This is a genomic window from Geovibrio ferrireducens (assembly GCF_026226615.1).
GTDB classification, from domain to species: Bacteria; Chrysiogenota; Deferribacteres; order Deferribacterales; family Geovibrionaceae; genus Geovibrio; species Geovibrio ferrireducens.
In genome coordinates this window covers 57672-115342 of record NZ_JAJAPB010000006.1, presented here as the reverse complement: position 1 = coordinate 115342, position 57671 = coordinate 57672, and the positions used below count along the sequence as shown (strand labels likewise).

At 47.7% G+C, this 57671-nt stretch carries 54 protein-coding genes (2 of these 54 cut by a window edge); 37 read left to right on the top strand and 17 right to left on the bottom strand.

The features are described from left to right. The 3 genes from pssA to OSQ85_RS08340 form a co-directional block, all read left to right on the top strand. A protein-coding gene (pssA, locus tag OSQ85_RS08350; protein ID WP_265822400.1) for a CDP-diacylglycerol--serine O-phosphatidyltransferase crosses the window boundary here: on the top strand, positions 1-549 show its 3' portion. 183 nt of this gene lie to the left of the window's left edge; only the last 549 of its 732 coding nucleotides appear in the window; its start codon lies beyond the left edge, outside the window; the stop codon is at positions 547-549. Positions 550-786: 237 nt separating this feature from the next. Beyond that, positions 787-2340, top strand: coding sequence for a 2-isopropylmalate synthase (locus tag OSQ85_RS08345; RefSeq protein ID WP_265822399.1), 1554 nt, complete (start codon positions 787-789; stop codon positions 2338-2340). Between the two features lie 152 nt (positions 2341-2492). Next, a complete protein-coding gene (locus tag OSQ85_RS08340; RefSeq protein ID WP_265822398.1) occupies positions 2493-4205 on the top strand; it encodes a methyl-accepting chemotaxis protein in 1713 nt (570 codons plus the stop codon). Positions 4206-4358: 153 nt separating this feature from the next. Here the strand turns inward: OSQ85_RS08340 and OSQ85_RS08335 are convergent, their stop codons facing one another. Continuing rightward, on the bottom strand, positions 4359-5159 hold the full coding sequence (locus tag OSQ85_RS08335; protein WP_265822397.1) for a family 1 encapsulin nanocompartment shell protein: 801 nt from the start codon (positions 5157-5159) through the stop codon (positions 4359-4361). Positions 5160-5173: 14 nt separating this feature from the next. After that, the gene (locus OSQ85_RS08330; RefSeq protein ID WP_265822396.1) at positions 5174-5545 is read right to left on the bottom strand and encodes a ferritin family protein; all 372 of its coding nucleotides are present in this window, start codon (positions 5543-5545) and stop codon (positions 5174-5176) included. A gap of 222 nt (positions 5546-5767) precedes the next feature. Between OSQ85_RS08330 and OSQ85_RS08325 the strand changes: the two genes are divergently transcribed. Continuing rightward, positions 5768-5944, top strand: coding sequence for a hypothetical protein (locus OSQ85_RS08325; RefSeq protein ID WP_265822395.1), 177 nt, complete (start codon positions 5768-5770; stop codon positions 5942-5944). A gap of 252 nt (positions 5945-6196) precedes the next feature. Here OSQ85_RS08325 and OSQ85_RS08320 read toward each other — a convergent pair whose 3' ends face one another. From OSQ85_RS08320 to OSQ85_RS08300, 5 genes are all read right to left on the bottom strand, one after another. Beyond that, positions 6197-7693: a cytochrome c3 family protein gene (locus OSQ85_RS08320; protein ID WP_265822394.1), complete on the bottom strand. Its 1497-nt coding sequence runs from the start codon at positions 7691-7693 to the stop codon at positions 6197-6199. A 78-nt stretch (positions 7694-7771) separates the two neighbouring features. Beyond that, positions 7772-8086 (bottom strand): ATP synthase F0 subunit C, encoded by a 315-nt coding sequence (gene atpE, locus OSQ85_RS08315; protein WP_265822393.1) that lies wholly within the window; start codon positions 8084-8086, stop codon positions 7772-7774. Between the two features lie 29 nt (positions 8087-8115). Then, the gene (gene atpB / locus OSQ85_RS08310) at positions 8116-8787 is read right to left on the bottom strand and encodes a F0F1 ATP synthase subunit A (protein WP_265822392.1); all 672 of its coding nucleotides are present in this window, start codon (positions 8785-8787) and stop codon (positions 8116-8118) included. 50 nt (positions 8788-8837) lie between these two features. Beyond that, the gene (locus OSQ85_RS08305) at positions 8838-9221 is read right to left on the bottom strand and encodes an ATP synthase subunit I (protein ID WP_265822478.1); all 384 of its coding nucleotides are present in this window, start codon (positions 9219-9221) and stop codon (positions 8838-8840) included. Beyond that, positions 9205-9459: an AtpZ/AtpI family protein gene (locus tag OSQ85_RS08300; protein ID WP_265822391.1), complete on the bottom strand. Its 255-nt coding sequence runs from the start codon at positions 9457-9459 to the stop codon at positions 9205-9207. Before OSQ85_RS08300 ends, OSQ85_RS08305 begins: the two co-directional genes overlap by 17 nt. A gap of 146 nt (positions 9460-9605) precedes the next feature. On the opposite strand from OSQ85_RS08300, the gene OSQ85_RS08295 reads away from it, so the two are divergent. Continuing rightward, positions 9606-11300 (top strand): cation:proton antiporter domain-containing protein, encoded by a 1695-nt coding sequence (locus OSQ85_RS08295; RefSeq protein WP_265822390.1) that lies wholly within the window; start codon positions 9606-9608, stop codon positions 11298-11300. A gap of 157 nt (positions 11301-11457) precedes the next feature. Here the strand turns inward: OSQ85_RS08295 and hemL are convergent, their stop codons facing one another. Further along, positions 11458-12726, bottom strand: a complete 1269-nt coding sequence (gene hemL, locus OSQ85_RS08290; protein WP_265822389.1) for a glutamate-1-semialdehyde 2,1-aminomutase — start codon at positions 12724-12726, stop codon at positions 11458-11460. Positions 12727-12869: 143 nt separating this feature from the next. Here hemL and OSQ85_RS08285 point away from each other — a divergent pair, with 143 nt between their 5' ends. Further along, positions 12870-13928 (top strand): glycosyltransferase family 4 protein, encoded by a 1059-nt coding sequence (locus OSQ85_RS08285; RefSeq protein ID WP_265822388.1) that lies wholly within the window; start codon positions 12870-12872, stop codon positions 13926-13928. On the opposite strand, the gene OSQ85_RS08280 is transcribed toward OSQ85_RS08285, so the two are convergent. Together OSQ85_RS08280 and OSQ85_RS08275 are read right to left on the bottom strand one after the other, a co-directional pair. After that, positions 13915-15639 carry an ABC transporter ATP-binding protein gene (locus OSQ85_RS08280; protein ID WP_265822387.1) on the bottom strand — a complete coding sequence of 575 codons (1725 nt, stop codon included), beginning with the start codon at positions 15637-15639 and terminating at the stop codon, positions 13915-13917. The genes OSQ85_RS08285 and OSQ85_RS08280 overlap by 14 nt on opposite strands. Positions 15640-15764: 125 nt before the next feature. Next, positions 15765-16148, bottom strand: a complete 384-nt coding sequence (locus OSQ85_RS08275; protein ID WP_265822386.1) for a NifB/NifX family molybdenum-iron cluster-binding protein — start codon at positions 16146-16148, stop codon at positions 15765-15767. 153 nt (positions 16149-16301) lie between these two features. On the opposite strand from OSQ85_RS08275, the gene OSQ85_RS08270 reads away from it, so the two are divergent. Genes OSQ85_RS08270 through hypD form a run of 3 tightly spaced genes read left to right on the top strand, consistent with a single transcriptional unit; the run spans position 16302 to position 18310 of the window. After that, complete coding sequence (locus OSQ85_RS08270) at positions 16302-16973, top strand: rhomboid family intramembrane serine protease (protein ID WP_265822385.1); 672 nt, start codon at positions 16302-16304, stop codon at positions 16971-16973. Between the two features lie 15 nt (positions 16974-16988). Then, positions 16989-17228 (top strand): HypC/HybG/HupF family hydrogenase formation chaperone, encoded by a 240-nt coding sequence (locus tag OSQ85_RS08265; protein WP_265822384.1) that lies wholly within the window; start codon positions 16989-16991, stop codon positions 17226-17228. Next, a complete protein-coding gene (hypD, locus tag OSQ85_RS08260) occupies positions 17225-18310 on the top strand; it encodes a hydrogenase formation protein HypD (RefSeq protein WP_265822383.1) in 1086 nt (361 codons plus the stop codon). Before OSQ85_RS08265 ends, hypD begins: the two co-directional genes overlap by 4 nt. Before the next feature lie 145 nt (positions 18311-18455). On the opposite strand, the gene OSQ85_RS08255 is transcribed toward hypD, so the two are convergent. Beyond that, positions 18456-20933: a choice-of-anchor D domain-containing protein gene (locus tag OSQ85_RS08255; protein ID WP_265822382.1), complete on the bottom strand. Its 2478-nt coding sequence runs from the start codon at positions 20931-20933 to the stop codon at positions 18456-18458. A gap of 96 nt (positions 20934-21029) precedes the next feature. Beyond that, positions 21030-22139: a PAS domain-containing sensor histidine kinase gene (locus OSQ85_RS08250; RefSeq protein WP_265822381.1), complete on the bottom strand. Its 1110-nt coding sequence runs from the start codon at positions 22137-22139 to the stop codon at positions 21030-21032. Between the two features lie 107 nt (positions 22140-22246). On the opposite strand from OSQ85_RS08250, the gene hypE reads away from it, so the two are divergent. The 19 genes from hypE (at position 22247) to fliQ (ending at position 39463) form a co-directional block, all read left to right on the top strand. Continuing rightward, a complete protein-coding gene (hypE, locus tag OSQ85_RS08245) occupies positions 22247-23233 on the top strand; it encodes a hydrogenase expression/formation protein HypE (RefSeq protein ID WP_265822380.1) in 987 nt (328 codons plus the stop codon). Continuing rightward, entirely contained in the window at positions 23187-23453 is a 267-nt protein-coding gene (locus tag OSQ85_RS08240) for a hypothetical protein (protein WP_265822379.1), read from the top strand. The genes hypE and OSQ85_RS08240 overlap by 47 nt, the downstream gene beginning before the upstream one ends. A gap of 34 nt (positions 23454-23487) precedes the next feature. Continuing rightward, positions 23488-23811 carry a phosphoribosyl-AMP cyclohydrolase gene (gene hisI, locus OSQ85_RS08235; protein WP_265822378.1) on the top strand — a complete coding sequence of 108 codons (324 nt, stop codon included), beginning with the start codon at positions 23488-23490 and terminating at the stop codon, positions 23809-23811. Continuing rightward, a complete protein-coding gene (gene pilM, locus OSQ85_RS08230; protein WP_265822377.1) occupies positions 23812-24852 on the top strand; it encodes a type IV pilus assembly protein PilM in 1041 nt (346 codons plus the stop codon). Further along, the gene (locus tag OSQ85_RS08225; RefSeq protein WP_265822376.1) at positions 24849-25391 is read left to right on the top strand and encodes a PilN domain-containing protein; all 543 of its coding nucleotides are present in this window, start codon (positions 24849-24851) and stop codon (positions 25389-25391) included. Before pilM ends, OSQ85_RS08225 begins: the two co-directional genes overlap by 4 nt. Continuing rightward, the gene (locus OSQ85_RS08220) at positions 25391-26035 is read left to right on the top strand and encodes a type IV pilus inner membrane component PilO (RefSeq protein ID WP_265822375.1); all 645 of its coding nucleotides are present in this window, start codon (positions 25391-25393) and stop codon (positions 26033-26035) included. Before OSQ85_RS08225 ends, OSQ85_RS08220 begins: the two co-directional genes overlap by 1 nt. Then, the gene (locus OSQ85_RS08215; protein ID WP_265822374.1) at positions 26032-26577 is read left to right on the top strand and encodes a hypothetical protein; all 546 of its coding nucleotides are present in this window, start codon (positions 26032-26034) and stop codon (positions 26575-26577) included. Before OSQ85_RS08220 ends, OSQ85_RS08215 begins: the two co-directional genes overlap by 4 nt. Continuing rightward, on the top strand, positions 26574-28937 hold the full coding sequence (locus OSQ85_RS08210) for a type IV pilus secretin PilQ (protein ID WP_265822373.1): 2364 nt from the start codon (positions 26574-26576) through the stop codon (positions 28935-28937). The genes OSQ85_RS08215 and OSQ85_RS08210 overlap by 4 nt, the downstream gene beginning before the upstream one ends. Next, positions 28924-30063 (top strand): lipid-A-disaccharide synthase, encoded by a 1140-nt coding sequence (gene lpxB / locus OSQ85_RS08205; protein ID WP_265822372.1) that lies wholly within the window; start codon positions 28924-28926, stop codon positions 30061-30063. Before OSQ85_RS08210 ends, lpxB begins: the two co-directional genes overlap by 14 nt. Before the next feature lie 239 nt (positions 30064-30302). Next, a complete protein-coding gene (locus OSQ85_RS08200) occupies positions 30303-31430 on the top strand; it encodes a flagellar hook-length control protein FliK (protein ID WP_265822371.1) in 1128 nt (375 codons plus the stop codon). Between the two features lie 15 nt (positions 31431-31445). Next, a complete protein-coding gene (locus OSQ85_RS08195; RefSeq protein ID WP_265822370.1) occupies positions 31446-32138 on the top strand; it encodes a flagellar hook assembly protein FlgD in 693 nt (230 codons plus the stop codon). 58 nt (positions 32139-32196) lie between these two features. After that, entirely contained in the window at positions 32197-35028 is a 2832-nt protein-coding gene (locus OSQ85_RS08190; protein ID WP_265822369.1) for a flagellar hook-basal body complex protein, read from the top strand. A gap of 253 nt (positions 35029-35281) precedes the next feature. Beyond that, positions 35282-36046 (top strand): motility protein A, encoded by a 765-nt coding sequence (locus OSQ85_RS08185; protein WP_265822368.1) that lies wholly within the window; start codon positions 35282-35284, stop codon positions 36044-36046. Positions 36047-36090: 44 nt separating this feature from the next. Further along, positions 36091-36837: an OmpA/MotB family protein gene (locus OSQ85_RS08180; RefSeq protein ID WP_265822367.1), complete on the top strand. Its 747-nt coding sequence runs from the start codon at positions 36091-36093 to the stop codon at positions 36835-36837. Continuing rightward, positions 36837-37361, top strand: coding sequence for a flagellar basal body-associated FliL family protein (locus tag OSQ85_RS08175; protein WP_265822366.1), 525 nt, complete (start codon positions 36837-36839; stop codon positions 37359-37361). The genes OSQ85_RS08180 and OSQ85_RS08175 overlap by 1 nt, the downstream gene beginning before the upstream one ends. Before the next feature lie 9 nt (positions 37362-37370). Then, positions 37371-37652, top strand: coding sequence for a FliM/FliN family flagellar motor C-terminal domain-containing protein (locus OSQ85_RS08170; protein WP_265822365.1), 282 nt, complete (start codon positions 37371-37373; stop codon positions 37650-37652). Then, a complete protein-coding gene (locus tag OSQ85_RS08165; protein ID WP_265822364.1) occupies positions 37645-38433 on the top strand; it encodes a FliO/MopB family protein in 789 nt (262 codons plus the stop codon). Before OSQ85_RS08170 ends, OSQ85_RS08165 begins: the two co-directional genes overlap by 8 nt. A gap of 14 nt (positions 38434-38447) precedes the next feature. Further along, positions 38448-39164, top strand: coding sequence for a flagellar type III secretion system pore protein FliP (gene fliP / locus OSQ85_RS08160; protein ID WP_265822363.1), 717 nt, complete (start codon positions 38448-38450; stop codon positions 39162-39164). A 26-nt stretch (positions 39165-39190) separates the two neighbouring features. Beyond that, complete coding sequence (gene fliQ, locus OSQ85_RS08155; protein ID WP_265822362.1) at positions 39191-39463, top strand: flagellar biosynthesis protein FliQ; 273 nt, start codon at positions 39191-39193, stop codon at positions 39461-39463. Position 39464: 1 nt separating this feature from the next. Here the strand turns inward: fliQ and murI are convergent, their stop codons facing one another. Beyond that, positions 39465-40235, bottom strand: coding sequence for a glutamate racemase (gene murI / locus OSQ85_RS08150; protein WP_265822361.1), 771 nt, complete (start codon positions 40233-40235; stop codon positions 39465-39467). Between the two features lie 326 nt (positions 40236-40561). Between murI and OSQ85_RS08145 the strand changes: the two genes are divergently transcribed. Further along, positions 40562-40861 (top strand): hypothetical protein, encoded by a 300-nt coding sequence (locus tag OSQ85_RS08145; RefSeq protein ID WP_265822360.1) that lies wholly within the window; start codon positions 40562-40564, stop codon positions 40859-40861. 8 nt (positions 40862-40869) lie between these two features. Here OSQ85_RS08145 and OSQ85_RS08140 read toward each other — a convergent pair whose 3' ends face one another. Then, positions 40870-42129 carry an HD-GYP domain-containing protein gene (locus OSQ85_RS08140; RefSeq protein WP_265822359.1) on the bottom strand — a complete coding sequence of 420 codons (1260 nt, stop codon included), beginning with the start codon at positions 42127-42129 and terminating at the stop codon, positions 40870-40872. A 307-nt stretch (positions 42130-42436) separates the two neighbouring features. Here OSQ85_RS08140 and OSQ85_RS08135 point away from each other — a divergent pair, with 307 nt between their 5' ends. Beyond that, a complete protein-coding gene (locus OSQ85_RS08135; RefSeq protein ID WP_265822358.1) occupies positions 42437-43828 on the top strand; it encodes a sigma-54-dependent transcriptional regulator in 1392 nt (463 codons plus the stop codon). Then, on the top strand, positions 43821-45896 hold the full coding sequence (gene rnr / locus OSQ85_RS08130) for a ribonuclease R (protein ID WP_407649342.1): 2076 nt from the start codon (positions 43821-43823) through the stop codon (positions 45894-45896). The genes OSQ85_RS08135 and rnr overlap by 8 nt, the downstream gene beginning before the upstream one ends. Before the next feature lie 38 nt (positions 45897-45934). On the opposite strand, the gene OSQ85_RS08125 is transcribed toward rnr, so the two are convergent. The 3 genes from OSQ85_RS08125 to OSQ85_RS08115 form a co-directional block, all read right to left on the bottom strand. Continuing rightward, entirely contained in the window at positions 45935-47992 is a 2058-nt protein-coding gene (locus tag OSQ85_RS08125) for a PAS domain S-box protein (protein WP_323670504.1), read from the bottom strand. A gap of 287 nt (positions 47993-48279) precedes the next feature. Further along, positions 48280-48624, bottom strand: coding sequence for a DUF2325 domain-containing protein (locus OSQ85_RS08120; RefSeq protein ID WP_265822355.1), 345 nt, complete (start codon positions 48622-48624; stop codon positions 48280-48282). Between the two features lie 177 nt (positions 48625-48801). Next, positions 48802-51315, bottom strand: coding sequence for a cache domain-containing protein (locus tag OSQ85_RS08115; protein WP_265822354.1), 2514 nt, complete (start codon positions 51313-51315; stop codon positions 48802-48804). A 282-nt stretch (positions 51316-51597) separates the two neighbouring features. Here OSQ85_RS08115 and OSQ85_RS08110 point away from each other — a divergent pair, with 282 nt between their 5' ends. The 6 genes from OSQ85_RS08110 to OSQ85_RS08085 form a co-directional block, all read left to right on the top strand. Then, positions 51598-52851: an OmpP1/FadL family transporter gene (locus tag OSQ85_RS08110; protein WP_265822353.1), complete on the top strand. Its 1254-nt coding sequence runs from the start codon at positions 51598-51600 to the stop codon at positions 52849-52851. A gap of 101 nt (positions 52852-52952) precedes the next feature. Continuing rightward, a complete protein-coding gene (locus tag OSQ85_RS08105) occupies positions 52953-53435 on the top strand; it encodes a hypothetical protein (RefSeq protein WP_265822352.1) in 483 nt (160 codons plus the stop codon). An 18-nt stretch (positions 53436-53453) separates the two neighbouring features. Next, complete coding sequence (locus OSQ85_RS08100) at positions 53454-54326, top strand: M15 family metallopeptidase (RefSeq protein WP_265822351.1); 873 nt, start codon at positions 53454-53456, stop codon at positions 54324-54326. A gap of 27 nt (positions 54327-54353) precedes the next feature. After that, the gene (locus OSQ85_RS08095; RefSeq protein ID WP_265822350.1) at positions 54354-55607 is read left to right on the top strand and encodes a YhjD/YihY/BrkB family envelope integrity protein; all 1254 of its coding nucleotides are present in this window, start codon (positions 54354-54356) and stop codon (positions 55605-55607) included. 47 nt (positions 55608-55654) lie between these two features. Then, the gene (locus tag OSQ85_RS08090) at positions 55655-56065 is read left to right on the top strand and encodes a response regulator transcription factor (RefSeq protein WP_265822349.1); all 411 of its coding nucleotides are present in this window, start codon (positions 55655-55657) and stop codon (positions 56063-56065) included. 71 nt (positions 56066-56136) lie between these two features. Continuing rightward, positions 56137-57671: the 5' portion of a heavy metal translocating P-type ATPase gene (locus OSQ85_RS08085; protein WP_265822348.1), read on the top strand. 631 nt of this gene lie beyond the right edge of the window; the window shows 1535 of its 2166 coding nt (coding positions 1-1535); its start codon is at positions 56137-56139; its stop codon lies off the right edge, out of view.

Sequence of the window (57671 nt, the reverse complement as noted above, 5' to 3'; positions counted from 1 at the left end):
TTCGGCATTCAGCTTGACTCTCTGGCTGATCTCATATCCTTCGGTGTGGCTCCTGCACTGCTTGTTTACAAATGGGCGCTGGAACCATACGGAAGGCTCGGCTGGATGGCGGCGTTTCTTTTTGTTGCCTGCGCAGCTCTGAGGCTTGCCCGTTTTAATGTTCAGGCAAAACGCATATCCAACAAATTTTTTGTCGGTCTGCCCAGCCCTGCTGCTGCGGGTGTTGTGGTTACGAGTGTTCTTTTTGCCCGCCATTTCTTCGGTGATCCCACAGCGATTGAGGTTCCTCTGTGGTTTACGTTCATGATCTATATCTTAGCATTCCTGATGGTCAGCAACGTGCCCTATTTCAGCTTCAAGAATATTGAGTATTTTCACAGAAAACCATTTAACTCTATGGTGGCTTTCGTTCTTTTTATATTTGTACTCGGCCTCTACCCCGAAGTTTTCCTGTTTCTTTTTGCTTTTGCTTATGCCGCAAGCGGTATAGTTGCGCTACTACTAAGGAAAAACAGGGTGCATCTGGAGGAAGAGGCTCAGGAAATATAGCTGTAATAAATATCCTTTTATAGGAATAGGTTATATTAAGAGGTCTCACCCTTCAGGGGTTGAGACCTTTTTTTTTGCAAAAAGCACACATAAAATTAACCAAGGAGGCGGAAAATGTTCGGGAAGAATCATCCGAAAAGAAAAACAAGAGTGCTACGGAACAGCAGGCATCCGCTGAGACTATGGGACTGAGATTAAGAAATAACTGATAAATAATAAAATTAAAGGAGATTTGAAATGAGCAGGAAAAGAGTGATAATTTTTGATACCACCCTGAGAGACGGAGAACAGGCTCCCGGTTTCAGCATGAACACCGAAGAAAAAATTAAGATGGCTCTGCAATTGGAAAAGCTCGGTGTTGATGTGATGGAGGCAGGTTTCCCCATATCATCCCCCGGTGATTTCGAGGCAGTGCAGAAGGTCGCATCTGTGATAAAGAATGCGGGTGTTGCAGGGCTCTGCCGTGCAAACCAGAAGGATATAGCAGTGGGCTGGGATGCACTGAAAGGTGCTGTACGTCCCAGAATCCACACATTTCTCGCAACAAGTGACATCCACTTGCAGTACAAGCTGAAAAAGACCCGCGAAGAGGTTATGGAAATAGCCACAGGCGCAGTGAAGTTTGCCCGTAATCTTTGCGGCGATGTTGAGTTCAGCTGTGAGGATGCGACAAGAAGCGATCTGGATTTCCTGTGTCAGATGGTTGAGGCTGTTATCGCTGCCGGAGCGTCAACGGTGAACCTGCCCGATACAGTGGGCTACACAGTGCCTTTTGAATATGAGAGAATTATCTCAACCATCATGAACAAAGTTCCCAACATAGACAAAGCCAGAATAAGCGTCCACTGCCATAATGACCTCGGACTTGCTTCCGCTAACTCTCTGGCGGCCATCCGCGCGGGAGCCACACAGGTGGAATGCACCATAAACGGCATAGGCGAAAGGGCAGGGAACGCCGCTTTTGAGGAAGTCATAATGGCTCTTAATGTACGTAAGGATCTGTTTGATGTAGAGACAAATGTAAACACCAGAGAGATTTACCGCGCCAGCAAGCTGCTTACATCCATCACAGGTGTGGGTGTTCAGCCTAATAAGGCGGTTGTGGGTAAAAACGCTTTTGCACATGAGGCGGGAATCCATCAGGACGGCGTACTGAAAAACAGGATCACCTATGAAATAATGACCCCCGAAAGCGTGGGCTATCCTTCTAACGCACTGGTTCTCGGCAAGCATTCCGGACGTCACGCATTCATCAAAAGGCTTGAGGCGCTTGGCTTCACCCTTGATGCGGAGCAGACCGAGACAGCGTTCAACAAGTTCAAGGTTCTGGCGGACAAGAAGAAGGAAGTTTTTGATGAAGACCTTGAAATGCTTGTGGAGCAGCAGCTTAATGAATCTGTGAAACACTTCTCAGTGGGCACTGTTACCTTCGCAAGCGGCAATGCAGGAATACCTACGGCAACAGTTGAGCTTAAAAACGAGCAGGGCGAAGTGATGGTTGATGCCTCCATCGGCGACGGTCCGGTTGATGCGTGCCTTAAGGCTATTGAGCGCACAACAGGGATAGTCGGAAGGCTGAAAAGCTACAAAATCAATGCTCTTACTGCGGGCAAGGATGCTCAGGGAGAGGTTGTGCTCACCGTTGAGTTCGAGAAGTGCGGCTATGACGTAACAGGCAGAGGCTCAAATACCGATGTTGTTGTTGCCAGTGCCGAGGCTTATGTTTATGCCATGAACAGGTATCTCTCCAGAAAAGACCACAAAAAAGAGATGGAAGATAAGGGAATATGAATAAAACAGTGAAGTAGTTTAGAAAAGGCAGAGCCGTAGTGCTCTGCCTTTTCTATTTTAAATGCCAACACTCCGTATCATTTGTAATGAACGTCAGTCAGTGATATATTCAGTAAAGAGATACAGTCAGGGTTTTTTACGGAGGGGGCTCTATGAAACTCAACACAATCATGGCGCTTATAATTTCATTAGTGGTTGCCTGCGGTATGGCAATAATACTTACTGTCAACTATGTTATCACCAGAAATCAGATGTTTGATTCAGAATTTGAACGTGCCAGAAGTTTCATACTGGCTGCCGAAGGTGTGAGGGAATGGGGCGCGCGCCAGCTTAAGGAAGGCGTTTTTGCTACTGAGGAAATTAAGACCGATGTTCAGAAGTTTCTCTACACTGTACCGGTTATAGGTGCAATAAGGGTTATGGAGTCCAAGTCAGAGGAGGCAGGGCTAAAATTCAAAGTCCCGAAGTTTCAGCCGCGAAATCCGAAAAACCAGCCGGATGCCAAAGAAACGGAAATTCTTGAGATGCTCAGAAAGAAGGATACAGGCACTGGAAATACTCCTGAATATATGTTCTATGACAAAGAGATGGGGATGCTCCGCTACTTTAAAGCCATAAGGCTTACCAAAGAGTGCGAAATGTGCCACGGGGACCCGGCTGATTCCGGTGAACTGTGGGGAACAAACGACGGTACAGACCCCACAGGCGTTAAGATGGAAAATTGGCGTGCGGGTGAGATCCATGGAGCGTTTGAGGTTTTTCTCCCGACAGATACTGCATATGCCATGCTCCGCAAGGGTCTGTACACTTATATAGGCATATTCATACCGATAACCATCGCGCTGATACTGATAATATATGCTCTTAATAAAAAAATGATTTTCAGAAGGCTTGAGGATATGGAGCGTATTTTCAGCACAATAGCTTCCGGTGATTATACAGTGCGGGTGCGCATAAAGAGAAATGATGAGGTCGGTAAGCTCGGTATAGCGGTTAATAGAATGGTGGACGGAACCAGTCAGGCTCTCTCCAATGTTGTTGACAGTATATCAAGCCTCGCCAGCACTGCCGCTCAGCTTGCGAAAAACTCCGAGACTATAGCGAAAAACGCTCAGAATCAGGCTGAACAGGCGGCGAGCACGGCAACAGCAGTTGAAGAGATCAGCGGAACCGTGGCGGAGGTTGCGGAAAACGCTGGGTGTGTTTCCGAAAGCACAAATACTGCAAAAGTAAATGTCACCCGCGGTCATGCTCTTGTTATGGAAACCAGAGATATGATGGAGAAAATAGCCTGCACAGTTGAGGAATCTGCCTCAACTGTCCGTAAACTGGGCGAATCCAGCGAACAGATAGGAGCCATAATACAGGTTATAGATGATATTGCTGACCAGACAAACCTTCTGGCTCTCAATGCGGCCATAGAGGCGGCAAGGGCAGGGGAGCACGGACGGGGTTTTGCCGTTGTTGCGGATGAGGTGCGGAAGCTTGCGGAGAAAACTGTTAAAGCCACTAAAGAAATAGCAGATATGATCCAGAACATTCAGGCAGACACGGGCGGTGCTGTTCTGGGTATGGCTGAAGGTGTTCAGCAGGTTGAGGACGGCAAGGTTAAGGCGGTTGAGGCCGGGGATTCTCTGGGAGTAATTAAATCCAACATGGATGCCGTTGCGGGCGGAGTAGGGCAGATAGCCCGCGCCACGGACGAACAGGCCAATGCCATGGATCTCATGTCCAGAAGCATAGAGAATATCTCTGCTATTTCAGGTGAGAATTCCCATGCGGCTCACGAATCCGCAGAGGCAGTTGAACAGCTCAGCAGGCTGGCATCGGATTTACAGAATATAATTTCAAGGTTCAGGTTATAAAAAGAACTGATGAGGCAAATAGAAATAATTTAAGGATGCTGCGCCGTCTTTACTGTCATTGCGAACGAAGTGAAGCAATCTCATTTAAATGCAATGCTAAGGCGGGACTGTTACGTGAGGTTAAGGGGAGCCCTGAGGCTCCCCTTTAATTGTCTATTTTACTGAAAAGCCCACAACGGCTTCGGGTGTGATAACTCTGAATGTGAAAGATTCCGTAAGGAACAGGTGCACCTTTTCGGAATCGTGGTTGTGGTAGCCCACTGCGAAGTCCTGCCCCACTGTGAGTTCAAGGTCGCCTTCTCTGTCTGCGACGAGAAGAGCACCGTCAACCGCTTCCGAGTACACAACAGAGCCCTTGATCTGCTGTTTGATCAAATCGCCCAGTGTTCCGCCGGGGAAGAGCCGTGCGAGGTATTTCCACAAGGCAGGGCTGACCACAAGGTTAGCGCCGCCGGTGATCCCTTCCTTCATCATGCGTGTCTGAGCTTCGCTCACTGCGTCCACAATGCTGTCCTTGTCCAGCGTCATGGCAATTTTTGACTTGGCAGTAAGCTGGTTCAACCCCACAATACCGCTGTCCTTAAAACCGTTGAATACCGCGTTTTCCTCGAATGCGGCAAGTTTTCTGGCTGCCTCTGTGAGGGGCTCCAGTTCAAGGTCTTTTGCTCCCCTGTCTATGTTGTCCAGTTCCCAAATATCCAGAGAGAAGTTAACCCTAGCCTCAACAAGGGGAAGAACTTTGTGTACGCCGAAGCATACCTCGCCTGCTTTCTGCTTAGAGGGGAGAGCAAGGCGGCCAACGCTTACTGATGTGTAATCTATGCCGTAAGGGCCTTCAACATCCGCAAACTTTCTGGCGGAAAGGTTGGCGGACAGGGTTTCTTTAGCGAGTGTGTTTATCTCTTTCCATGCTGCTGCGCTGATGGGTGCAAAATCTTTTCTGAGCAGATTCATACATTCCTCCTCAATTATTTTTTCTTAAGGCTGCCTATTCCGAGCCCGCCGCTTTCGCCTGCTGCCGGTTCAGCGCCTTCTGCGGAAGCTCCCGAAAGGAATTCATCTTCCACTTCTTTATATCCCTGCTGATAAAACTCTTCCTCCTGAGGATCAAGCTCTTTAAGCAGACGCAGGAATTCTCCGGCGTGTACCTTCTCCTCATCAGCTATATCCATAAGAACCGCCTGAGCCAGCTTGTTATCTGTGGATTCAGCAAGCTGCTGATAAAGCTGGATAGCCTCATACTCTGCCGCCACCATAAAACGGATGGCTCTGACAAGCTCCTGATCGGTAAGTTTGCGATCATGCTTTAAACCGCTGAAAGGATTTCCAAAATCGGGCATTTTAACCTCCTGTCTCCTTTTTACTTAATAATACAATATAAATCGTGATATTTCGCAACGATCATTCATGAGAATTAATATAGTTTTATTTTTTAAAAATACAAAGGATAATTTTTATTATTTAGCTTAAATTCATTAAGAAATCAAATGTGATAGAAAAACTGTTGAAAATAAAGCCGATGCCGAATAGTATTTTATGATTCAATATCATTGAGGTGTTTCATGAAACTCAGCGCTCCGAAATTTATTACATGGCTTCTGGGGACATTTCTGGGGGTTCTCGGACTACTTATCTATTTCGGCGTGGTGAGCATCAGCGTCATGACTTTCAGCCCGTTCTGGCTTGTTGTGGCAGGTTTCGGAATACTCGCCGCCGCTCCTCTCTTCTCTGGTCTTTAGAGCTGTCTGCTATCCTGCATATCTTCTTAAAATCCCCCACAGTCCCCCTTTATCAAAGGGGGAAGTTACTGCCTTCAAAAGTAAAATACTTTCTATGAACACGAGTGAGGCATAAACAGTTCCCTCCACGGCGTGAGCGTGTGAGTAAAAAACACAGGATGTACCGTTTCTGAACTATCATAAATAAAAAAAGCGGCTTCCCCGAATTTCAGGAAAGCCGCTTTGCAGTATCTTGTTAAAATATTCTTATTTTTATTTATGGCATGTGTTGCATGTCTTTTTCACACGCTGTTTCGTGTGGCAGTCGATGCAGAGTTTGTCGTGGAAATCGTTTTTCATGCCTTTTATTTCGCCTACTTCAAACTTGAGAACGCCTGATTCAGGATCAGAGTGGCATTCGGTGCATGCCATCTTCTGAGCGTGCGCAAGGTGCTCAAAGTTTACTGCGGGCTTTGTGGGAGCGGGAACATATTTTTCTGCGATGTTGATTATCTCCATAGCTGAAGCAATGTCCATAAGCTCTGCGGGGTTCCCTGCAAAAGCCGGAGCAGCGGGTGCTGCCTCTGCTGATGCTTTCTGAACGGCAGGAACAGCTTTTTCTTCCGCAACGGGCGCTGTCCATGTATCTATGGCTTCCGTGAGCTCAAGTGCTCTTGTGAAGAGAGCATCAAGGTAGTCAGGGTTGTGAATCCCTTTTGAGCCGTCCATCTCAGCGATTCTGATTATGCGCGCGTATTCATTGAAGAGAGCGCGTTTGCCCATGGGCATGTCGCTTCTTTCAGTGAAAAGCTGTGCATATTTAGCTTTAACTTCCTGAAGTCTCTCAGCGAATGCGGCCTGTGTGTCCGTCATGATGTCAGCGTATGAATCATCATGGCAGGCGATGCATTTGTCTGTGTTGGGGCGTTCAAAGGCAGAGTCGTGGCAGTCTGAGCAGGAGAGGTCGGCCATGTACCATCTCATCTCATCCACGCCTTTAACATATGTGCCTTCCTGAAGGCCTTTCTGCATTGTATGGCAAGCAGCGCAGTCCTCATTTGCGGGAACAGTCTGCACTTTTTCTCTTACTGTGTCGTGGCAGTCGAAGCATGTCTGCATTTTGGGCTTGTTGTAAAGCTCACCGCCATGGGCAACGCCGAGGTGGCAGTTTGTGCAGAGGAGACCTGCGCCTATGTGTTTTGCGTGGTTAGGCTCAACACCTTTGGTTACAGGTTCGCCGGTTATGCTTGCGAGTCCGTATGTTGTTCTGTAGGTGGGGTTCTTAACTTCGTCGATGTTTCTGAAATGGATACCGACTGAGATAAGCTTTTCCCTGCGGAGCTTCTGGTTAACGTCATCCGAGTGGCAGAAAAGACATGCCGCATCCGGAGCAGCGTGTTCTGCCGCAACAGGATCAGTAGCCGCATGTGTGAGAAGCTCAACAATTCTCTCTTCTGAAACGAATATCTGATATAAAAGACTTTTTGTACCGGCTATGACGTGTGCGTCAAGATAACCGAGTACTCCTGGATTGCCGTGACAGTCAAGACAGCTTACGTCCGCCTTGCTGTGAATGTTTTTGTCCCATGTGTAGTGTTCGCCCCGTACGCCGACTCTCTGTTCTGCATGACACGTTTTACAGAATGTGTCCGTACTGGTCATGTGCATAGCCTCAAGACCGCCAAAAGTGGCTCCCACAACAATAACAATTATGGCAAGTACGAAGATGAGAGGGTCTTTACGGCTGAAGTTTTTGAGTTTCTGCCACATTAAAAGCCTCCGTTATGGTGAAAGAAGGGCAGGAAGCCCCCTTGCGGAAATTCCTGCCCTTTTATTGGTGCCTGTTAATTAAACAACAAGAAGAAGGATAAGTGCAACTACGAGTGCGTAGATTGCGATTGACTCGATAAGTGCAAGACCGATGATCATAGTAGTGGAGATTTTACCGGATGCACTGGGGTTTCTGGAGATACCTTCAACTGCGCCGCGGATAGCGTTACCCTGACCCATACCGGTTCCGAGAGCTGCTATACCCATACCGAAGCCTGCTGCTATGTAGTGTGCCCATTTGTAAGTTTCGCCGCCTTCTGCTGCGAATGCGCTTACTGAAAATACAGCCATGATTGCTGCTACGTTGAAAAGAATTTTTGCTGTTTTAGACATTTAAGTCCTCCTGAATATTAGTTTATCTCTTAGTGTGCTTCTTCAAGTGCACCACTGATATAGATCATTGAAAGCATCATGAACACATATGCCTGAAGGGCACCTGTGAACATGCCGAGCATAACCATGGGCAGGGGTATAAGGAAGGGTACGAGCATGAAAAGAATAACTATAACAAGCTCCTCACCGAACACGTTACCGAAAAGCCTCATGGAGAGGGACATGGGTCTGGCCAGGTGACCAATGACCTCGATAATGAACATAAGGGGGGCAAGAAAAGCCACGGGGCCGAGGAAATGCTTGATGTAGTGTGCGCCGTGTTTCTTAATGCCTATCGCCTGATAAGTAAAAAATACTACCAGAGCGGGTGCTATGGTTGAGTTAAGGTTGGATGTGGGAGCCAGAAATCCGGGTATAAGCCCCATCCAGTTGGAGAAAAGTACATAAACACCTATACCGAAAATGAGGGGTATGTAGGGTTTTCCTTCCTCGCCCATGAGTTCAACGCCCATGTTGTAAACTGCGCCCACAGCCATCTCGAAAGCGCCCTGGGTTCTGCCGGGGATTTCGCTGCCTTGTCTGGAGGCTATGCTTCCGAGGAAAAGGGTGAACAGCATAACAAGGAAAGTCATCATGACATGCCAGTATGTGTGCCCTATGTCCGCGGGAAAAAGCATGGAAATATTAAGGGGGTGTTCCATCTCTAAATTCTCCGTAAAAACAATTTAAAACTTTTAAGGTCAGGCGAAAGTCAAGCCGACCCGCCGCATCCGTCTGATGTATCATCAGTTTCGGCGCGGTAGTGATGAATGGCGACCGGAAGAATACTAAGGGGTACGACAGAGATCCCTACGAGTATGCCAATCATGCTGACGCGGAGGTATTCATAAGCAGCCCAGACAGCGACTCCGGTTCCCAGCAGCCTTATTTGAGTATTAAAGGCCAGTGCACCGAAAATCTTACCTTCAAAAGCACTTGTTATCTTCCGTGAGAGCATGAAAAAGTTCAGAGCGGCAATCATATAACCGCACAGAACCCCGGCCGTGAAACTTTTATTAAAAAAGATCGTGCATACTGTATACAAGATAGCGAAAAAGATCAATGAAAGAATGAAGATTTTATTTGTTATCTTCATCAAAAACGCCGGCTTTTTTCATAAAATAAATCATGTTTTTAAATCCCGCAGCTATTCCGAAGAGCATGAAGATAAAGGTAAGAACGGGTTTAGTGCCGAAAAACTTATCAAGCCACCAGCCCATCCCTGTTCCGATGAGGATGCTGAACACGAAAGACATACCTATTGAACTGGCGTGCATTAGCCTGTCGGCTTTTTTGATTTTTGATTCCGGCTTATCTTTTTCTTCGCTGTTCATAACACGCTCCCTCAGAAGCGGACATTAGCATACGGCGCTGTTTTTCTCAAGAAGTTCCGGGTCCGTAAAATTACCTGATGATTAAAAAAAGATGTATTGATCGTCCGGCTTTACGTGATATAAATATTAAACAACCGGAGGAACCTATGAAGCTTAGCCCTAACGAACTTGCAATCATGTTTCTTTCGCTGGGTATTTTGCTTTTCACAGCCAAGCTTTTCGGTGAAATAGCCAAGAAATACGGCCAGCCTTCCGTTCTGGGCGAAATTCTTGCGGGGATAATCCTCGGCCCCACAGTTCTCGGTTTCTTTGCTCCTTCGGTCACTGATTTCCTTTTCCCAGCAGAAGGGCTCCGCAAAGTGGTTATGGACAGCATAGCCACTATCTCAATTGTTCTTTTCCTCCTTGTTGCGGGTATGGAAGCTGATATAGGCACAATCAGAAAGCAGGGAAAGCAGGTTTTCAGCATAGGTATTTCAGGCATCGTGGTTCCTTTTGCTATGGGCTTCGCGGTGACATATTTCTTTCCAGGACTCTTCGGGATGGAGGCAGGGAGCGAGGCGCTTTTCTTTGCTCTTTTCATAGCCACCGCTCTGGCAATATCTGCCTTGCCTGTAATCGCCAAGACTCTGATGGATCTGAATTACTACAAGAGTGAGCTGGGCATGCTCATTGTAGCTTCCGCTATTTTTAACGATATTGTGGGCTGGATGATGTTTGCCGCGGTGCTGAGCCTCGCCGGGAAAGGCGATGTCAACCATATGCCGATATATGTAACCATAACGCTGACACTGCTTTTCACCTTCTTTATGATAACAGTCATGCGCAGGCTGATTCATAAGATACTTCCGTGGGTTCAGGCGCATTTCAGCTGGCCGGAGGGGATTCTGGCGTTTTCGCTGGCTCTCACCATGATCGGTGCTGCAGCAACGGAGATGATAGGGATTCACGCTATCTTCGGGGCTTTTCTGGTGGGGCTCGCTCTGGGTGACACCCACCATTTCAGGGAGAAAACAAGAACCATAATAGAACAGTTCGTCTCGGCATTTTTCGCACCGCTTTTCTTCGCCAGTATCGGTCTTAACGTAAACTTCGTAGCCAATTTCGATTTTACCATAACAGCAGTTTTTCTCGTGATAGGGACAATAGGCAAGGTTGTCGGATGCAGCGCCGCAGCCCGTTTTTCCGGTGAGGGCAAAAGGGAATCTCTGGCCATAGGCTTTGCCATGAACGCCCGCGGGGCAATGGAGATAATTCTGGGGCTTGTTGCGCTTAACTTCGGGCTGATAAACGAGAAGGTTTTCGTGGCGCTGGTGATACTCGCCATATCCACCTCCATGCTCAGCGGACCTGCTATGAAGAAGCTCCTTAAACTCAAAAAGAGCTTTAATTTCAGAGACTTTCTGGAACCTAAGGCATTTGTTTTCATAGATCAGCCTGTGGATAAATATAAGGCGATAGACATTCTCAGTGATTCACTGTCCATCTGCACTGGCGAACACTTCAGAACTATCAGAAACGCAGTGGCGGAAAGAGAGAGCATTATGCCCACGGGGCTTAAGAACGGTGTGGCTATCCCCCACGCCAGGCTGAAACACCTCAAAAAACCTGTGATAGCAACGGGAATAACCACCCACGGAATAGACTTCGGCTCAACAGACGGGCATCCGGCGCATTGTATATTCCTTATCCTGACTCCGGCGGATGATAATATTATTCAGCTTGAGATTCTTGCCGAAATAGCCAGAACATTTAAGGAGAGCGGTTTTGACTCCAAAACCGTCAAGCCTGTCAATTACACTGAGTTTCTTTCCATGATAAAAAGCAACGGCGGGGCATAAGAAAGGAGCCCGAAGGCTCAGCAGTTTGCTGACAAAGTCTTCTTAGAAGTAGAAAGCCTGTATCTGAATAAATCCACCCCAGCCCTCCGTTACGAAAGGAGGGCGTTTTGCTTTTAGCAGCATGCAAAGGGGGACAGGAGGTGGATTTTACAGATTTTTATCCGATCTCTTTCAGACTGTCGTAATGGGCGGCGATTGTTTTTGCCAGATCCTCGTCCGTATGTGCTGCGGATACAAACATGCACTCAAACTGGGCAGGTGCAAGGTTCACGCCTCTTTTCAGCATTGCGTGGAAGAAGGCGGCATATTTCTTTGTATCTGACTTAACTGCCTGAGCGAATGATTTAACCTCGCCGTCCGTAAAGAACATGCAGCCGAGTGATTCAACGCTGTTAAAAGCGTATTTGAGGCCGAGTTTTTCGCAGTTTTCCCTGAAGCCGTTCCAGAGTACGTCTGATTTCACTTTCAGTGCCTCATAAAAACCGGGCTGATTGAGCTTTTTCAGCGTAGCAAGCCCTGCCGCTGTGGCAAGGGGGTTTCCTGATAAGGTTCCCGCCTGATAAACAGCGCCAACGGGGGAAATCTGCTCCATAATCTCTTTTCTTGCGCCGTATGCGCCCACAGGGAGACCGCCGCCTATTATTTTACCCATGGTGGTAAGATCCGGCATGATGTTGTAGTATTTCTGCGCACCGCCTGCACTCATGCGGAAGCCTGTGATAACCTCGTCAAAAAGAAGGAGGGCGCCTTCCTCTGCGCAGAGGTTTTTGAGGCTTTCAAGGAACCCTTTTTCAGGGAGGACAAGCCCCATGTTTCCTGCTGCGGGTTCGACGAGAACGCAGGCAATTTTGTCTTTATTCTCTTTGAAAAGCGCTCTCACGCTGTCAATGTCGTTATACTGCGCTATGAGGGTGTGCTTGGCGAAATCCGCAGGAACACCGGGGCTTGAGGGCTGGTTGAAGGTGAGAAGCCCGCTTCCCGCTTTAACGAGAAGACTGTCGGAGTGACCGTGGTAGCAGCCTTCAAACTTCACAATGGAGTCTCTCTTAGTGTATGCTCTGGCAAGGCGGATGGCACTCATCAGCGCTTCTGTTCCGGAGCTCACAAGGCGCACCATCTCAACGGAGGGAACCATCTCAGTGATGAGTTTGGCCATGTTCAGTTCGTTCACCGTGGGCGCACCGAAGCTTGCGCCTTTTTCTGCTGCTTCCTTGATGGCTTTGAGCACGTCATCGTCGGTGTGGCCGAGGATCATGGGGCCCCATGAGCATACGTAATCTATGTATTCCTTTCCGTTAACGTCATATATTTTGGAGCCCTTCGCCCTGTCTACAAAAACGGGCTCTCCGCCTACTGAGCCGAAGGCTCTCACGGGGCTGTTGACACCGCCGGGCATGTATTTGCACGATTCCTGAAAATAATTCATCGCATCCTCCGAAAAAATGAATTCTCTGGCTGAATCATAATAGAAATAAGCCAAACGTACAAGAGAATATGCCCGCAAGTTTGCTCTGCCGTCCCCGTACAATTTATCTGTTTCTTAAAAGTTATATTATGATAAGATATGCCATGAATATAGCTTTTATTAACTTCAACAAGAGATGGGCAGGGGTGAAAACCTGGACTGTGGACTACGGTCAGGAGCTGGTTAAGCTGGGTCACCGTGTGGTCATGATTATCCGTAAAGGAACCGGGCATAAAGATATATACGAATCCGCCGGTTTTACCGTTTATGAAATCCGCGCAGGAATGAAATATAACCCGTCCACTATATATAAGCTCTCCAAGATACTCATAAAAAACGATGTAGATGTTTCTGTAGTGAATATATCCAAGGATCTCAATATAGGCGCAACGGCCTCAAAGCTTTCGGGCATTCCCGTTGTTCACCGGATAGGTCTGATAAATGACATCCGCAACAGGTTTGAGGACAGGGCGCTGCACAAAACAATTGTTGACGCTGTTGTTGTTCCCAGCCATTTCCTTAAGGCGGAACTCAGCGAAATTAAATGGTTTAACACTGCCAAAATCAATGTTATCCCCAACAGTAAGATGGCTGAGAATTATCCTGTTCCCGAAAGAAAGGGTGAAGGAAAGGTTTTCGGCATAACAAGCAGGCTTGACGCCTCAAAGGGGCATGACCTGCTTCTGGAGGCTTTCAGCAGGGTGCTGAAGGAGATTCCCGATGCAACGCTTAACATAGCCGGAACAGGCAAGAGGGAAGGGCGTATAAGGGAGCAGATTAAGGAACTGGGGCTTGAGGACAGTGTTACGCTGCACGGGTTCATTAAGGATATACCCGCTTTTCTCTCCGGGCTTGATGTCTACGTTCTCACCAGCCTTGAGGAGAGCTTCGGCAATACTGTGCTGGAGGCTATGTTCGCTGCACTGCCTGTAGTTTCATTCGATACCGGCGGTGTGCCGGAGGTTCTCGGCGGAACGGGAATACTCACTCCCACGGGTGATGTTGAGGCTCTGGCGGAAAAGATGATTATCACTGCCCGTGATGCCGCACTCCGCAGAGAAAGGGGCGAGGCCGCCAGAAAAAGAGCCGAAGAGGTCTACGACCTGAAAAAGAATACACACAGGCTTGTTGAACTTCTGGAAGAGGTTATCAGCCCTCGCTGAACTGCATTTCATAAAGTCTGGTGTATATCTCAGACCTGCCTATGAGGTCATCATGCCTGCCTGTTGACTCTATCCTGCCTTTATCCATAACCACAATCATATCCGCGCTTAGTATGGTGGAGAGCCTGTGCGCTATCACAAAGCTTGTGCGCCCCTTCATAAGGTTCGTAAGCGCCTGCTGAACTATGCGCTCGGACTCAGTGTCAAGGGAGCTCGTTGCTTCGTCCAGAATGAGGATGGGCGGATTGATAAGCAGAGCGCGGGCAATGGTGAGGCGCTGCCTCTGACCGCCGGAGAGCCTGTCGCCCCGTTCGCCGATCATTGTTTCAAACCCTTCGGGAAGCTTCATGATGAAATCGGTGGCGTATGCCGAATCAGCCGCGGCTTTTATTGCTTCATCGGTGATGTCTGACGCGCCGTAGGCTATGTTGTTCTTTATCGTGTCATTAAAAAGGTACGGCTCCTGAGAGACTATGCCGATGTTGCGTCTGAGTGAGTATACATCAAACTCCCGCACGTCTGTTCCGCCTATGGTGAGGCTGCCGCCCGTCACATCGTAAAATCTGGGCAAAAGGCTGGCGATTGTGGTTTTTCCCGCACCGCTGGAGCCGACAAGAGCCACGGTCTGTCCGGGTGTAACCTTAAGGCTGAAATCGTTTATTACCTTTTCAGAATGTCCTCTGTAGCTGAAAACGACATTCCTGAATTCTATGTCTTTCCCGTGCGCGCTGCATTCCTGAGTTCCGTTGTTATCAAGGATTTCATTGTCAATATCCATGATATGGAAGAATCTTTCCGCCGCAGTGATCGAGTTTTGTATGGTGTAGTTTTCCTGATTAATCTTTTTAAATGGTTCAAACATCATGGCAAATGCGGCAATGAATGAGAAGAAAGTACCGGGGGTGGATTCCCCGCTGATTACCTTTGATCCGCCGTAGTAAATTATTACCGCCAGAGCCAGACCGGAGATTATGTCCATGAGCGGGGAACCGATAGCCGCGACTTTTGCGCGCTTTATCTGATAGAGCGTTTCCTGATCGTTTTCGCGGGCGAATTTGCCGGACTCAAACTTCTCCATGACAAAGGCCTTAACAACCTTTATCCCGGAGAATGATTCCTGCAGCACACCTGCGAGGGTTCCCATCTTTTCGTGCCCTTTGGAACTGTATTTCTTAGTTTTTTTGCTGGTTTTTCTGATCAGTATCATCATAAACGGGATAGCGGCAAGGCCGTACATGCCGAGCTCAAAATCCTGATAAAAAACAACGCCGATAAGGAATATAACAGTGAAGCTGTCCTTCATAACATTGATCAGCGAGGGGATGGCGGATTTTACCTGGTTGATGTCGTTGACTATTCTGGACATCATATCCCCTGTGCTGTTGTTGTCGTAATAGCTCATGGGCAGGCGGATCATTTTTGCATAGAGATCATAACGCATCTCCTGAACAACTTTCAGGCCTATTTTCCTCAGCAGATACAGCTGCATAAAGCGGAAAACGCCCCTGAGCAGGAATATGCAGGAGACGATAACAGGTATTGCAACCAGCATTTCCTTATTCTGCTTGATGAATATGTCGTCCAGAACGTGCTTGAGAATGTATGCGGAAGCGCCGTCTGTTCCTGCAACAAAGAGTGAGGAAACAACAGCGAAAAAAAGCAGAAACAGATGCTTTCTGAAATATGCCCAGATTTTTTTAATTATACCCATAACGCCTCGTAAAAGGGTTATGATAATAGGAAACGGCATCTGCCGCAATGATATATTTTGTGAAGGGCTCATAACAGCCCCCTGTCGTCATTACCTTTGGCAGGCAGGGGGATGCGCTTAAATTTTTAGTGGCTGTGACCGCAGGAGTGGCCGCCTTCATGCCCTGAGCAGGAGGCGGAGCCGAGTTCAGTCAGAGTTCCGTTTCTGAATGCATCAAGGTTTTCCTGCACGGTGATGCCCTTTGCCTGATAAACCTTAGTGCGGAGGCTGTTAAGCTTTGCTATTGCTCCTGCGCCTATGCCGCCAACAACCACAGCGTCAATGCTTTTTCCTGCGAGAGCCAGTGCGGGGTTGCATGCGCCGTGCACATGTTCAAGGTCTGCGTTATTCACCATGCTTACCGTGTTTGTCTCACTGTCTGCAACTATGAAAGCCGGTGCTGAGCCGAAATGACCGTAGACCCTGCTTTCCAGCCCGTTGTCATGTGAGATGGGGAAACAAATTTTCATGTTCTTTACCTCCAAATAGTTAAAAGAAAGATTATGCACATATGATAGTATTCTCTGTGTAAAAGGAAAGTAAAAAATAAGAATTTACTTTAAAAAAGTTTGTCTTTTTTATACCTTAGAAACTCAGAAGTATGCTGCCGAGGAGTATGTAAGTTGTTTTTTCCTATTAAGGACAATGTGCCGTCAAGAACCTTTCCGTTTGTTAACTGGATGATAATTATAGCAAATATAGCCGTATTTGTTTACCAGCTGGGGCTGGGGTATGAGCTTAACTGGTTTATTTATGAATACGGTCTGGTTCCGAAAAGGGTTACTCATTATGAATCGCTGCTGAATGACAGCGTTCTCCCTTTCTTTACCCATATGTTTATGCATGGCGGGTTCTTTCATATTTTCAGTAATATGTACATCCTGTTCATCTTCGGTGATAATGTTGAGGACAGGTTGGGGCATGCCAGATATTTGCTTATGTATGTGCTTTTCGGTCTGTTTGCCGGAGTAAGCCAGTTTCTTCTTTCATACGATTCGCTTATACCTATGGTCGGCGCAAGCGGTGCTGTGGCCGGGGTTATGGGCGCTTACATGGTATTTTATCCGAAGGCTAAGGTTAAGTCGCTTCTGATAATAATAATTTTTATAACATTTGTGGATATTCCCGCGGTTTTCTATCTGCTGTTCTGGTTTCTGATCCAGTTTATAAACGGAACAGTCTCTGTCGGTTATGACGGCGGCGGGGTTGCATGGTGGGCGCATGTGGGCGGATTCATTTTCGGACTGCTGTACGCTGTGCGTTTTAGGAACAGAGAAAAAGAAGTTTATATATAAACAGGAGTAATATATATGTGTTTGGGTTTTCCCGGAAAACTTATTGAGATGGATGATTTCAAAGCCGTTGTGGATATTGACGGCACAAGAAGAGAGGTTTCCCTTATGATGCTGCCCGATGAGGTGGTGCTGGGGGATTATGTTATGGTTCACGCAGGGTTCGCAATCGCAAAGATGGACCCGGAAGAGGCGCTGAAGACGCTTGAGGCGCTGAGAGAATTTGCTGATATGCTCGATGAGGAAGGTCAGCTGTGAAATTCGTAAAAGACTTCCGCGACAGAGAGCTTGCGGAAAAACTGCTCACAGCCATAAACCGCGAGGCGGATTTTTCCCGTGTGTACAGGTTTATGGAAGTATGCGGCAGCCACACAATGGCGGTTTCACGTTTCGGCCTGCGCAGCCTTCTTCCTAAAAATATAGAGCTTGTCTCTGGTCCCGGCTGTCCGGTGTGCGTAACACCTCAGTGGGAGATTGATGCTATATTTGAGATAGCCTCAAGGGATGACGCGACCATTGTCACCTTCGGGGATATGATCCGTGTTCCCGGAAGCAGGGGGGAGAGCCTCCAGAAACTCAGAGCGGACGGCGCTGATATACGCATAGTTTTTTCTCCGCTGGACACGCTCAAAATAGCAGAGGAAACGGGCAAGAACACAGTCTTCATCGGCATCGGCTTTGAAACCACAGCCCCCACAGCCGCGGCTCTGGCGAAGACGGTGAAGGAACTGGGCAGAACGAATGTCTTTGTTGCGCCGTTCTGTAAGACAGTGCCGGAGGTTATGGATGTTCTCCTTGCGGACGAAACGCTGGAGATTGACGGCTTCCTCTGTCCCGGCCATGTTTCAGTGGTTACAGGGCTTGATATATACAACGCAGTTACGGCACAGAAAAGAAGTGCGGTCGTAACGGGTTTTGAGCCCCTTGATATACTCTCGTCCGTCCTTGAAATGGTGCGTCAGCACAACAGGGGCGAGTATGAGGTGAAAAATTTCTATACCAGAGCGGTTAGGAATGAGGGGAACACAAAGGCGCAGGCTCTTCTGAAAGAGGTTTTTTATCAGGCAGATACCGACTGGCGCGGTCTGGGGCGCATTCCGAAAAGCGGGCTGCGTTTCAGAGATGAGTATAAGTCTGTGGATGCGCTGGCAAAATTTGGCATAGCCGAAACCGGAGTTACCGACCTGAAAGGCTGTAAGTGCGGTGACGTGCTTAAAGGGAAGATGAAACCCTCCGCATGCCCGATGTTTGACAACGGATGCACACCTCAGAACCCTTACGGCCCCTGCATGGTCTCTTCCGAGGGCTCATGCTCGGCGTATTATAAATACGAGAGATAAAGTTTTCTAATCCACTTGAGTGCAAAGAAAAAACGTCCGTCATTCGTCATTCTGAGCGAAGCGAAGAATCTCAACCTGTTTCTGGGATTCTTCATCCTACGGATTCAGAATGACGCACGCTTACGCAGAGTTACTTTGAGGAGCGTCAGCGACGCTCCTTCCTTCTCATCGCTATTCTGGCCATTCCGGCAAGAGCAAAAAGAGCTATGGGCATGTTGGCGCTTCCCCCTGCGGAGCATCCGCCTTTTGGTTCGCCGTCATCATCGCCTGAGCCTCCGCCGTTGTTGCCTCCGCCGGTATTGTTGTCAGATGTGGCTACTCCAGTACCGTTGACATTAAAGCTGGTTGAAATACCAGCATCGGTTGTGATTGTTACTGTTCTTGTTGTTGACCCGGCAGTGGTAGGGTTGAAGGTTATGTAAAATGTTGCTTCGTTTCCGGCGTTGAGAGTGTAAGGGAGCACAGGACTCCTTGTTGTATCAATCAGGAAAGGGGACACTGACTGAATATTGATTATGTAGCTGACCTGACCGCTGTTTCTGATCCTGAAAGACTGAGTGGTACTTGTATTGATATTGGCTGAACCGAAGTTCAGCGTATTATTAGTGAGGTTTGGCACATCAATAGATGCCTGTTGAGCGGTTCCTGTGAGATATATTGTTCTGTAGCCAGCATTAGAAATAATTTCAAAGCTTGTATTGAATGTTCCGTTAGAAGTAGGTGAGAAAGTGACATTGTACGTTTGTTCAGTGTTGGGATTAATCTCCTGATAGTTATTATCGCAAGCGGTAATTTCACTAGGAAGATTGATATAGGAGAACGGCGCTGAAAGTGAACTGAAGCATTTCAGTTTGAGTTTGTCATCCCCTGTGTTTTTAATTCTAAAGCTTTTTTGCAAGGTTGTAGATGTATTTATATTGCCGAAGTTTATCTGTGCTGGGTTAAGTATTGTTCCGGTTTCACTGTAAAGAGTAATCTGTGGCTGACCAAGGGCGTAGCGTATGGCGTATATATCGGATCCGCAGGGCTGGTTACTTCCGGTTCCGCAGGTATTTTTGCTTAAGTTTCTTGCATCCGCCCACACGGAGATAAATCTCTGGCTGAATGCATTGTAAGCTGTAGAGGGGCTCTGTTGGTTGTATTGGTTTGTAGTAAGCGGGAAATTGCTTCCGCTGAGTGAACCTGAACCGTTAACAAACTGACCGAAGACATCTATATTTTCAAGAGATGTTGCGCCTGTTCTTGCATCTGCCCATGTTACAAGGAAGCGTCCGTTGGTGCTGTCGTATGTTATATTGGGGTTTGTTTGTCCATGTTCTACCGACTCATAGTCAAAGCCTATCTGAAAGTTTCCTGAGTAGTAGCTGCCTGTGGAGGAAAGAAGCTGTCCGTATATTTTAGGCTTAACTGATGTGGCGTGTCTTTCCCATGCTATGAGATAGCGCTGTAAGACACTATCAAATTTTATTATAGGAGAGTGGTTTGAGACACTTAATGTTGCGGAGTTAACTCTGCGGTAGCCAGTGTTGTCAGTCAGTTCCGGTAAAGTGAATGCATATATGTTAGAGCTTGTATCAACTTCCAAATTTTGCCACGATGTGGGCTTAATGTCACCGTTGTTGTCCTCGCAGCCGAAGGTGTGCTCATTTTTTAATGCTTCAAAAACAACCATGCATTGTCCTGTGTTGGAGCAGTCAATGCTTGGGTTTTCCAGATTGGAGTATCTTTCAACTTTTATGGTTTCCTCATCACTTGTTGATTCAAAATGCGTAACTTTCATTGTAGTGCTTCCGTTGGTGAGCGTACTTGATGTATCTGCAGTACGCATAAAGTCGGAAGCAAAAGGCGATGGGTTAGTAAGGTTAGCCGTTGTTACAGAGGCAAATCCGAGATAAGAGTGATCAGAGATAGTCTGCCCTGCCCATACTTCATTTGGGGGGGTGGTATTCATGCACAGGTGCTCTATAAAATGTGCTTGTGCTCTCTGTTCGAGCCATACAAAATAGAATGTTCCGTTGTAAAATTTGATGAACGGTGATTCTCTGGTAATCAGACCGTCACCGGGTGTGCTGTTGGTGAAACCGAAATATTTTTCATTGCCAAGTGCCACTGTGCACGTTGATGTATCGGTAAGTGACATTGTTTTAAAGAATATTTTTCCGCCGGTTGCATCCCCTCTGTCGTCCTGCCATGTGACCACAGCTATATTGGTTACATCGTCAAAGGCAACTTTGGGTGCAACCTCCATTCCGTTGGTAGATGAAACAATAATCTCCGAACCACAAGGTGTTCCGTCAGCATTTATATATTTTGCGTATATATCGTTCCCTTTTCCGGGTGTACCTGCATTTCTTTCATCTTCCCACACTGTGAGCCATTTATTATGACCATTAAGGTAGATAACTTCCGGCTCATTCTGGTTAAGTTCGGCATTTGTAACTGCTATTCCGTCGCCATCCTCCTCAAATGTGCCGAGGGTGTGGGAAATGCCGTCTTCAACGAAACGCTGAACAACGCTCACATCCCCTTTGCGGAACTCCGCCGTGTCCCCGCTTCCGCCGGAGCCGCAGGAAACAGTTATCAGAAGTGAAAGAATAAGCAGTAAAAACTTAAAATGACGCATAAATACAACCTCGCAGGGAGTTTCATTCTATATCAGTATCGGCGGCGGGGATGAAATATAAATATGAAATGCCCGCAAAACAGCCGCTTATATATTTTATTTGATCTCATTCGGATAAACAACACGGAATACAGTTCCGAGTGTTTCGGATGAAGAAAACCCCACCCGGCCTTTAAGGTATTTTTCGGTCAGAAGCTTAACACTGTGGGTTCCCAGTCCTCTGCCCGCGCCTTTTGTGCTGACGTTCCTGTGGAACAGCCGTGCCTGAATTTCTCCGGGTATGAACCCTTTGTTATATACCCTGAACTCAACTCCGTCATCCGTGGGATATGAACCTATCTTCACTGTTCCGCCCGCCCCGACAGCCTCAAGTGCATTTTTAAGAAGGTTGCCCAGCACCCTTTTAAGTATGGTTTTATCAGTAGTAAACCGGATCTCGGAACCTGCGGGGTCGATGATTATACTTTTATCAATGCAGGCTGTTCCCGCGGAATAGAGGGTTTGAAGTTCGCCGAGTATTTCAGTTGCGGAAACAGTTTCAGGCCTTATATTCAGCCCGCCGTTTTCCGCCTCGAATATCAGCTTGTGGGAGCGTATCTCATCTGTGAGGCTCACTGAGGTCATGCGCATTATGGCGGCAAGTTCTTTTATCTCCTCAAAGGATTCGGCAGATTCCAGAATATCAGAAGCTGTGCTGATTCCCGAAAGCATATTCATTATATCATGGAAAAACAGCCGCTCCAGCACGGCCTTTTTCTTTGAATCACTGAGATCTTTTATATAAACGAAGAGATAAAGCAGACCGTCCATCTTCATCGGAGAGGATGTGACCCTGAGCTCCATAACGTCGCCGTTGTTTTTTAATATGCTGCATTCTCTGGCGGATTTAATCTCTCTGAGGCTTTCCTCAATCGCTCTGTTTCCGCCGCAGTGCTTGCAGAATTCCATTGTTCCGCACTGGTCGTGTGAGGTTATTGCGTGGGAGCAGCCGAGGATTTCGCCGGGAAGCCTTCCGAGAAGCTCTTCCGCCTGTCCGAGAACAGAGGCAGCGGCGGAGTTCAGTGTGACCAGCCTTCTTTCATGATTGAGAATAATCACAGGCTCCGGCACGGCATCTGCGATAAATTCAACCGCGTGCCCGCAGCCGGACAGATCCGCTGCATCAGTCTTATAACTTTCAGGGTAAGTATCGGTTATCGGTTTCATTTACATGAAGCCTACCACATGAATCGGCTTTTTGTATCAAGAAAGTTGCAAAACTGAGCAAAAACTAATAATCTTCTGAACATAAATAAAACGACAGGAAATATATAATGAAAAAGATAGGTCTGGCAGAGGGGGGCGGCGGAAGCGCCACCAATAAATTTATAAAAGAGCTTTTTATCTCGCGTCTCGGCAATGATGCTTCGGAAAAAATGCCGGATGCTGCCCATGTTGAAACAGGCGGCAGAACAGCATTCACCACGGACAGTTTTGTGGTGCGCCCTGAGTTTTTTCCCGGCGGGAATATAGGCAAGCTGGCAGTCTGCGGAACAGTGAACGATCTCGCCGTGAGCGGCGCTGAGGCGGAATACCTGTCTCTGGGTGTGATTATTCCGGAAGGGTATGAAGCGGAAAAGCTTGAGAAAATAGTGGACGCTATAGCTGAAACTGCGAAAAAAGCAGGGGTCAAAGTTGTCTGCGGAGATACGAAAGTTGTGGAAAAAGGCGCTGCGGACGGTCTTTTCATAAATACCGCAGGCATAGGCAGGGTGGTAAAGGACTGGACAGCATTTGAAAATATAAAGGACGGCGATGCGGTTATCCTGACCTCGGACATGGCGCGCCACGGGATGAGTGTTCTCCTCGCCAGAGGCGAGCTTGGGTTTGAGGGGAATATCGAGTCAGACTGCGCTCCGCTGAACAAAATGCTGGAAGCTCTTCATGAATATGATGTTCACTTCTGCCGTGATGCCACAAGGGGCGGAGTGGCGGCTGTCCTCAATGAGATAGCCGAAGGCGCGAAAAAGGGGTTTCTCATCCGTGAAAACGATCTCCCGCTGAGGCAGGATGTGGGAAATTTGTGTGAAATACTCGGTTTTGACCCTCTGTCTGTTGCGAATGAGGGATTAGCTGTTATACTTGTATCAGCTTCGGACGCTTCCCATGTCATTGAAAGGCTGAAAAGTTTCGAGGAAGGCAGGAACGCGTGCGTTATCGGTTTTGTAAATGGAGAAGGGCGTGTTATACTTGAAACGGCTGTCGGCGGCAAACGTGTGGTGGATATGCCTGCGGGTGAGCTTCTTCCCCGTATTTGCTAGCCTGATCCTCGCCTGTTCGCAGGGCGAAAAAACTTTTCCCATAATCGAACAGAAATGCGGCAAATGCCACAAAGCTTCTGTTGTTTATCAGAAAGACCGCACCGAGGAGGACTGGAAAAGGGTTCTCCACGGCATGAAGATGCGCGGTCTTGTTATAACCGATCAGGAAGAAAAGGACGTTATGAAGGTTCTGACCGGGAACTTTCTGTTAAAGAATTAAAATAATCTGCCGAAATTTGACTCAGGATAGTGATATGATTGAAATAGATTGGGGAAAGCAGGCGGGTCTTCTCCCTGTTGTTGTGCAGGATGAGGAAACCAAAGACGTGCTTATGCTTGCTTATGCTAATAAAGAAGCGCTTGAGCTTACAAAAGAAACAGGATACGCACACTACTTTTCCAGAAGCAGAAACGAGCTCTGGAGAAAGGGCGGAACTTCGGGTAACCTCCAGAAGGTTGTTTCGGTGAAGCTTGACTGCGACGGGGACACACTGCTTTACATCGTAAATCAGACCGGCGCTGCCTGCCATACCGGAGAAAGAACCTGTTTTTTTACTGAGCTTTACCGGGGAGTATAGATGTTGGGCGGAAAACAGCAGCTTATCGGTGTGGATATAGGCAGCAGTTCGGTAAAAATTGTCGAGCTGAAACCGAAGAAGAAAGGTTACGTGGTTAAAAGCGCTGTTGAGGTTGCTCTTACCCCCGATGTTATAGTGGAAGGCGCTATTATGGATTACGGCGAAGTCGCCGGAACCGTTGCGCAGGCCTTCAAATCAGGTAAATTCTCTTCAAAAAATGTCGCCGCAGGCCTCAAAGGGAGCGCGGTGATAGCCAAAAGACTTTCTGTTCCCATAACCGATCAGGATGAACTGCGCGAAACCTTCATGTGGGAGGCGGAGCAGTATATCCAGATGGATATTGAGGATGTCAGCATAGATTACGAAACAGTTGAGGTGGACGAAGCCAAAGGTGAGACCGACCTTGTTCTTGCTGTTGCCAGAAAAGACCTTATTGTTGACTTCAAGTCCGTTCTGGAGGCGGCCAAGCTTAAGCCTCTGGTGATAGACCTTGAGGTGTTCGCCATGATGAACGCCTTTGTGGCAAACTACGAAACGGACGATGAGGCCGCTGTTCTGGTAAATATAGGTCATTCCACAACGCTCATCACCATCATCAGAAACGGAAACTATGAATTTTCCAGAGAGGTGCTCAAAGGGGGCAAAAACCTCTGTGAAATGATAAGCCAGTCCCTCTCCATACCTTACGGCGAGGCGGAAAGGATGATGAAAGACACCGCCGCCATAGAATCCGATGAAAACCTGAAAGACACCGTAAGCTCCTTTAACTCCCAGATTGCAATGGAAATCAAGAACTCCATAGAAATGTTTGACACTGCGAGCCAGTCAAAACCTGCCAGATGCTTCATCTGCGGCGGGGCGGCTGTTCTGCCCGGTCTGCGCGAAAGGATAGAGAAGGCTGTGGAGGCGGATGTCTCCCTCTTTGACCCCTTTGCCAGAATGGAGATAGCCGGTTCGGCGGACAAAGGTTTGATAGAAGAGAAGCTTCACTCCTTCGCAGTGGCGGCGGGGCTTGCTCTCCGGAGCGCGGGGGAAAAATGATAAGGGTTAACCTGCTGGGCAGGAAGCGTAAAAAGAAGGTCAAACCGATACAGATCGAGCTGAGCGCTTTTGTTCTGGCGGTTGCTGCCGTTTTTGCCGGAATCATGCTGTTCAACATGACCATGAATGCGAAAATAGCGTATCTTGAGGATCAGGTTAACCAAAAGCAGACGGAGCTCCGCAAACTTCAGAGAGTGAAGCAGGAAGTGGAAAGATTCCGCACCCAGATGGATGAAATACAGAAAAAAATAGAGATAGTCCGCAAGCTTAAAGAAGGGCAGAAAGGCTATTACAAGGTTCTTACCAATATAGAGAAATCCATGCCGGACGATGTCTGGGTGAGCAGCCTTAACTTTGAGGGGAACAAAATCACCCTCGGATGCTCCTCTCTCAGGGTTTCTTCTGTAAACAGATTCGTGATGAACCTGTATGAAACAAAAATGTTTTCCACAATTGACCTCGCAAAGGCGGACAAGAAGGATGAGGACGCAGTGGAGATAAACAACTTTGTAATTACCGCCGGCGTGAGGTTGGACTGATGCTGAAAAAATTTGCCTCCATTCCGTTCCGCTTCCGGCTGCTGATTGAGATAGCTGTCATAGCAGTCATCATAGGCGGATATTACTATCTGTTCCTCATGCCTCTTCAGGAGAAGATGGCAGGACTCGAAAAGGAATATGACGACCTCGTGTTTAAAATAAACGACATCAAGCCCTATGCTCTGGCGCATGATGATTTCAAGAAACAGCTTGAGATGATGGAGGAGCAGTTCCAGATAGTTCTCAAGGTTCTGCCTGACGAAAAGGGCTACTACCTGCTTTATGACGAGGCGGTGGGGCTTGCCGAGAAGGACGGAGTGAAGGTCACTCTCTTCCAGCCCGGCGGCGAGAAGAAGATAGACAACTTCCACTCCAGCGTAAACTTTAACATGAAGATGGAGACCCAGTATCAGAACCTTGTGAGGTATCTGTACGATATAAACTACCTTAACAAAATAATAAATCTCCAGAATATGCAGATAAATGTGCTTAAATCCAAAACCGGCGAAAGGTTTCTGGATGTAAGCGCGAGCCTCAATTCATATAAGTTCAACTCCGGCTCAGCGGCGCAGCCCGCGGCAAAAGGCAATGCCAAGAATACCAAGGCGGCCAGAGCATCCAAGAAAGAGGAGGATCTGAAATGAAAAAACTTATTCTCCTTCTCCCTGCACTTCTTCTCTTCGGCTGCACAGAAGTTGACCGCGATGAGCTTATGAAAAACAGGGCAGAGGTAAAACCCGTAAAACCCATAGAGGTTAACTTTGAGCGGCTTGAGAAACAGAAAAGCGAACTGATAGAGCTTTTCAGCACTGTCTATGTAGCACCGGACTATACCTTTTCCAAAGACCCTTTCACCAGCGTGGTGGATATATACAGACAGACTCAGGCGGAAGAGGAAGCCACCCTCAACCCCATGCTGGTTCACAAGCTTGACGAGTTCAAACTCGTGGGTATACTCACCGGGGATATAGGCAATATAGCCGTTCTCGCCGTAGGGGATGACAGCTTTTACCTCAAAACGGGCGATGTTTTCAGCGCCAGCCGCAGCACAATCATTTTCATAGGTCAGGATTTTATCAAAATACGCGACAACAGTAAGGACATTTTCGGCAACACCAAAACAGAGATTAAGGACATAAAGCTCGACTATCTTAAAGACGATTCCTCAAAGGAGAAGACCTCATGAGCAGATACAGAATATTAGTATTGATACTGACGCTTTTTGCCGTGCTGTCCTGCGCGGGGAAACAGCCTGTGGAGGAAGCTTCCGTTAAGGGCAACCTGCTTTCCGGAATCAGGATAGTCGACCTCGGCGACGGGGAATATGCCATGACCCTGCGCTCCGCTGAGGAGACGCAGTTTAAGGTTCTGTACTCCAAAAGCCCTTACAGACTGGTGGTTTTTGCCCCCGGTACTGTGATGAATGAAGAGGTTCTCAAATACAACTTCTCTGATGAGGTGGTTGAGGGGCTCGCATTTGTGCCCGGAAAGGACGCAAGCCAGATAGAGATTCTCCTTACTGAAAATGTGGATTACGATTATTCGCAGGATAAAAGCATGCTGAGCCTCACCTTCCGTGTGTATAAAAGCAGTGCGGCAGCACTGGAGAAATACGGAATGGATGTGGGCGCTGTTGCACCGGAAAAAGCGGGGCTCGCATCGGCAGTCCGCAGTTTCAGAAACCTTTCAGACAGCTCGATGCTCAGGCTTGAGTTCGGTCTGGACGGCATAGCAAGATATGACTACGGCTACCTTGATGACAGCACTATGTATGTTGACCTGTTTGATGTCACAAGCTCACTTAATAAAAAGAGATACTCCGCTCAGGGCATTGTTTCCGATGTGAAGGTGGGCGAATACTACCCGCCCAAAAAGGTGCGTTTCCTCCTGAAGGTTTCCTCCCGCATGCCTCTGTTTGCAGGGCAGGACGGGGATAAGCTCACAGTTTCCAGCGAGATGGGCGCAGTTCCCGCAGACAGCAGATACATAGCCTCGGTTGACGCGCTCCAGTATAAAAACGTGCAGAGCGTGATCATCAGGTTCATAGGTCGGGTAAGCTATACCAAAAAAGTGGTGAACAATGCCCTGCACCTTGAGTTTGACCAGGATGTGAAAATGCTCGGCACTGTGCAGAACAGGTTCAGCTTTGCGGGGCTGCCGTTCAGGAATATAGATATTCTAAGGATTGACGGCAAACCGGTTATAGTTTTCACACCGGAAAAGGATATATACGCCAGAGTGGACGAAACTCAGGACGGCATTCTGGTCAGCGCGAGCTTTGAGGAGTTCGCAAGGGCTGATATGTCTCTCTCTGAGCCCTCCTCCGCAGGTGCTGAGGCTGCAAAAGCGCCGAAGCCTCAGGATCTGGTCACTCTCAATATGAAAGACATGGATCTCAGGGAGGCTATACGCCTTATATATTTCGGCAGAGCAAAGAACGTGATCTTCGGTGAGGAGGTCACGGGCAAGGTTACGCTTTACCTTAAGGAAGTTGACTACCAAACCGCTCTCAGACTGATACTCCGCGACAGAAACCTCACCAAGATAGAGGAGAACGGCATAGTCTGGATAACCTCAAGCCAGAAGTATGAGGAAAGGCAGAATGCCGAAGCAGCCAAGCTCCGCGCTGCGGAACAGGCAAAAGAGCTTGCTCCGCTGAGAACGGAGATAGTGCCTGTTAACTTTTCTGATGCATCTTCTCTGGCGGGCATAGTTAAGTCGGTGCTTTCCAAGAGAGGCAGCGTTGAGGTGGAAGCCAGAACAAACAGCTTCGTTGTGCGCGATACACCGGAGGTTATAACCGAGATCAAACGCCTTATGAAGACTGTGGATAAACGTACCCCTCAGGTTACCATCGAGGCGAGGATTGTGGAAGTCTCCGACATCAACAGCCTCAACTTCGGTGTTCAGTGGGGCGCCAAAGTGCAGGACACAACCAAGGTTCACTTCCCCAACACAGTCAATGTGGGCGGCGATTCCAGCGGGTATATGGTGAACATCCCCGCTGCGGAATCCGTGGGGACATTTGCTCTGGGAATCATGAACAGAACAGGAACTTTCGGGCTTGATCTCGCATTGAGCGCGCTTGAGAGCCAGAATAAGGCGAAAACAATCTCCAGCCCCAGAGTGACCACTCTGGACAATATGGAGGCCACCATAAAAAGCGGCAGCAAGGCACTGATAGTCCCCTCCGGTGATGACACCAAAACCGAAGAGATTGACACCGGTATCATACTCAAGGTCAAGCCGCACATAACTTCAAATGACATGGTTTTCCTTGATATTCTTGTGGAAAAAAGTACACTCGGCGAAATAACCTCCACAACGGCGACCGCTGATGAGAAAAAAGCGGAGACCAAGGTTCTTCTCGCCAACGGAGAAACAACTGTCATAGGCGGTCTTTACGAGGATGAGGAAATCAATTATGTTCAGGGAGTGCCCGGTCTCAGCAAACTCCCGATACTCGGCCATCTGTTCAAGGGAACTCAGAAAAGAAGCACAAGAAAAGAGCTTCTGGTATTTCTGACGCCCTATGTTGAAAAGTAAAAAACTCTTTATCATCGCCGGGGAGCAGTCCGGCGATACTCATGCAGCCAATCTCCTCCGGGAACTTTCCGCGTATTATGATATAAAAGCGTTCGGAACCGGCGGAGCTCGCCTTGGCGCTCTCGGTCAGGAACAATATTACGATATAAATGACCTGAGCGTAATAGGTCTGGACGGCATTATAAAAAAACTCCCTTTCTTTTTCAAAGTGCGCGATGTTCTCCTTGAAAAAATAGACGAAATAAAGCCCGATGCGGTTATTCTTGTGGATTATCCAGGATTTAACCTGCAGTTCGCAAAAAAGCTTGAGGCATCCGGCATCCCTGTTATCTATTTCATAGCCCCGCAGGTCTGGGCATGGAACTACAAGCGTGTCAAAACAATAAGAAGATGTGTGGATCTCCTTTTGTGCATTCTGCCGTTTGAGGAGAATATCTTCCGGAAAGAGGGGATAAACGCGCACTTCATAGGTAATCCCGTTGTGGATCACCTTGAATATAAATATGCGGACAGGGACTCTTTTTTCAGGGCGGCGGGGCTTGATCCTGATAAAAAGACTATAGGGATACTCCCCGGCAGCAGACAGAGGGAGGTGGAAACGATTCTGCCTGTGATGCTGAGTGCTGCCGATGCCCTCAGGGGCGAGTATCAGTTTATTGTTTCCAAGGCTGAGTCAATCAGTGAGGAGCTTCTGGCGGGAGTGCTGAAAAGCAGGAACTACAAGGTTGCCACTCTGACTGCGGATATAATGAAGCATACCGATCTGGTGTGGGTGTGCTCCGGCACTGCAAGCCTCGAAACTGCGGTGAGCGGTACGCCAATGGTTATTTTGTATAAGGTCGGCAGACTGACAGCCTTTATAGGCAGACTCCTGGTGAAAGTGAAGTTTATCGGTCTGCCCAACCTTGTGGCGGGGAAAGCCATAGTACCCGAAGCAGTGCAGGATGACGCAAACGCATCCAAACTTATTGATTTCACAGAGAAAATTTTCAAGTCATACGGTTCCGTAAAAGAGGATGTGGAGAATGTCGGAAGGCTTTTCCGCGGCCTGAACCCTTCCCGAAAGGGTGCAGAAGTTATTGCGGATTTCCTGAAAAGCAGGGAAGACTCTTCTGATTTGAAGTAAAAATTATCCCCATGCACGGTTCAGAAACAACCGTGACAAGATTTGCTGTTTTTGCATGGACAGGGAAATTTTTGCTTTTCGGATCAGGAAGAAAGTTCCTGATCGTATATCGGCAGATTTATAAAAAACTTTAGCCTGATCACAATCAAACCCTTGATTCTAACGGATCTTTTCATCCAAACCCCCGATCTGAAGCAGTTTGGCACGGACTTTTCTATATATACGTCGGAGGTGTGTCAATGGATTTGATGTCATTCATCACGCCGGGCACGGGGAAAGTCCCTTCATTCGGCACCGCCATCTCCGCACAGAACGGTTCACAGGCTTCGAAAAGCTCTTTTGATGATTTTCTCAAAAGCAGGCTGACCGGAACCGATGTAAAAGCCGCTTCTGAAAAGGCTCAGACTGAAAGGTCCGTTAAAAGAGACCCTAAGGCTGAGGCCGGAAAAGTAATTGATGGACTTTCTATCCCCGCGGAGCAGAAGGAGAAGTTAAAGAAGGAACTTGACTCTCTGGAAACCGAGGAGGATGCGGTGGCATTCCTCGAAAATCTTGAGGAAATACTCATGCTGAACGGAATCAGCGTGGAGGAAACCGTAGCAAAGTTCTCAGAAGCATTCGTTGCGGAAGATGCACAGAACGCAGCGGGCAGTACGGCTCTTGATTCTGCTATGCTGAAAGCTCTTAAAGCAAAGGGTTACACACAGGCGGAACAGAACCTTACAGACAGCGAGCAGCAGGCGGCTAAAGAGGCTTTTGAAAAGCTTTCTATGCCTAAAGAGGCAAAGATAAGCAAAGAGGAAGTCAAGATAGCTGAAATTGTAAAACCGCTGACCGCAGAGGATGTTCCCTCAGAAGAACAGATTGCCAAGACTTCAACAGCGGATATACCCGACATGGATGTGGGGGAAACCGTAATTAAACCGGGGCAGAATATCTTAACCGAACAGGAACAGCCTGAAGTTAAGATAGTTACTCCCAGGGATATTAATAAGATTGCCGACTTTGTACAGTATACCAAGGCGGGCGATCAGAAAAAGCTTACCATACAGCTTATGCCGAAAGAATTGGGTAAGCTGCATATCGAGCTGGTGGACAACGCCGGCAAGATAAGCGCCCGGATCACTATGGAGAGTGACCAGGCGAGAAACCTGCTTGTCAATAACGCAGAAAGCGTAAGACAGCAGCTGGAAGCAAAAGGGATTGTGCTTGAAAAAATGGAATTTTTCTTTGCCGAAAAGGACTCCAAGGACGGAACCGACCAGCAGTTTTTCAGGAAGAAGAACTCAGGCGGCAGTAAAAGTGAATTTGCGGTAGGAGACATCACAGAAGAAGAGACTGACCCCTCAAGAGGTCTCTACGCGTAAGTCACGGAGGTTACTATGACCACGATATCTGATTCGGTACAGAATATTCTTAACGGCGGAAGCACCAGTAGTTCTTCAACTAAGAAAACTACCGGAACCACCGAAATGGACATGATGGATTTCCTGAATCTTTTCATAAGCCAGCTTAAGAATCAGGACCCCCTTGAACCGATGGATAACAACCAGCTTACCAGCCAGACCAGCCAGTTTTCAATGGTTGAGCAGCTTGTGAATATCAATACTGCGGTGAATAAGCTTGTGGACGGCGGTTCAGCATCAAACGACATCGAATCTCTGTACAGTGCTGCCAGCTTTATCGGAAAGATGGTGGAGTACGAAGGCAACTCAGTTGTTTTTGACGGAGAGGGAGCAGTTCTCACATTCGACCTTGCAACACCCAGCTATAAGACGGAGATCTATGTTTATGATACCTCAGGGAATCTCATAAACAGTGTTGATGCGGGGCAGCTTGCTTCCGGCAGCAACAGTATAGCCTGGAACGGCCTTGACTCCGAAGGCGAGACAGTGAGTGCAGGTCAGTACAAATATGTTGTTAAGGCATATGATTCCTCAGGCAGTGAGATCAGTGCCACAACTTACGGAAACGGTTATGTGTCCGGTGTTTCACAGAAGGACGGCAAAATCGTTTTCGATCTTTTCGGACAGGAACTCGACGCTGATAAAGTTATTGCAGTAAGAAGTTACTAAGGCTGGCAGGGGAGGCAGTGTTCTCCCCTTTTCAATCAGCGGATTAAGGAGTGCGCTTATGATGCGTTCACTGTACTCGGCCATCAGCGGTCTGAACACCAATCAGAAAGCTATGGACGTTATAGGTAATAATATAGCAAACGTTAACACCACGGGCTTCAAATCCGGCCGTGCTGTTTTTCAGGATCTCTTCAGCCAGACCCTTGTGGGCGGTAAAACCCCCACAGATGCAAGAGGTGGGGTAAACCCACGTCAGGTGGGTCTGGGCGGATACCTGGCTGCCGTTGACAACATTTTTGAAGCCGGTACGCCGACAACAACAAGCAAGACAACAGACCTTGCCATACAGGGCGAAGGATTTTTCGTTGTGAGGGGCGAAGGGCTCAATGAGTATTACTACACAAGGGCAGGGGACTTTAACTTTGACCGTTACGGAACCTTTGTTAACGCTGCCGGCTACCCTGTTCAGGGGTGGATGGCGGACCCCCTCACCGGCGAGCTGATAGATAACGGGGAAGTGGGCGACATAGTAGTTGGTCCCGCTTTCCAGACAATTCAGGCGAAAGCCACCACAGAAGTGTCCATGAACGCTGTTCTCAACACAGTTGCCAAGTCTTCTGTGCTTGAATATCCCGCGCTTCTGCACACAGCAAACAGTTCAGATAATATTTTCTCTGTTTTCTCCACAAACGGCGTTAAGATGGATCTGGCTGAGAATGAGCCTATCGTCATTAAGGCTCATGCAACAGAAATAACGGATATGATGTACGCATACAGTGATTCTGATGTGAACCTCAATCTCGCTTCCGAATCCAACCTGCTTGTTTACATAAACAGCACACCCTATACATTCAAGTACGGTGTGGATTTCAGGACAATGGGCGAGCTTGCTACTGCAATTGAGAACAAACTTGAAGCTGCAGTCGGCAACGGGGCAGTGGCGAACAATTTTGTTGAGACCTCCGTTAACGGTATCTTCAATGAGGCAGTTGTCACTCCCAATGCATCATATGCCACAACAGAAAGCTGGACAGTCACCATAGATCCCACTAACCCGGCAAGATTTAATGTGGTCGGTTCTGTTTCCGGAGCAATCAACAGCGGCGTTGTGGGACAGACATACACAGCGGCAGATCCGGTGACAGGGGAGCCTCTGTTCACTATCCCCTCCACAGCGTGGAGCGGTTCATGGGCAGCGGGTGAAACCATAACATTCGATACCACCGCCGCACCTGCATCAGATTTCAGCGTGGATGTTGTGAACGGTAAAATTAAGATAACAAGGGATACGGACAACGGTATAGACGTTCAGGTGAATTCTTTCAGCGGAACTCCGTATCTTGCGGTTATAATGCAGTCTCTGGCAGGAACTTACAACGAAGCTTCCACCTCCAGAAACAGTGACGAAATTCTTTTTGAGCAGACCAAATATGCCGGAAGAGATTTCGATACTCTCGCAGAACTCGCCGCAATAATTGAGCAGGCGATAGACGGAAACGTTATTCAGGCCGATAAATTCAGCGTAAGTTTTGATGAAACCACGGGCAGGTTCGAGTTCAGAAACCTTGGAGAGTATGACACTCTCACAGGAACCACAACAGGGCTCACCCTTTCAAACTTCATGGTGGATAAGGCATACAGCGGCTCAGTTTTCGAAAGCAATATCACCCCCGCAGGATCACTCAATCTTCAGCCTGTTGACCCGGACGATGATCCCGCCTTTGTTGCATCTGTAAGTTACGGTTACTCTGAACAGTTCCTCAGATACGCAAAAGGGGATGACCTGCTTACGCAGCTTTATACGAGCTCCGGCGACTCTCTTGGGCTTGATGAGACAGCCATACTCCAGTTTAAAGGCTCTGTCGGCGGAACCGATCTTCAGGGAACGGGGACAATACCCGCTCTGGGTTCCACTGTTGACGACTTAAGAGCTATGATGGCGGGCTACCTCGGTTTCGAGAACTCCACTGAGAATCAGGTTAAGCAGCATATCAGTGACATAGAGGAGAACAGCGGCAAGATCAAAGTCACGGGCGAGAAAGGTCTGTCTAATGCTGTTGATTACCTTAAGTTTGAGGTTATAGGCGCATCCAGCTATCAGAACTTCTATGACTATTTTGAGTACCAGACCACCCAGACGGCAAGCGGCGGACAGATGGCAACCACTCAGACCATTTATGATGCTCAGGGTAATGCCCACACGCTGAAATATACTTACAACATGGTCAGCTCCTCAGGTAATGTCTGGAAGCTGACTCTTTCCACAACCGATCCGGCGACAAGCGTCTCCTTTAATCAGACAGGCGGAAATGAAATACTCCTGAACTTCAATAATGACGGTTCATTCAACTATCTTTCATCCACCTCTGGTACAAGGGTTACAGATCTCAGCTTTAACTTCGACCCGGCTAACGGCGCAGGTGTTATCAGCAATGTCTCCATGTTTCTGGGAACTCCTGCAAGCTATGACGGAGTGTACATTTCTGCTAAGGAATCCTCCAAAAACAGCGCCGAGCAGGACGGCTACGCAGTGGGTTCGCTTGAACAGGTAATGTTCAACCCCGCAGGGGAAATTGTAGGCTACTACACCAACGGTGAGGTCATGACAATAGCTCAGGTTGCTCTGGCAACATTCACCAACAATCAGGGTCTTCTGAAAGTAGGTGACACACTGTTTGCTGAAACCGGCAACTCAGGCACAGCGGCGATAGGCAAACCGCAGACAGGCGCAAGGGGCGAGATAATGTCCGGAGCGCTTGAAAACTCCAACGTTGACCTCTCCAATGAGTTTGTCAGTATGATCACCACTCAGAGAGGGTTCCAGGCGAACTCAAGGGTTATCACCACCAGTGATGAAATGCTTCAGGAACTTCTCACTCTCAAACGCTAACAGCCGTCTTTACGGTAACAGGTTATAAAAAAAGGCGCCTCCGGGCGCCTTTTTTGTTAATTAAAATGCTGAAATATGCGATTTATTCATAGAATAGCTGAGAATTGACCTTAGATTAAGAAATGCCCGTGCGGAAGCTGTTTTAAAATAAGCTTGACTCTTTTGCTGGCGTTCCTGTATCTTTTAAGGGTAGAATAGTACAAAATGTTTGTATCAAAGTTTATTCTTTGAATAGGCAGTCGGACGGGAGCGTATGGATTTAGCAACGATTGTAGGGTTCCTATTGGCATATATACTCCTTATTGCTGCGCTCGTAATAGGCGCGGGAGTAGGTGTTTATGTTGACTACCCGTCGGTGCTTATCGTTATAGGCGGTACTCTCGGCGTTGTTATGATCAACTATCCGCTGGACAGGATAACAGGCCTCACCAAGGTTATGATGAAGGCCTTCTTCAATAAGTCCGGCGATACTGCGGAACTCATTCAGCAGCTTGTCGGCTTTGCCGTTAAAGCCAGAAGAGACGGTATTCTCTCCCTTGAGTCCGCAGAAGACGAAGTTTCAGACGAGTTTCTGAAAAAGGGGATACGTCTCGCGGTTGACGGTACTGAGCCGGAAGTAATAAAAACGATCCTTGAAACCGAACTCGATTACATGCAGGAAAGACATAAAGAAGGTGCGGCTATTTTCAGCTCCATAGCTGACTTTGCCCCTGCAATGGGGATGATCGGTACGCTTGTCGGCCTTGTGGCGATGCTTCAGAGCTTGAGCGACCCCTCTGCGATCGGTCCTGCGATGGCTGTGGCGCTGATTACTACTTTCTACGGCTCTATCATAATGAATATGTTTGCCGCTCCCATTTCCGGCAAACTTAAGGTGCGCTCCGGGGAAGAAGTTCTCCAGAGGCAGATAATGATCGGCGGCATTATGGCCATTCAGGCCGGGGACAACCCCAGAATTGTTGAGCAGAAACTGAATGCCTATCTTTCACCTAATAAGCGTAAGTCGCAGTTTGACTGATTTAAGGCAGGTTTGTCCCTGCCGCAGTATGGAAAGGCGGTCTGATGTCTGAGAAGAAAAAATCCTGTGATTGTGAAAAGGGCTCCCCAAAGTGGATGACCACATTCACCGACATGAACATGCTTCTTCTTACCTTTTTCGTTCTGCTTGTTTCTATGTCTACGCTGGATAAAAAGAAAATCCTTGAGTCCCTCGGCTCTTTTCAGGGTTCGTCCGGTCTTTTAAGCGGAAGCCGGAATGAGGTGAGCGCCCAGAACATTATGACCCGTATAAATGTCATTGAACAGACAGGAAGCTCAAACGCGAAAACAGCGGAAACACTGCGCGACTATGTAAAATCCGCTAACCTTTCCGAAGTTGTCAGCGTCATTGAAACCAAGAAAGGGGTCTCAATCAGGGTGCTTGATTCGCTTCTTTTTGCGCCCGGAAGTGCTGATGTTCAGGGTGAGGCGATCCCGTTTTTAAGAAAAGTCGGGACAGTTCTGCTGGACTCCCCTTATTATACTCATGTTGAAGGGCATACGGATGACACACCTTCCCGTTCTGCGCGCTTTCCTTCCAACTGGGAACTTTCGGCGACCAGAGCAGTCTCTGTGGTGCGTTTCCTCGTTGGTGAGGGCATAAACCCGCAGAGCCTTTCCGCAGGCGGATTCGGGGAGTTTCATCCTCTGCTGCCTAATATCACCGAAGCGAACAGGGCGAAAAACCGCAGGGTGGAGATAAACCTTGTCAGCCCCGAATTTGCAGAAACAAATAAAAATATTTTTGAAGAAGATAACGGAGGACAATAATGGCGGCAGAAGAGAAGGACACCCAGTCCGAGCAGGGCGGGAAGAAGAAGTCTAAGCTGAAACTGATCATTATTATTCTCCTTCTGCTTGTGCTGCTGGGCGGAGGAGGCGGTGCGGCCTATTTCCTGTTCCTCAAGCCTAAACCCGCTCAGACGGGGGCTCAGCCTGCTGCTTCTGCTGCACAGAGCGAGGCTCCGCAGGGGGAGAAAATAACGCAGATAGGCGAGCTTTACCCTATGGAATCGTTTGTGGTGAACCTTGCAGATCCGGGCGGAAGCAGGTATCTCCGTGTTACTCTCCAGCTTGAACTTACTGCCGTAAAAGGGCTTAAAGACGAGATAGATAAGCGCGTCCCTCAGATCAGGGACGCTATAATTACCATACTTTCTTCCAAACGCTACGAGGAGATAAACTCCGCTCAGGGGAAAATGATAATGAAGCAGCAGATTATGCGCAGGATCAACTCCCTGCTGGCAGCAGGCCAGATTGCGAACGTTTACGTAACCGAATTTGTTATCCAGTAAGAGGTTTTAATGATAGAGCATGCGAGAAACCAGTTCGGCGAAGTCCTTTTTGACATTAGGGTAGAACTGGGGCGTAAAAAAGTTTCCATACGTGAGATGCTGAACTGGGAGAAGGGAACAATCCTTAAGTTCAACAAAACCTCCGGCGAGCCTGTGGATTTTCTCGTTAACAACAAGCCGCTGGCTCTCGGTGAGGTGATGGTTCTGGATGACAGATTCGCCATACGTATCACTGAAATACTGGATAAAGAAAAACTCACCGAAATGTATAAAGACGGAATCTATGGCTGAAATCCGGCTTCTGACAGCCGCCTTACTTATATTTTTCTGCTCTTTTTCCGCTTTTGCGGCGGAAGTCAAATCGGAGCTCACCGACAGCTCCCTTTCAATAAGTGTTCAGTTTCAAAAGGGCTATTCCGACGTAAATGTCATAAAGCTTGATAAATCATATGTAATCAGCTTCCAGACCGCTGAGGATGCTGCTTATTCCGAGGATTTCTGGGATTCCCCCGTATCTCAGGCATATATCCACGCAGAGGGGGACAGGAAAAAGCTCATAGTTGATTTCACAGCGGCGGCAGTTGAGGAACCTGTTCTGGAAACAGGTGAAAAGGGGTTTAAGGTCTCTTTCTCGTTTGCTCCCGCCCCGCCTGCACCCTCAGCCACAGGAACAGGTGCTTATGTCCGCATGGTTACGGGGCTTGCCTTTGTTGTGGTGATTATCCTCATAATTTACTGGCTCACACGCAGAATGCTTTCCAGAAGAGTGCTTTCCGAGCTTCCCGGCTCCGGACGGCTTCTCGGCAAGGTGGATCTGGAGATACGCAAAAGCCTGTTCTTCTACGAACTGGGAGAATCGGTTTATATATTCGGAGTTACGGACATGTCCGTAAACCTCATTGAAAAAGTCACTGACGAGGCGGAGGTCAACAGGATCAAATCCGGATTCGCGAGAAAAGGCGAGTTCGGCTCGTATCTGAACTTTTTCTCGAAAGGATCTGATGTGAGAACCGATCTTGATGCATCAAGGAACATAATCAGGGAGAAACTGAAATCAATAAAAAAACGCTGATTTTCACCCTTTTAATGCTTCTGGTTCCGCTGGGCGCAATAGCGGCTGATCCCGTGCCTTTCCCTGCCTTCCGCTTCGGGCTTGAGGCTGCGCAGAACCCTGATGATGTGGCTGTTACCCTGCAGATCATCTTTTTTATAACCATAGTTACCCTTGCGCCCTCCATACTGATACTTATGACCTCTTTTACGAGGATACTCATAGTCTTCTCATTTCTCAGAACGGCGATGGGCACGCAGCAGATGCCGCCTAATCAGGTTCTGGTCGGGCTTGCGCTTTTCCTGACTTTTTTCATTATGACCCCTGTTTTTAATCAGGCCTATGAAAAGGGCCTCCAGCCTTATTTTGCTGAACAGATGGGGTTTACTGAGATGCTCTCCGAAGTGAAGAAGCCTTTCCGCGAGTTCATGATCAAGAACACGCGCAAGAAGGACATGCGTATGTTCATAGATATTTCGGGCGGAGAAAAGCCTAAGACTGTTGATGATATACCGGACTTTGTCCTTCTTTCCTCATTTGTGGTCAGTGAGCTTCAAACCGCTTTTCAGATGGGTTTTCTGCTTTTTCTGCCGTTTCTGATTATAGATTTTGTTGTAGCCAGCGTACTTCTTTCCATGGGTATGATGATGCTGCCCCCTGTTATGATCTCTGTCCCGTTCAAGATACTTCTGTTTGTCCTTGTTGACGGTTGGGGGCTTATAGTCTCGTCTCTTGTGAAAAGCTTCATGTAGTGCTAGACTCCTGAGCAGGTGAAAAAATGACTTCCGATACGGTTATTGCCCTTCTTTCAGATGCTCTCAAAATGGCGCTGCTTATTGCCTCGCCCATGCTGATTTTCGGCCTCACTGTTGGTCTGGTGGTGAGTATTTTCCAGTCAGTCACGCAGATTCAGGAGATGACACTTTCCTTCATTCCCAAAATTGTCGCGGTTGTTGTGGCTGTGATAGTTTTTGCTCCGTGGATGCTGCAGAAAATGGTGTCATACAGTGCCGCAATCTTCGGCAACCTGCATATGTATATAGGAAAGTAAATCAGGTAAGGCTGATTATCTCGGCGGGTGCACCGGATGCCAGTTCGTTTCTCAGTGTGTCCAGCGCAGGGGATTCATCGGTGAAGAAAAGCTTTCTTATTCCGCTGCCTTTTGTGTTCAGGCCGCTTCTTATCAGGTGCTCTATTATTACCTCGGATGAATCCACAATATTAAACTGCGGGTAGATTTTCGTTATTGCATTTTTCAGCAGCGGGTAGTGGGTACACCCCAGAACAAGGGTATCTATCCCCTTTCTGCTGAGCTCATCCAGATACATCTTAACAGCAAGCTCTGCCATGGGGCTTTCTGTCAGCATCTCCTCCACTATGGGCACAAACAGGGGGCAGGCGTTTTCGTATATATCAAGCTCGATTTCAGACATGGTTTCCAGCGCGGCGCGGTAAGACCCGCTGCGGATGGTGGCTCTGGTTCCTATCACGCCTATTTTTCCTTTTTTGGAAACACGCAGCGCCTGTTCGGCTCCGGGGAGTACAACTCCTGTAACCGGGACATGAAACTTATCTGCGATTATATCAACAGCATAGGAAGATGCAGTGTTGCAGGCTATCACTATGGCTTCTGCCCCGCATTTAGTTACGAGGTATTCAGCGCATTCCAGACTGTAGCTGATGATGGTTTCGCGGGACTTGCCGCCGTAGGGGACTCTGGCTGTGTCGCCGAGGTAATAGATGTCCAGCGCGGGAAAATGCTCCGCGATCGATTTAAAAACTGTGAGTCCGCCGATTCCTGAGTCAAAAACGCCTATAGCCATACGGATTTATACTCCAAAGTGCTGAGTTCGGCAATAGGGGCTTTAAACTGTTTATAACTATTTCAGAAGAGGCGGAGAAGTAAACCTGTAGGGTTTAAAACAAAAAATAAATTTATTTTATTTATCTTTCTAATCAGACAGGGTAAAATCGCCTAATTACAGTAATTACACGAAAAGAAGTATTTTTTTCTGATTTATTTTTACCTTCGCTTGTCTTATGATATAATAAGTAATACTCAGCGGAGAGCCGCTTTATTAAACTGTTGATATTTTGCTGGTTTATTCAGTTTATATACAGGCGCTAATTTTATTACGGAGTTGACTTGATGTATATCAAGCTGTTTTTGGGTGAAAAAACGGCTCCGGGAGTTTTCAGTTTTGATTATTCAAAAGAGTTTATCCGTTCCTGCGGAAAGGATGAATTTGAAGAGAAACTGAAATTTGCAGATCTTTCATTTGTGGATTCTCCCGAAGTCTTTGTAAAGGCTGTTTCAGATGCCGTTGACGAGGCAATGGACAACGAGTTTAATGCGAGCGAAGTTTACAAGGCCGGCAAATGTCCGGATACAGGTAAGGTTTGCTACATCTGTGTTAATATTGAGGACTACGAGGAAAAAACAGCCTGAGAGCTTATTTACAGAGCTTCTCTGACAGCATTGCGGAACCGTTTGGCAAACCTGTCAAGCTCCTCTTCGCTGTTGATTCCATGCTGCTTCGGATTCAGGGATGATACTATGGTTTTAAGGGGCTTCATTGTCCTGAGATCATAGCGCGCCAAATCAAATATATGTGATTTATCGAGTTTTTCTCTATTCTCATTAGTTACCACAAGCACCTTCGGACGGGTCAGATCCTTTTTATTGGGCTCCAGAATAATGCTTATCTCCCCTGAATCAAGCATAACAAGGGTTCCCACAGGGTAAATGCCTATGGTGTTGATGAAAAACTTCACTAGCGTCTCATTGAAATGTTTGCCCGACCAGCTGAAAAGTATCTTAAGTGCCTCAGACGGCGTTCTTTCGTGGTTATATGACTTTTGACTGGTGATGGCATCATAAACATCCGCTATGGAGATAATTTTGGTTATATTGCCGATCTGCCTTTCCGGCAGCCCCAGAGGGTAGCCGCTTCCGTCTGATTTCTCATGGTGCTGGAGCGCCGCAGCGGCAGTTTCCGCAGGCAGGCCTTCGCTTGATGTGATAATTTTGTAGCCGTACTCCGGGTGTCTCTTTATCTCCGCGTATTCATCTTCAGTGAGTTTGCCGGGCTTTTTTATGATTCTGTCACTGATGCGGGTCATGCCCACGTCATGGAGAAGCCCGCAGAGGCATATCGTTTTCAGTTCGTCTGCTGATTTGCCCAGACGCTTGCCGAGGGCAAGTGAGATCACCGCAACGTTGAGTGAGTGGCTGTAGCTGTAGTCGTCCTGATTTTTAAGATGTGTCATGGCTGTGAATATGCCGGGTTTGTATGTGCTTACTTCCACAAGTTCGCCTGTTATCTCCCCTGCCGTGCGTGAGTTGACTTTGCCGCCGCTTTTCACTGAGCCCAGAAGTTCCCGTGTCTTATTGCGCATGTTTTCGAATATGGCACGGGCCTGAATTATATCACTTACCGCTGGGGATGAGTCTATGAGGAAATAGTCGGAAGTTTCAAGAGGATTGCCCATCATTTCGGTGAGCTTGTCAGAGAGTTCGCCCTCTTTATCTTCTTCTGCTTCCTTTTCATCAAGGATGTAAATGTATGAGATACCGGAGTTTTTTAGAACATTTATAGGGCGTGTGTCCGTAAGCTCTTTATCAAAGAAGGGGAAATGCAGTCCGTCCTTCTCTGTGCGGGTCACAGTCATCCCTGTTCTGAGTTCTGAAATATGCAGCTTACGTTCAATTTTCATTGTGTGTTTTCCGGAAGTTGTTTACTGAATAATAACGTTATTTAAAGGAGAATACAATATAAACTATATGATTATTAATAAACGGAATAATCGGCATTCACGTGGTTATTTATCTGTATTTTACGCATCATAAAAATTTCACTCTGTTTAAGGGGTGTTTTATGTATTTTTCTGCGGAAAGCAAATAAATAGCGGCTTTGTACAGTAAATGCTGGCGCAAGTGGAGTTAATTGGGTAAATTAAAAGGGTGCATAATAATTAGGCAGACGTCTAAGTTTCGGGCAATGCCTCTTTTCAGGAAACAGGGATGAAGGACAGAATCAGAGTTTTGGTAATCGATGACGAAGAAAATATTTTATGGCTCTTCAAGGAAGGGCTCGAAGACGATAAAATCAGCGTAACCACCACAGACAACCCCAGAGATGGCGAGATGATGCTTTCCTCCGGGGAGATCAGCATTTGCTTTGTGGATCTTTTCCTCGGCGACAGCAACGGCATAGCCCTTGTCAGGGAATGGTCTAAGATTTACAGCCATGTGCATTTCATAATAATGACCGCTCAGGACACGGGCTCCAATGTTATAGAAAGCATAAAATCAGGCGCAACGGACTTCTTCCCCAAGCCGTTTGACCTTGCGGAGCTGCGGGCGAAGATACTCAATCTGGCGGGTGATCACGGCGAGACAGAGGAAACCGAGAGCGCAGGCTACGATTTTGAAACAAAAAACCGTAAAATGCTTGAGATTTACAAGCTCATAGGGAAAATCTCCGGCGCAAACATAAACGTGCTTATCTGCGGCGAATCCGGCACAGGCAAGGAAGTTATCGCCCATATGATACATGAAATGAGCAATCGGAGCGACAAGCCCTTTGTGCCGATCAATATGGCGGCTATCCCCTCTGACCTCATGGAGAGCGAACTGTTCGGCCACTCCAAAGGTTCATTCACCGGCGCTGTCACCGATAAAAAAGGGAAGTTTGAGGAAGCAAACGGCGGAACAATCTTCCTTGATGAAATTTCTGAGATGGATTTTTCGCTTCAGTCCAAGCTGCTGCGCGTAATTCAGGAAAAAGAGATAAACCCTGTGGGTTCAAGCCGTACCGTCAAGCTTGATACAAGGATAATAGCCGCCTCAAACAAAAATCTGGAAGGGCTTGTCGAAAACGGTAAGTTCCGTGAAGACCTTTTCTACAGGCTGAATGTTGTTTCGATCGAACTGCCGCCGCTCAGAGAGAGGAAGGAGGATATTCCCTATCTCGCCAACCATTTCCTGAGAAAATACAAAAATATTAAGAACAGGGTGCTTAAAATAAGCGGCGAGGCGCTGGGCGCAATGGCCAAGTACCGCTGGCCGGGCAATATCAGGGAACTGGAAAACATTATCCAGTATGCCATTGTGAACACCGACACAGATGAAGTGACAAGGCAGGGCCTGCCCCAGAAAATTTTCAGCACAGCGCAGGAGAAGGACGCATCCTGCCTTTCGGATGAGCTCTACAAGCTGGCCTCCAGCATTGTGGAGTCGGAAACCCTCTCAGAGAGTTACAATGCCTTTGAGGAGTATATGAAAATTGTTGAATATCCCCTTATGCGCGCAGTTCTGGAAAGAACGGACGGCAATAAGTCTGTTTCGGCCAAGCTGCTGGGGATAAACAGAAACACATTGCGCAAAAAAGCTAAGGAACATGGATTTGACTGATTTTAAAAAAGAACTTCTTAAGATATTCGAGAAAAACGACAGCCCGCTCCCCTCAGGCGTTATAGCCAAGCAGATGGGGATCGATAAAAAAATTGTGAAAAAAATCATAAACGAACTCACACGTACAGGAGAACTGATCAAACTGAAATCCGGCAGATATGCCCCCGCAAAGGAAATAAACCTCATAACAGGAAAGATAGATTTTCACCCCGAAGGCTACGCCTTCCTTACCCCTCTCTCCGGCGGCGGGAGCGATTATTTTGTCCCCGCCATGAAAACCGGAAACGCCCTTAACGGAGATATTGTTGCCGTCAGTCTGGAAAAATTCCGCGGCAAAACCGAGGCAAGGGTTGTGAAAATAATCAGCCGCAGTATGCAGAAGGTGGTGGGGCGCATAGAAAAATCCCGCTATGCCGTTTACTGCATGCCTCTTGATAAGAAATTCCTGTACGACATCTTTATCCCCGAAGTCCACGCCAAAGGGGTCGAGGAAGGCGACATAGTCATAGTTGAGCTCACTGTTTACCCTGATAAAAAACGCCGCCCGGAAGGGAAAGTCGTCAGGAAACTCGGCACTATAGACGACAAAGGCATTGAGAACGAAATTGTTCTGGCCAAGTACAACCTTGAACGCGAATTTCCCAAACGGGTTATGCAGGAAGTTGAAGAGAGCGCAGAGAAGCTGAAAAAGAATACAGGCAAGCGCACCGATTTCACTGAGCTTTTCACAGTCACCATAGACGGCGAAACAGCAAGGGACTTTGACGACGCTATCTCCATAGAGAAGACTGAAAAAGGCTACAGGCTTTATGTACACATTGCTGACGTAAGCCACTTTGTACGCCCTGACACCTATCTGGACAAGGAAGCCCTGAAAAGGGGCACAAGCACATACTTCCCCGAATTTGCCATACCTATGCTGCCTGAAAAGCTCTCAAACGACCTTTGCAGCCTCCGCCCCGATACGAAGAGGCTCACCATGACCGCAGCCATGGATTTTGACAGCAGCGGCAAAAGGACAGGGCAGAAGTTTTACCGCTCCGTAATCAAAAGTGATAAAAGGCTGACCTACACATATGTTTTTGATGTTCTGGAAGGCAGAGAGAAGACCAGAAGCAAGGATCTTAACTTTCTCATATCCACCTCCGCCGAGCTTGCGGAAAAGATTATGAAACGCAGAAGCAGTGAAGGGATGCTGGATTTTGACCTGCCTGAACCCGTTTTTGAGTTTGATGAGAACGGGGATCTGAAAGATGTTCACCCCCTTGAGAGAAACATAGCCCACAGGCTTATAGAAAACTTTATGATAGAGGCCAATGAAGCCGTGTCCGAATACCTTGAGCAGCATGCGGAGACATCTGTTTACCGTGTGCATGACAAGCCGGACAGGCAGAAGCTTGAGGAGTATGAGAACATGTGCTCCTCTTTCGGCATACCGGTTGACTTCGGTGATACAATAGACACGATCGCCGTGCGCGAAGTATGTGAAAAGGTAAATGACTCAAAGTATGCCCATGTCCTCGGCGGGCTTCTCGTAAGGGCTATGGCAAAGGCGGTTTACTCCACCGCAAATATAGGGCACTTCGGCCTTGCATCCGAATCGTACACCCATTTCACAAGCCCCATACGCCGTTACCCCGACCTTCTGGTGCACAGGCTGCTGGCTTCTGTTCTGTTTAATGATCCTTATGAAATAGACAGCGGCAGGCTTGAAGCATTTGCCTCAATGTGCAGCAGTTCGGAGCAGAACTCGACTCAGGCGGAAAGGGACATACAGAAATTCAAGATTCTTAAATATCTTTACGAACACTTTGACGAGCCTTTCAGCGCATATATCAGCAGGGTCAACGCCAACGGAATGTTCGTATTCCTTGATAAGCTGATGATTCAGGGCTATGTCCATACCTCATCACTGGAGGGGGACTACTACGCCGTGAGTGACGACGGCAATGCTCTGGTAGGCAAAAGGAAAAGAAATATGTTCCGCGTGGGTGACTATGTGGAGGTAACTCCCGACCGCATAAGCTATGACATGCTTGAGGCGGAGTTTGTCATAGCCAAAGGTTAAAACAGACGCATAAGAGAAGCAGCTTCCCCGGTTCGGGATTAATTGGTCAGGGGAGGAACCTTGCCTATTTTCCACTGTTTTAATTCGATGGTGAAGCTTGCTCCTTTTTCACACCTGTTGGTGTATATCCGGCCTTCCATATTGTTCTCTATGATTATTTTGGACATATAGAGGCCGATGCCCACTCCCTGCCCCTCTTCCTTGGTGGAGAAGTAAGGCTCGAAGATTCTGTCACTTATCTCGTCCGGTATGCCGCAGCCGTTATCTTCAAGAGTCAGTTTCACCAGATCCCCTTCGGGTTCGACTATAAGCCTTATGAGGCCTGATTCTGAGGAGCCTGCGCTTCTGGATTCTATTATGGCATCTCTGGCGTTTGATATGAGGTTGAGCAGAACCTGCTTAAATTCGTTAGGGTAGCCGTATGAGGTAACGCATTTTATCTGGCTGGGCAGTTCCATGCCGCCGGGTTTGAGCACAACCGCATGTTCGCCGTAGAAAATCTTAAGCTCTATATTATTGTTGATAAGCTGCGGGTTTATCAGCGAGAGCACCTCACGCATGACCTCACATATGTCGAATATTTCCTTTTCCTTATCCGGTTTGAAGAAGTTGCGGAAATCATCAATGGTTTTAGACATATAGGCGATCTGCTCCATGCAGTGATCCCTGAACTGGGCAATGTAGTCCATGTTCAGCTCGCCATATTCAAAAGCGTCCTCCACATCCTGCACATAGAGCCCGATTGTGGTCAGGGGCTGTCTCCACTGATGGGCGATGGCGTTTATCATCTGCCCCATGGCCGCCAGCTTGGACTGCTGCATAAGCATCTGCTCCTGAATCCGGTTATGTTCAACCTCTTCCTGAACACGTTTTTCCAGATCCTTCTTCTTCTGCGCAAGTATCTGCTGTGTTTTTTTGCGGACTGTAATATCCCTTATGACTATCTGAACGAATATCCTTTCCCCTGCGGTGAATGAGTTGGTTGCGATTTCCGCATCAAACTTGTCGCCGTTCTTGCGGTAAAGCTCTTTCTCCAGATGCTGTCTGCCCTCTTTGATGAGATTAGGCATATTTTCATCAAGCTCAAACTCAGGGAAAAGGTAAGTTATTTTCCTGTTTTTCAGTTCTTCGCAGGTGTAGCCTATCTGCCTCTCCACTGCGTTGTTGGCATCCTGAATCACCCCTGCGGAATCCATGATGATGATGGGATCTGCCGAGGTCTGGAAAAGGCTGCTGTACTTTTCCTCGCTGTTGCGGAGCTTTTCCTCCGCCTGTTTTCTGTCTTCAATTTCTTTAATGAGCAGGCTGTTGATTTCGCTGAGTTCGCCCGTCTTTCTTTTGACCTTTTTTTCAAGGAACAGGCTGATAAGAAACAGGAGAACAAGGGGGGTGCTCAGGGCTATGATTATCAGCCGCAGGGTGGAGGGAAAGCCGCTCTTCTCTTTTACTCCCATCCATTTATCAAGTGACTTGTGGTAAACTGAGTCCTTGCTGTTTTTCATTGCGGCTATGTGTTTGTCGATCATAACCGAAAGAACCAGACTTTTCTGCTTGCTCTTGGGCATCCCGAAGCGGATTTCTATGGGGTGTATGAGAATGGGGGTACGCCTGACGTTGTAGCTGTTTTCATTAAGCTGTCCGAAAAGCCTGTTCAGAAGCCCGGCATCTGCCCTGCCGGAATCGACAGCTTCTATTATTTCGCGGTAGCTTTCGGCGTAAACGAATGTTGCGTCTATATTGAAGGATTTGACAAGGTTTTTGAGCCCCTGATCGCTTTTAAAGTATATGTCGGATTCGATAACGGCTATTTTCTTGCCCTGAAGATCGGGTATGGAGGTTATTTTCTCCTTTTCTCCGGAGTAGATCTGCCCCCAGTTGGTGAGAACTGTTTCATCGTTGAAATGGTAAACAGCCGCTCTTTCATGTGAGAAAGCAATGGGGAAAATGAGATCAGCCTCGCCGGTGTCAAGCATCTCAAGGCAGCCGTCCCATGTTGAGGTTATGTAGTTTATTTGCAGATTTTCCTTTTCCGCCACGTAGTTTATAATATCCGCCCCTATGCCGCCAGGATTATTGCCGTCTGTAAGTTTTATCATGGGGGGATTATCGTAAATACAGTAGTTTACGGTCATTATATATTCGGGCGCACCAAAAGCTGCTGATGTTGAAAGGAATATACATAAAAATAAAAGAATTCTTTGCATTGCGGAACTCTCACTGTTCGATGCTTATCTGCATATCCTAATTTCAAAGAGTTTATTAAGCAAGCGGTAATAGCTATAAATGAGTATCTGTATTATGACATAAGGAAAAAAATCAAAACGCCGCTTTAAGGAGGCAGAGGAAAAGCGGCGTTCAGATGCTTATGAGGAAAAGGGAACGGTTATACATTTTTTGTATACTGGCTGCAGTTTATGCAGTCGCCCTGACATTCGCCGTTGTCAAACAGACGGATACATTTTTCGATGGTTCCCTCAACACTTTTCACGCTGCAGTTGTGAATCTGAAAAAGGGGAACGTTCTTCTGTTTGGAGATATTTCTCGCTTTGCTGGCAACTCCGTGGGCTATGTTAGAAGTAAGAAGAACTATGGCATCGCTGTTTTCCAGAATGTCCGCTATGTGGGTCTGCTTCTTGAGAATAACCTTGGTTTTCACGCCGAGGATCTTACCTGCGTTTATGTAGTCCTTTTCAAGCCTGTCCAGCCCGCCTACTATTGAAACTGTCATTTTGCGTCTCCTTAAACATCGCTAAATAAGTTAGGTATGCCTAAATATACCGGGGCGGTAGGATTCTGTCAAGCGGATCATTGAAAAATAATTGTCAAAAGATCCGCGGGGCAGTATTTGCTATTTAAAATATAGATTTTATAGATTTATGTCAACGGGTATTCAGCGGGCTCTGATTCAGCCCTGAGATATGTCGTCCGGCTCTGTTTCTTCAAGCTCTATAATGAATTCCGCTCCCCCTTCCTCCCTGTTCAGCGCGTACAGCCTGCCGCCCATATTATTTTCGATTATCACCTTAGCCATATAAAGGCCTATTCCCGTCCCTTTGTCAGGGTTTTTGGTGGTGAAGTACGGTTCGAAAATTCTATCTGAAAACTCGGCGGGTATGCCTTCACCAGTATCTTTCACTGATATGCGGACTATGCCGTTTTCCGAGGTTACGGAGATACTTATCAGCCCGCTTCTCTGTTCTCTGTTCTGCACCTTGACTATCTCATCCTTGGCGTTGTTCAGTATATTCATGATCACATGCTTAAATTCATTGAAATAGCCGTCTACATATATATCACAGTCTGATTTTCCTCTTTCCGCGCCGCAGGAGAAATCCACGCTGATGGAGTTGTTGGAGATCTGCGATGCCATGAGGGATATGACCTCAAGCACGGCTGAGGGTACGTTGATTTTTGTTTTCTGCTTGCTCGGCCGGAAAAAATTGCGGAAATCGTCAATGGTCACAGACATATGATTTATCTGCTTCATTGCATCGGACACGGTGGAGGTTATGTATTTATCATTTATTTCACCGCAGAAGTGCGCCTCTTCAATGTCCTGAATGAGAAGCGCAAGTGCGTTGAGCGGCTGCCGCCACTGGTGGGCTATGGAACCTATCATTTCCCCCATTGCCGCCATTTTTGACTGCTGAACCAGAAGCTGCTCCTGTGTGCGGTGTTTTTCTGTTTCCTCCTGAACCCTTTTTTCAAGGTTTTTGGAAAACTCCTCAAGCAGCACAGTTTTATCAGTGAGTTCCGCAGTGCGTTCCTGCACCTTCTTCTCCATCTGGTCATAGGCCTTCTGTAAGGAGTCCTCCCACATTACCCGCTTCATGGCTCCGTCAAAAATGTTCTTGAAGAGCCTTAAAGTAGGCAGAATATTTTCATATTCCGCGTAGGTCATCTGCTCCTCAAATTCAAAAAGGATTACAGAATCGTTCTCCTGCTCAATGCTCATGGAGGATGCGGCAGCGGATACGGTGCGTCTGCTTTTCAGAAAATGCATGGCCGACTGGCTTTCGTTGCTTTGCCATACTGAACCGACAAAGAATTCGGGCTCTTCCGCCGTGCGCTCAAACAGCCACCTGCTGAACGCCTTGCACTCCTCAGTTCCAAGGGGTGAATTGGACGGATCGTACCTGTAAAGCATTTTGCAGCGGTCCGGTGTCCTTTTGTAAACCGCCGCTCTGGATGCGCCTATAAGTATGCTGAATTTTATCAGTGAACTGCGGAATATTTCATCCGTGGGCATGGATGAAAAGCTTATGAATCCAGCAGAGATGTCGCTGACCGCTTTTTCCGCCTCAAGGCTCTTTTTCAGTGCGTTTTCGGCGCGCAGCTTATCCTGCAGATCCTGCTCAAGCTTAAGCCTGTAGTCGTCTATGGTTTCCATATGTCTGTTGAAGTGATCAATCAGTCTGCCTGTTTCATCTTCGGTTTTTCTTGTGAGGCGGATGTTTGTGCCGCCCCTTTCTATTGCCAGCGTAAGCTCCTTTATGGGGCCGGTGATATTTGCACTGAGCCACACTGTAAGCGGGATAACCGTAATGACTGAAATGAGAAAGACAGCGGTGAGATAAACCTTGAGCCTGAAAAGCGGCAGGTATATCTCATCCAGATAGCTGGAGGAGGCAACTATCCAGTCAAGCTGCGGGATATATCTGTGGCTGGCGACTTTCTCCCGGAAGGCAGTTTCACCGGGGTTTTTCCATGGGTAATATGTGTCGCCGTTTTTTTTCTGTATCATTTCGCGGATGAAGTACCTGCCGTTCATATCCGCTTCGTTATACACGTTCGTGTTTTCGATAAGAGGGTGGATAAGGACGTTGCCCGATGAATCTATCACATATGCGTAACCGCTTTTGCCGAATTTTTTTGAGAGAATGGCGTCCCTGACCTCTTCAACCTCAAGAATATCCCTGAAAGAGGCGGAGGGAACAGCCACGGTTATGCACCAGCCGGATGAGGGGATTGTATAAGTTCCTGAAATATAGTGCACGCCGTCCCTTGCGAAACGTTCGGTGATGAGGGAGGTTTTTCCGCAGGAGGCATTTTCGGAGGCGATGCCGTAAACCAGAAGCTGCCCGTCTTTATCCCTTATGCTTACAGAGGCATCCTTAAAAGGCGGTTTGGAAGCTGTTTCCAGCATTGAAGAACGGTCTGCGCCGTTTTCGCGCATTGATTCAAGGACAGAGGAACGCTCAAGCAGAACCCCTTTGAGGTATTGTTCCGAAGCGCTGTCCACAGAGATTTTCACCATGTCCGCCAGACTGTCGGCATAGATGTTAATCTGTTCGGATATTCTGTCCCTGAGTTCAATTTTTATTATGAAATACAGCGCAATGCTGCTCAGAGTCAGTATGCCGAAGAACAGGAGAACGGCGTAGAAAAATATTTTTTGCTGTATGCTTGTAAAAATCACACGAGATCTCATTGTCTTTATACCGCCGCAAATTTGCCCGTCAATTTAATGATAACCGATCTTTGTTAAAAAGTCCCGAAACAGGGCTGAAAAAGTATATTTTCCCGCACAAAAAATGTCATAAGTCTGTCTGTGAAGCCTTTAGCGTGCATCTCAAGATTTCCGCTTGCATATTCTAAAACTTTGTCTTATCTATGTACGGGTTTCGCCGTTGTTAAATAACAATAAAGTTGTCAAATATTTGCAATCAGGTAAACCATAAGAAAAGTCAGGAGATTGTTTATGTTCAGGCGTTTAATTTTAGTTATTGCCGCTGTGTGTTTTATTTTGCCTTCGGCGGCGTTTGCGAGCGGTTTTGCGATTAACGAGCAGGGCGCAAAGGCTCTCGGTATGGGAGGAGCATTCGCAGCACAGGCTGACGACCCCACAGCAGTTTACTACAACCCCGCAGGTATCACCCAGCTTGATGGCACTCAGGTTTCACTGGGTTTCTCGCTTATTCGTCCCACTGCTTCTTTTGAAGGCACTTATATGGGCAGCCCCGTTTCAAGCGAAACGGAGGACAAAACATTTGTAATTCCCAATCTCTATATAACAACAAAAATCAACGACAGGCTTTCCTTCGGTTTCGGCTCTTTCATAACCTTCGGCCTCGGAATGGACTGGAAGGACGACTGGGCAGGCTCTTCTCTTGTTGGTGGTAAAAACGCCGAAATAGCCACATACACATTCAACCCTGTCCTTGCATATAAGGTAACAAACGACCTCAGCCTTGCAGCAGGTCTCGTTTACCAGAGAATGGACGTGACTATAAATTCAACCACCCCCTATCTTCCCCCTACAATACCTTTTCCCTCAGAATCACTCGATCTTGAAGGTGACAGCGATGCATGGGGCTGGAACATAGCCGCTCATTACAAACTTGGTGAAAACTGGCGTTTCGGCGTTAGCTACAGACCTGAAATGAAGCACGAGGTTGAAGGAACAAGCAAAACCAAGTCTCAGCTTGCTAATTTTCAGGATATAGCCGGCGACTTCAAAGCTGATATAACTCTGCCCGCTGTGACTTATGTTGCTGCTGCATGGTCAAACGGCAAATGGACATTCGAACTTGACGGCCAGTACACAGAGTGGTCTTCATATGACGAGCTTAATCCTGAGGGTCTTTCAGGAATAGGTGTCAAACCCAAAAACTGGAAAGATGTATGGGCAATCCGTTTCGGCGGACAGTACAAGCTTAACGAAACTGTTGATCTCCGCGCTGGTATAATCAGAGACTACAGCCCTATCCCCGATGAGTGGGTAGACCCTATGCTCCCCTCCGGTGACAGATGGCTCTACACTGTGGGCGCAGGCTTTCATATCGGCAAAAACTTTGACCTTGATATAGCCTACAACTACCTTGATGATGAAAACAGAAAGTTCGACAATGAAGCGGGCAATGTTGTGAAAGGTGTTGATGCCACAAGGATCAGAGGCGAGTTTAAAGACATAGACGCGCACATTTTTGCAGCCAACCTCACTTACAAGTTCTAAAATACTCAGCGGGAAATCCTTCACGGGTTTCCCGCTTTTATTTCCAATATTTTTTATCCCTAATTTCTTTCAAATTCCTTATTAATGCTGTATAGTAGGCTATGAAACAGTTTACGGTTATTTTTGTACTTGTGTTCATGCTTTTCGGGTGCGATTTTTTCCTCAGCATCAGGTCGGATCACGTCAGGGTGGACATAGGCGATAATGTTTCTGATAACAAAACAGACAAAAACAGACATATACTTTACGTTTATGCCATAGGTGAAAAAGAGCCCTTTTCCGCTGTTGACCCTTTTTCCGGTTCATTCTTTTACGCTTCGGATAACGGAACTGAGAAAACCGGACTGACGGCTGCCGCAAATGTGCGGACAGCCTCTGTGGAAGGACGCTTCGGCAGGGCAGAGCTTGTTTTTGCCGATATATGTGAAAACGGAGCGGTTCTGGAGAAGGACGCAGCGGAAATAAGGCGCGGGTGGGAAAGCTATGCCGCAGCCTGCGATTTCAGCGGATGCGCCCCGGACGGTTTTGATATTTTCGCCTATGCGGAACGTAACGGATTTGACGCTTACTGCTCAGCAGAATAATTTCCATGGTGCTTTGCCGTGAACAGAAGAACTTTTCTGAAACTTGCAGCCGCTCTCCCCGCAGCCTCATGCTTTTTGAGTGCTGAGGATGCCCTTGGCTTTGTGTATCCTTTCCCTGACGGAAAAAGTGACCCGTCCGCGGATATATGCCGCATTGAAGACGGGCAGAAGATATACAACAGCGAATACTTCAAAAAAATCAAAGAGTTCAACCACAGCTTCAAGGATGATGTGATAGCCTCTCCCGCTGAGTTTGCCCTCATTCAGAGCTGCAACGGCAAGCTGCGCGAGCTTATGAAGTTTGTCGGTTTCGGCAATTTCAATGTACTTTCCTACCGCGATGCTCTCAGCACCATGAGCCTCAGGGGAGCACTCGCCGAATTTACCCCGCAGGAGAAAAACTTCATGGAGGAGTTTTTCCGGCGCAGCGCATCTGCTTACGGCTTCTACGGGGACAGGATTTTCAACAGCCTTTACGATGAAGTAAAGGACAGGCATGTTTTCAAAATGCCCGGCACAGGGCACTTCATATACAAGGGCAAGGCGGAGGCCACCTACGCAAAAATAACCGCAGACATGAAAACGCTCATTCTCACCTCCGGTGTGAGGAGCATTGTGAAGCAGGCGGGGCTTTTCCTTGCCAAAACTGTGGAGACCAAGGGGAACCTTTCCATGGCTTCGCGCTCCATAGCACCCATAGGCTACTCATACCACGGCACAGGCGATTTCGATGTAGGCATAAAGGGCTGGGGGCATTTCAACTTCACTGACAGGTTCGCCACCACAAGGGAATATTCCAGACTCTTGGAAGAAGGCTATATGCGCATCCGTTATGACAGAAAAAACCCATACGGCGTTCGGTTTGAGCCGTGGCATGTTAAAGTTGTCTGATTGTTTGCTGCCTGCGGAGCACCGCATATGAAGAACCGCACACCCTTCATCCATAAGTTTTACATAGCCGTAAGCCGTTATATGGAAAACGAGCTCACAAACCATGCCGGTGCTGTTGCCTACTACTTTCTGCTTTCGATAATTCCCATTATTCTTCTGATACTTACCATTTTTGAGTCCTTTCTGGACAGCCACGCGGCGTTCTCTGAAGATTTTTTCCGTCTGCTCAGCAGTTTCAGCCCTAACCTGAACAGGGAATTTCTGGAAAGATTCGGCCTGAGCAGCGGAGCCGCCGGAGCGGTGGGGCTATTCGGCGCACTGAACCTGCTATGGACATCAAGGCTGATTATGGCCTCTGTGCAGAGGGCGTTTGATGTCATATTCCCTTCGCCTAAAAACAGAAATTTCATAATTACCGCGGTTATTTCCATAGTAATCATTCCGGCGGTGTTTCTGCTGGTAACTTTCTTTGCCGGAATGCGGCTTGTTCTCGGTTTTATAAGCGAAATGCTTATGCAGTCCGGAGTGGGGGCTGAGGTGATAGGCAGTCTCGGCGGGCTGGGGCTTATGCTTCCTGTGTTTGCCGCTTTCGTTGGTGCATTCATCTGTTACAGATACCTTCCGGTTCGCCGTCCGTCCACATCTGCTGCTTTCAGCGGGGCGCTTCTTTTCGCTTTTCTTCTGTTTGTGCTGAAATTCGCTTTCAGCATAATGACGGGTATGGCGAAAATGAACATGCTTTACGGGGTGATCGGGGCTCTGATAGCTCTTCTTCTCTGGGTATATCTCGTCTGTCAGGTTTTTTTCATCTGCGCCGAGTTCGTGTACGTCTGCGACAGAACGGACATTCTTGTGATAAACAAGGTTTTCAGCGTTCACAGCGAAGAGAAGCGCAATATTCTTGAACGGTTTTTCTTCGGGCGCAACTCATCGATGATGAAGCGCTACTCGGATTTTTACCCCGAAGGCGCGCTGCTCTTTAATCAGGGAGACACATCGCGCGAGGTTTATTACGTCTACAAGGGCAGGGTGGATGTGTATATAGAAGGGGCGGAGAAGCCGATTGGAATAATCAGTGAGGGGAACATACTGGGCGAGATGGCTAACCTGCTTGGAACCCCAAGAACAGCCACCGCAAAAGCCGGGGAGGACTCGGTTATATTCAAGATAGAGCCTGAGGCGTTCCGCGAACTCATCGGGCTGAATCACCGGCTTTCATTAAGAATTATTAATTCTCTCTGTGAAAGGTTGAAAGATATGGATGAAAAGCTATACTTATAACCTGAAAACAGTTTTTTCTGTTTTGATTTTATTGTGAGAGAATTTTAATGACTGAACTGAATGATTTGAAAAACCTGTCAGCCCTTTTTGTGGAGGATGACAGCTACGCCAGAAGAGCCATGGAGAGCATCCTGCGCAATATTTTCGGGCAGGTTATTATGGCGGACAACGGCAGGAACGGGCTGGATGTTTTCGGTAAATCCTCTGTTGATGTTGTGATAACGGATCTGTGGATGCCTGAGATGACCGGGTTTGAGATGATAGCCGGAATGAAGCAGCTTAACCCGGAACTGGTGGTGGTCGTGATGTCTGCCTATGATGTGCCGGATTATGAAAAGCGTGCCGAGAACTTAGGTATCTTCGGGTTCCTTAAAAAACCTTTCACCTTATCCGACTTTGAGGCGGTGCTTAAAAAGGCCGGATGCAGAGCCGCTGAAATCAGGCGCTTGACGCAGTAATCCTTTTTTTGCCAAAATTTTTACTTGATCTGTCGGTTTAAAGGCGTAGTATACCCTTACGGGGTATATGTATGAAAGAAGAAAGCGTAAAACTCAGCATAACCGGAATGACATGCTCTGCATGCTCATCACGAATAGAAAGAAAGCTCACTAAACAGAAAGGCATATCCGAAGTGGCCGTAAACCTCAGCACAGCGAAGGGGCGGGTGGTTTATGACAGGGAAATCCTCAGGGAGGAAGACATTATCCGCTTCATAGAGGATATAGGCTTCGGAGCCGCCAAAGAGGCGGGCGACCCGGCAGAGGCCGAAAGGCACACCAAGATAATCCTCATTCTTTCCGTTATTTTCACCCTCCCCATGAGCCTCTCCATGTTTGACCATGTATTTGGGCTCAATGTTTTTCCCCTGATTTTTATGAATAAGTGGGTGCAGTTTGTGCTGGCATCGTTTGTTCAGTTTGCGGGCGGGTGGCGGTTCTATAAGGGGGCTTACGCCAATCTTAAGCACGGCTCAACCAATATGGATGTGCTTGTGGCAATGGGAACCACAACGGCGTATCTGTACAGTGTTGTGAGCATGTTCTTTGACGGGCATCTGTACTTTGAGGCTTCGGCCATGCTGATTACCCTTGTGCTTCTCGGCAAGTATCTGGAAGGGATAGCGAAAGCCCGCACGGCGGATGCGCTCAGGAGCCTGATGGAGCTCGGTGCGAAAACCGCCGTTGTCCTCCATGACGGCAAAGAGGCTGAGGTGGGCGTGGAATCGGTGATGGTCGGTGAAACCCTTGTGGTCAAGCCCGGAACAAAGATTCCACTGGACGGGGAGATAGTCTCCGGTTCTTCTTACATAGACGAATCCATGGTTACGGGTGAGAGTCTGCCTGTTCTGAAAGAAACAGGAGCAGAGGTCACTGGCGGAACCGTGAACGGCGGCGGAACCATCCTTGTGCGTGTAACCCGAATCGGGGCGGACACCCTCCTCAGCAGGATAATCCGCATGGTGGAGGATGCGCAGGCGGTTAAAGCACCGATCCAGCGCATGGCGGATGTTATCTCGTCATACTTCGTGCCCCTTGTGATTATCTTCGCGCTCATGGCCTTTACCTTCTGGTTTTTCATACTCGGAGCAGGCTTCACCAAGGCAATTATCATATTCACCAGCGTTATAGTTATCTCCTGCCCCTGCGCTCTGGGACTTGCCACGCCGACATCAGTAATGACCGCAACAGGCAGGGCGGCCTCCTTCGGGGTGCTCTTCAAGGGAGGTGAGCATCTGGAAAAACTCAGCCGCACAGACACTCTTGTCCTTGATAAAACAGGAACTGTCACGGAGGGCAGGCCCGCAGTGAGAGAGATCGAAACTGCGCCCGGCTTTACAAAGGATGAGGTGCTGAAATTTGCCGCTGCTGCGGAAATGCTCTCAGAGCACCCATTGGCGAAGGCGGTTATAGAAGCGGCAGCGGGGCTTGAGCTTCCCGCGGCGGAGAATGCCGTGACTGATGCCGGTAAAGGGATAAAGGCGGATGTATGCGGCAGAACGGTGACAGCCGGAAGCAGGAGGCTTGCTGAGGCAGACTTTTCATCTCTTGAAAAACAGGCGGAAGA

What these genes read in the sequence shown, in the direction of transcription:
- OSQ85_RS08345 (WP_265822399.1), top strand. Translation starts at nt 787, where the DNA reads ATGAGCAGGAAAAGAGTGATAATTTTTGATACCACCCTGAGAGACGGA.
- OSQ85_RS08340 (WP_265822398.1), top strand. Translation starts at nt 2,493, where the DNA reads ATGAAACTCAACACAATCATGGCGCTTATAATTTCATTAGTGGTTGCC.
- OSQ85_RS08335 (WP_265822397.1), bottom strand. Translation starts at nt 5,159, where the DNA reads ATGAATCTGCTCAGAAAAGATTTTGCACCCATCAGCGCAGCAGCATGG.
- OSQ85_RS08330 (WP_265822396.1), bottom strand. Translation starts at nt 5,545, where the DNA reads ATGCCCGATTTTGGAAATCCTTTCAGCGGTTTAAAGCATGATCGCAAA.
- OSQ85_RS08325 (WP_265822395.1), top strand. Translation starts at nt 5,768, where the DNA reads ATGAAACTCAGCGCTCCGAAATTTATTACATGGCTTCTGGGGACATTT.
- OSQ85_RS08320 (WP_265822394.1), bottom strand. Translation starts at nt 7,693, where the DNA reads ATGTGGCAGAAACTCAAAAACTTCAGCCGTAAAGACCCTCTCATCTTC.
- atpE (WP_265822393.1), bottom strand. Translation starts at nt 8,086, where the DNA reads ATGTCTAAAACAGCAAAAATTCTTTTCAACGTAGCAGCAATCATGGCT.
- atpB (WP_265822392.1), bottom strand. Translation starts at nt 8,787, where the DNA reads ATGGAACACCCCCTTAATATTTCCATGCTTTTTCCCGCGGACATAGGG.
- OSQ85_RS08305 (WP_265822478.1), bottom strand. Translation starts at nt 9,221, where the DNA reads ATGAAGATAACAAATAAAATCTTCATTCTTTCATTGATCTTTTTCGCT.
- OSQ85_RS08300 (WP_265822391.1), bottom strand. Translation starts at nt 9,459, where the DNA reads ATGAACAGCGAAGAAAAAGATAAGCCGGAATCAAAAATCAAAAAAGCC.
- OSQ85_RS08295 (WP_265822390.1), top strand. Translation starts at nt 9,606, where the DNA reads ATGAAGCTTAGCCCTAACGAACTTGCAATCATGTTTCTTTCGCTGGGT.
- hemL (WP_265822389.1), bottom strand. Translation starts at nt 12,726, where the DNA reads ATGAATTATTTTCAGGAATCGTGCAAATACATGCCCGGCGGTGTCAAC.
- OSQ85_RS08285 (WP_265822388.1), top strand. Translation starts at nt 12,870, where the DNA reads ATGAATATAGCTTTTATTAACTTCAACAAGAGATGGGCAGGGGTGAAA.
- OSQ85_RS08280 (WP_265822387.1), bottom strand. Translation starts at nt 15,639, where the DNA reads ATGGGTATAATTAAAAAAATCTGGGCATATTTCAGAAAGCATCTGTTT.
- OSQ85_RS08275 (WP_265822386.1), bottom strand. Translation starts at nt 16,148, where the DNA reads ATGAAAATTTGTTTCCCCATCTCACATGACAACGGGCTGGAAAGCAGG.
- OSQ85_RS08265 (WP_265822384.1), top strand. Translation starts at nt 16,989, where the DNA reads ATGTGTTTGGGTTTTCCCGGAAAACTTATTGAGATGGATGATTTCAAA.
- OSQ85_RS08255 (WP_265822382.1), bottom strand. Translation starts at nt 20,933, where the DNA reads ATGCGTCATTTTAAGTTTTTACTGCTTATTCTTTCACTTCTGATAACT.
- OSQ85_RS08250 (WP_265822381.1), bottom strand. Translation starts at nt 22,139, where the DNA reads ATGAAACCGATAACCGATACTTACCCTGAAAGTTATAAGACTGATGCA.
- hypE (WP_265822380.1), top strand. Translation starts at nt 22,247, where the DNA reads ATGAAAAAGATAGGTCTGGCAGAGGGGGGCGGCGGAAGCGCCACCAAT.
- hisI (WP_265822378.1), top strand. Translation starts at nt 23,488, where the DNA reads ATGATTGAAATAGATTGGGGAAAGCAGGCGGGTCTTCTCCCTGTTGTT.
- pilM (WP_265822377.1), top strand. Translation starts at nt 23,812, where the DNA reads ATGTTGGGCGGAAAACAGCAGCTTATCGGTGTGGATATAGGCAGCAGT.
- OSQ85_RS08225 (WP_265822376.1), top strand. Translation starts at nt 24,849, where the DNA reads ATGATAAGGGTTAACCTGCTGGGCAGGAAGCGTAAAAAGAAGGTCAAA.
- OSQ85_RS08220 (WP_265822375.1), top strand. Translation starts at nt 25,391, where the DNA reads ATGCTGAAAAAATTTGCCTCCATTCCGTTCCGCTTCCGGCTGCTGATT.
- OSQ85_RS08215 (WP_265822374.1), top strand. Translation starts at nt 26,032, where the DNA reads ATGAAAAAACTTATTCTCCTTCTCCCTGCACTTCTTCTCTTCGGCTGC.
- OSQ85_RS08210 (WP_265822373.1), top strand. Translation starts at nt 26,574, where the DNA reads ATGAGCAGATACAGAATATTAGTATTGATACTGACGCTTTTTGCCGTG.
- lpxB (WP_265822372.1), top strand. Translation starts at nt 28,924, where the DNA reads ATGTTGAAAAGTAAAAAACTCTTTATCATCGCCGGGGAGCAGTCCGGC.
- OSQ85_RS08200 (WP_265822371.1), top strand. Translation starts at nt 30,303, where the DNA reads ATGGATTTGATGTCATTCATCACGCCGGGCACGGGGAAAGTCCCTTCA.
- OSQ85_RS08195 (WP_265822370.1), top strand. Translation starts at nt 31,446, where the DNA reads ATGACCACGATATCTGATTCGGTACAGAATATTCTTAACGGCGGAAGC.
- OSQ85_RS08190 (WP_265822369.1), top strand. Translation starts at nt 32,197, where the DNA reads ATGATGCGTTCACTGTACTCGGCCATCAGCGGTCTGAACACCAATCAG.
- OSQ85_RS08185 (WP_265822368.1), top strand. Translation starts at nt 35,282, where the DNA reads ATGGATTTAGCAACGATTGTAGGGTTCCTATTGGCATATATACTCCTT.
- OSQ85_RS08180 (WP_265822367.1), top strand. Translation starts at nt 36,091, where the DNA reads ATGTCTGAGAAGAAAAAATCCTGTGATTGTGAAAAGGGCTCCCCAAAG.
- OSQ85_RS08175 (WP_265822366.1), top strand. Translation starts at nt 36,837, where the DNA reads ATGGCGGCAGAAGAGAAGGACACCCAGTCCGAGCAGGGCGGGAAGAAG.
- OSQ85_RS08170 (WP_265822365.1), top strand. Translation starts at nt 37,371, where the DNA reads ATGATAGAGCATGCGAGAAACCAGTTCGGCGAAGTCCTTTTTGACATT.
- OSQ85_RS08165 (WP_265822364.1), top strand. Translation starts at nt 37,645, where the DNA reads ATGGCTGAAATCCGGCTTCTGACAGCCGCCTTACTTATATTTTTCTGC.
- fliP (WP_265822363.1), top strand. Translation starts at nt 38,448, where the DNA reads ATGCTTCTGGTTCCGCTGGGCGCAATAGCGGCTGATCCCGTGCCTTTC.
- fliQ (WP_265822362.1), top strand. Translation starts at nt 39,191, where the DNA reads ATGACTTCCGATACGGTTATTGCCCTTCTTTCAGATGCTCTCAAAATG.
- murI (WP_265822361.1), bottom strand. Translation starts at nt 40,235, where the DNA reads ATGGCTATAGGCGTTTTTGACTCAGGAATCGGCGGACTCACAGTTTTT.
- OSQ85_RS08145 (WP_265822360.1), top strand. Translation starts at nt 40,562, where the DNA reads ATGTATATCAAGCTGTTTTTGGGTGAAAAAACGGCTCCGGGAGTTTTC.
- OSQ85_RS08140 (WP_265822359.1), bottom strand. Translation starts at nt 42,129, where the DNA reads ATGAAAATTGAACGTAAGCTGCATATTTCAGAACTCAGAACAGGGATG.
- OSQ85_RS08135 (WP_265822358.1), top strand. Translation starts at nt 42,437, where the DNA reads ATGAAGGACAGAATCAGAGTTTTGGTAATCGATGACGAAGAAAATATT.
- OSQ85_RS08125 (WP_323670504.1), bottom strand. Translation starts at nt 47,992, where the DNA reads ATGATAAAACTTACAGACGGCAATAATCCTGGCGGCATAGGGGCGGAT.
- OSQ85_RS08120 (WP_265822355.1), bottom strand. Translation starts at nt 48,624, where the DNA reads ATGACAGTTTCAATAGTAGGCGGGCTGGACAGGCTTGAAAAGGACTAC.
- OSQ85_RS08110 (WP_265822353.1), top strand. Translation starts at nt 51,598, where the DNA reads ATGTTCAGGCGTTTAATTTTAGTTATTGCCGCTGTGTGTTTTATTTTG.
- OSQ85_RS08105 (WP_265822352.1), top strand. Translation starts at nt 52,953, where the DNA reads ATGAAACAGTTTACGGTTATTTTTGTACTTGTGTTCATGCTTTTCGGG.
- OSQ85_RS08095 (WP_265822350.1), top strand. Translation starts at nt 54,354, where the DNA reads ATGAAGAACCGCACACCCTTCATCCATAAGTTTTACATAGCCGTAAGC.
- OSQ85_RS08090 (WP_265822349.1), top strand. Translation starts at nt 55,655, where the DNA reads ATGACTGAACTGAATGATTTGAAAAACCTGTCAGCCCTTTTTGTGGAG.